Source organism: Marinococcus halophilus (assembly GCF_900166605.1).
GTDB lineage: Bacteria > Bacillota > Bacilli > Bacillales > Marinococcaceae > Marinococcus > Marinococcus halophilus.
Genome location: NZ_FVZD01000003.1, coordinates 1 through 57,671, shown reverse-complemented (window position 1 = coordinate 57,671; position 57,671 = coordinate 1). Strand labels below are relative to the sequence as shown.

General features: G+C 43.7%; 61 protein-coding genes and 1 pseudogene (1 of these 62 running past the window's edge). 21 read left to right on the top strand and 41 right to left on the bottom strand.

The genetic code is table 11. The annotated features are described in order from the left end of the window. From B5066_RS00485 to B5066_RS00455, 7 genes are all read right to left on the bottom strand, one after another. A protein-coding gene (locus tag B5066_RS00485) for a restriction endonuclease (protein ID WP_079474008.1) crosses the window boundary here: on the bottom strand, positions 1–190 show its beginning. It extends 470 nt beyond the left edge of the window; the window shows 190 of its 660 coding nt (coding positions 1–190); its start codon is at positions 188–190; its stop codon lies beyond the left edge, outside the window. Positions 191–226: 36 nt separating this feature from the next. Further along, entirely contained in the window at positions 227–544 is a 318-nt protein-coding gene (locus B5066_RS00480; RefSeq protein WP_143745363.1) for a hypothetical protein, read from the bottom strand. A 61-nt stretch (positions 545–605) separates the two neighbouring features. Beyond that, entirely contained in the window at positions 606–893 is a 288-nt protein-coding gene (locus B5066_RS00475) for a hypothetical protein (protein WP_079474006.1), read from the bottom strand. Between the two features lie 56 nt (positions 894–949). Continuing rightward, positions 950–1,147: a hypothetical protein gene (locus tag B5066_RS00470; RefSeq protein WP_079474005.1), complete on the bottom strand. Its 198-nt coding sequence runs from the start codon at positions 1,145–1,147 to the stop codon at positions 950–952. 51 nt (positions 1,148–1,198) lie between these two features. Then, entirely contained in the window at positions 1,199–1,363 is a 165-nt protein-coding gene (locus B5066_RS16625) for a hypothetical protein (RefSeq protein ID WP_179123991.1), read from the bottom strand. Between the two features lie 176 nt (positions 1,364–1,539). Continuing rightward, positions 1,540–1,959, bottom strand: coding sequence for a cytidine deaminase (locus tag B5066_RS00465; RefSeq protein ID WP_079474004.1), 420 nt, complete (start codon positions 1,957–1,959; stop codon positions 1,540–1,542). Positions 1,960–2,740: 781 nt separating this feature from the next. Then, positions 2,741–3,034 (bottom strand): DUF3784 domain-containing protein, encoded by a 294-nt coding sequence (locus B5066_RS00455; RefSeq protein WP_079474002.1) that lies wholly within the window; start codon positions 3,032–3,034, stop codon positions 2,741–2,743. A gap of 156 nt (positions 3,035–3,190) precedes the next feature. On the opposite strand from B5066_RS00455, the gene B5066_RS00450 reads away from it, so the two are divergent. Further along, complete coding sequence (locus B5066_RS00450; RefSeq protein ID WP_079474001.1) at positions 3,191–3,778, top strand: hypothetical protein; 588 nt, start codon at positions 3,191–3,193, stop codon at positions 3,776–3,778. Positions 3,779–4,058: 280 nt separating this feature from the next. Here B5066_RS00450 and B5066_RS00445 read toward each other — a convergent pair whose 3' ends face one another. From B5066_RS00445 to B5066_RS00440, 3 genes are read right to left on the bottom strand one after another with little or no spacing between them, the layout of a single operon-like run. After that, complete coding sequence (locus B5066_RS00445) at positions 4,059–4,256, bottom strand: DUF6440 family protein (RefSeq protein WP_079474000.1); 198 nt, start codon at positions 4,254–4,256, stop codon at positions 4,059–4,061. Between the two features lie 25 nt (positions 4,257–4,281). Next, positions 4,282–4,452: a hypothetical protein gene (locus tag B5066_RS16620; RefSeq protein WP_179123990.1), complete on the bottom strand. Its 171-nt coding sequence runs from the start codon at positions 4,450–4,452 to the stop codon at positions 4,282–4,284. 23 nt (positions 4,453–4,475) lie between these two features. Then, entirely contained in the window at positions 4,476–4,715 is a 240-nt protein-coding gene (locus tag B5066_RS00440) for a hypothetical protein (RefSeq protein WP_079473999.1), read from the bottom strand. Positions 4,716–4,916: 201 nt separating this feature from the next. Here B5066_RS00440 and B5066_RS00435 point away from each other — a divergent pair, with 201 nt between their 5' ends. The 4 genes from B5066_RS00435 to B5066_RS00420 all read left to right on the top strand — a co-directional run bounded on the left by B5066_RS00435 (position 4,917) and on the right by B5066_RS00420 (position 7,041). Further along, a complete protein-coding gene (locus B5066_RS00435) occupies positions 4,917–5,264 on the top strand; it encodes a YolD-like family protein (RefSeq protein WP_079473998.1) in 348 nt (115 codons plus the stop codon). Between the two features lie 15 nt (positions 5,265–5,279). Further along, positions 5,280–6,503, top strand: coding sequence for a DNA polymerase IV (locus B5066_RS00430; protein WP_079473997.1), 1,224 nt, complete (start codon positions 5,280–5,282; stop codon positions 6,501–6,503). After that, complete coding sequence (locus B5066_RS00425; RefSeq protein WP_079473996.1) at positions 6,500–6,736, top strand: hypothetical protein; 237 nt, start codon at positions 6,500–6,502, stop codon at positions 6,734–6,736. Before B5066_RS00430 ends, B5066_RS00425 begins: the two co-directional genes overlap by 4 nt. A gap of 116 nt (positions 6,737–6,852) precedes the next feature. After that, entirely contained in the window at positions 6,853–7,041 is a 189-nt protein-coding gene (locus B5066_RS00420; protein ID WP_079473995.1) for a hypothetical protein, read from the top strand. 273 nt (positions 7,042–7,314) lie between these two features. On the opposite strand, the gene B5066_RS00415 is transcribed toward B5066_RS00420, so the two are convergent. The 25 genes from B5066_RS00415 to B5066_RS00290 all read right to left on the bottom strand — a co-directional run bounded on the left by B5066_RS00415 (position 7,315) and on the right by B5066_RS00290 (position 34,040). Continuing rightward, positions 7,315–8,289, bottom strand: coding sequence for a DUF3991 domain-containing protein (locus B5066_RS00415; RefSeq protein ID WP_079473994.1), 975 nt, complete (start codon positions 8,287–8,289; stop codon positions 7,315–7,317). 16 nt (positions 8,290–8,305) lie between these two features. After that, a complete protein-coding gene (locus B5066_RS00410) occupies positions 8,306–10,405 on the bottom strand; it encodes an ArdC family protein (RefSeq protein ID WP_079473993.1) in 2,100 nt (699 codons plus the stop codon). A 17-nt stretch (positions 10,406–10,422) separates the two neighbouring features. Beyond that, positions 10,423–10,692, bottom strand: a complete 270-nt coding sequence (locus tag B5066_RS00405; RefSeq protein ID WP_079473992.1) for a hypothetical protein — start codon at positions 10,690–10,692, stop codon at positions 10,423–10,425. Between the two features lie 2 nt (positions 10,693–10,694). Continuing rightward, positions 10,695–11,144 (bottom strand): hypothetical protein, encoded by a 450-nt coding sequence (locus B5066_RS00400; RefSeq protein ID WP_079473991.1) that lies wholly within the window; start codon positions 11,142–11,144, stop codon positions 10,695–10,697. After that, a complete protein-coding gene (mobP2, locus tag B5066_RS00395) occupies positions 11,141–12,325 on the bottom strand; it encodes a MobP2 family relaxase (RefSeq protein ID WP_079473990.1) in 1,185 nt (394 codons plus the stop codon). Before mobP2 ends, B5066_RS00400 begins: the two co-directional genes overlap by 4 nt. A 3-nt stretch (positions 12,326–12,328) precedes the next feature. Then, a complete protein-coding gene (locus B5066_RS00390) occupies positions 12,329–12,601 on the bottom strand; it encodes a hypothetical protein (RefSeq protein ID WP_079473989.1) in 273 nt (90 codons plus the stop codon). Positions 12,602–12,882: 281 nt separating this feature from the next. Beyond that, on the bottom strand, positions 12,883–13,743 hold the full coding sequence (locus B5066_RS00385) for an AAA family ATPase (RefSeq protein WP_079473988.1): 861 nt from the start codon (positions 13,741–13,743) through the stop codon (positions 12,883–12,885). Continuing rightward, complete coding sequence (locus B5066_RS00380; protein ID WP_079473987.1) at positions 13,733–14,329, bottom strand: hypothetical protein; 597 nt, start codon at positions 14,327–14,329, stop codon at positions 13,733–13,735. Before B5066_RS00380 ends, B5066_RS00385 begins: the two co-directional genes overlap by 11 nt. 13 nt (positions 14,330–14,342) lie before the next feature. Continuing rightward, entirely contained in the window at positions 14,343–15,449 is a 1,107-nt protein-coding gene (locus tag B5066_RS16910; RefSeq protein ID WP_079473986.1) for a bifunctional lytic transglycosylase/C40 family peptidase, read from the bottom strand. Between the two features lie 4 nt (positions 15,450–15,453). Further along, complete coding sequence (locus B5066_RS00370) at positions 15,454–17,421, bottom strand: VirB4 family type IV secretion system protein (protein WP_079473985.1); 1,968 nt, start codon at positions 17,419–17,421, stop codon at positions 15,454–15,456. 3 nt (positions 17,422–17,424) lie between these two features. Next, positions 17,425–18,069: a hypothetical protein gene (locus tag B5066_RS00365; RefSeq protein WP_079473984.1), complete on the bottom strand. Its 645-nt coding sequence runs from the start codon at positions 18,067–18,069 to the stop codon at positions 17,425–17,427. Further along, positions 18,070–18,393, bottom strand: a complete 324-nt coding sequence (locus B5066_RS00360; RefSeq protein WP_079473983.1) for a DUF5592 family protein — start codon at positions 18,391–18,393, stop codon at positions 18,070–18,072. Between the two features lie 12 nt (positions 18,394–18,405). Further along, positions 18,406–21,771 carry a pLS20_p028 family conjugation system transmembrane protein gene (locus B5066_RS00355; RefSeq protein WP_079473982.1) on the bottom strand — a complete coding sequence of 1,122 codons (3,366 nt, stop codon included), beginning with the start codon at positions 21,769–21,771 and terminating at the stop codon, positions 18,406–18,408. Positions 21,772–21,795: 24 nt separating this feature from the next. Next, positions 21,796–21,999: a hypothetical protein gene (locus B5066_RS00350; RefSeq protein WP_022795084.1), complete on the bottom strand. Its 204-nt coding sequence runs from the start codon at positions 21,997–21,999 to the stop codon at positions 21,796–21,798. Beyond that, on the bottom strand, positions 21,968–23,941 hold the full coding sequence (locus B5066_RS00345) for a VirD4-like conjugal transfer protein, CD1115 family (protein ID WP_425320074.1): 1,974 nt from the start codon (positions 23,939–23,941) through the stop codon (positions 21,968–21,970). The genes B5066_RS00350 and B5066_RS00345 overlap by 32 nt, the downstream gene beginning before the upstream one ends. 117 nt (positions 23,942–24,058) lie before the next feature. Next, complete coding sequence (ltrA, locus tag B5066_RS00340; RefSeq protein ID WP_079473980.1) at positions 24,059–25,888, bottom strand: group II intron reverse transcriptase/maturase; 1,830 nt, start codon at positions 25,886–25,888, stop codon at positions 24,059–24,061. Between the two features lie 720 nt (positions 25,889–26,608). Next, positions 26,609–27,202, bottom strand: a complete 594-nt coding sequence (locus B5066_RS00335) for a P-loop NTPase family protein (protein WP_079473979.1) — start codon at positions 27,200–27,202, stop codon at positions 26,609–26,611. A 12-nt stretch (positions 27,203–27,214) separates the two neighbouring features. Continuing rightward, positions 27,215–28,318: a hypothetical protein gene (locus tag B5066_RS00330; RefSeq protein ID WP_079473978.1), complete on the bottom strand. Its 1,104-nt coding sequence runs from the start codon at positions 28,316–28,318 to the stop codon at positions 27,215–27,217. An 83-nt stretch (positions 28,319–28,401) separates the two neighbouring features. Continuing rightward, positions 28,402–28,674 (bottom strand): hypothetical protein, encoded by a 273-nt coding sequence (locus tag B5066_RS00325; protein WP_079473977.1) that lies wholly within the window; start codon positions 28,672–28,674, stop codon positions 28,402–28,404. 21 nt (positions 28,675–28,695) lie between these two features. Then, a complete protein-coding gene (locus B5066_RS00320) occupies positions 28,696–28,914 on the bottom strand; it encodes a hypothetical protein (protein ID WP_079473976.1) in 219 nt (72 codons plus the stop codon). Between the two features lie 13 nt (positions 28,915–28,927). Further along, entirely contained in the window at positions 28,928–29,380 is a 453-nt protein-coding gene (locus B5066_RS00315) for a hypothetical protein (RefSeq protein ID WP_079473975.1), read from the bottom strand. Positions 29,381–30,068: 688 nt separating this feature from the next. Further along, a complete protein-coding gene (locus tag B5066_RS00305; RefSeq protein ID WP_179123989.1) occupies positions 30,069–30,662 on the bottom strand; it encodes a response regulator transcription factor in 594 nt (197 codons plus the stop codon). Continuing rightward, a complete protein-coding gene (locus tag B5066_RS00300; protein ID WP_079473973.1) occupies positions 30,634–32,001 on the bottom strand; it encodes a sensor histidine kinase in 1,368 nt (455 codons plus the stop codon). Before B5066_RS00300 ends, B5066_RS00305 begins: the two co-directional genes overlap by 29 nt. A gap of 1 nt (position 32,002) precedes the next feature. Next, positions 32,003–32,965 carry an alpha/beta hydrolase gene (locus B5066_RS00295; RefSeq protein WP_079473972.1) on the bottom strand — a complete coding sequence of 321 codons (963 nt, stop codon included), beginning with the start codon at positions 32,963–32,965 and terminating at the stop codon, positions 32,003–32,005. A gap of 49 nt (positions 32,966–33,014) precedes the next feature. Next, positions 33,015–34,040 (bottom strand): helix-turn-helix domain-containing protein, encoded by a 1,026-nt coding sequence (locus B5066_RS00290; protein ID WP_079473971.1) that lies wholly within the window; start codon positions 34,038–34,040, stop codon positions 33,015–33,017. Positions 34,041–34,485: 445 nt separating this feature from the next. On the opposite strand from B5066_RS00290, the gene B5066_RS16610 reads away from it, so the two are divergent. The 3 genes from B5066_RS16610 (at position 34,486) to B5066_RS00280 (ending at position 35,985) form a co-directional block, all read left to right on the top strand. Continuing rightward, positions 34,486–34,638, top strand: a complete 153-nt coding sequence (locus B5066_RS16610) for a ribbon-helix-helix domain-containing protein (protein ID WP_179123988.1) — start codon at positions 34,486–34,488, stop codon at positions 34,636–34,638. 218 nt (positions 34,639–34,856) lie between these two features. Beyond that, positions 34,857–35,639 carry a ParA family protein gene (locus B5066_RS00285; protein ID WP_079473970.1) on the top strand — a complete coding sequence of 261 codons (783 nt, stop codon included), beginning with the start codon at positions 34,857–34,859 and terminating at the stop codon, positions 35,637–35,639. Next, positions 35,614–35,985, top strand: a complete 372-nt coding sequence (locus B5066_RS00280; protein ID WP_079473969.1) for a hypothetical protein — start codon at positions 35,614–35,616, stop codon at positions 35,983–35,985. Before B5066_RS00285 ends, B5066_RS00280 begins: the two co-directional genes overlap by 26 nt. A 120-nt stretch (positions 35,986–36,105) precedes the next feature. On the opposite strand, the gene B5066_RS00275 is transcribed toward B5066_RS00280, so the two are convergent. Beyond that, positions 36,106–37,275 (bottom strand): replication initiation protein, encoded by a 1,170-nt coding sequence (locus B5066_RS00275; protein ID WP_079473968.1) that lies wholly within the window; start codon positions 37,273–37,275, stop codon positions 36,106–36,108. A gap of 2,190 nt (positions 37,276–39,465) precedes the next feature. Between B5066_RS00275 and B5066_RS00270 the strand changes: the two genes are divergently transcribed. From B5066_RS00270 to B5066_RS00245, 6 genes are all read left to right on the top strand, one after another. Then, positions 39,466–41,319 (top strand): sigma-54-dependent Fis family transcriptional regulator, encoded by a 1,854-nt coding sequence (locus tag B5066_RS00270; protein WP_079473967.1) that lies wholly within the window; start codon positions 39,466–39,468, stop codon positions 41,317–41,319. 146 nt (positions 41,320–41,465) lie between these two features. Beyond that, entirely contained in the window at positions 41,466–42,032 is a 567-nt protein-coding gene (locus tag B5066_RS00265; protein ID WP_079473966.1) for a DJ-1/PfpI family protein, read from the top strand. Between the two features lie 26 nt (positions 42,033–42,058). Continuing rightward, positions 42,059–43,090 (top strand): amidohydrolase family protein, encoded by a 1,032-nt coding sequence (locus B5066_RS00260; RefSeq protein ID WP_079473965.1) that lies wholly within the window; start codon positions 42,059–42,061, stop codon positions 43,088–43,090. Continuing rightward, positions 43,083–43,799: an iron-sulfur cluster assembly protein gene (locus B5066_RS00255; RefSeq protein WP_179123987.1), complete on the top strand. Its 717-nt coding sequence runs from the start codon at positions 43,083–43,085 to the stop codon at positions 43,797–43,799. Before B5066_RS00260 ends, B5066_RS00255 begins: the two co-directional genes overlap by 8 nt. Before the next feature lie 20 nt (positions 43,800–43,819). Then, positions 43,820–44,845 (top strand): NAD(P)-dependent alcohol dehydrogenase, encoded by a 1,026-nt coding sequence (locus tag B5066_RS00250; protein WP_079473963.1) that lies wholly within the window; start codon positions 43,820–43,822, stop codon positions 44,843–44,845. A 427-nt stretch (positions 44,846–45,272) separates the two neighbouring features. Beyond that, positions 45,273–47,363 carry a phospholipase D family protein gene (locus B5066_RS00245; RefSeq protein ID WP_079473962.1) on the top strand — a complete coding sequence of 697 codons (2,091 nt, stop codon included), beginning with the start codon at positions 45,273–45,275 and terminating at the stop codon, positions 47,361–47,363. An 89-nt stretch (positions 47,364–47,452) separates the two neighbouring features. On the opposite strand, the gene B5066_RS16525 is transcribed toward B5066_RS00245, so the two are convergent. Continuing rightward, complete coding sequence (locus B5066_RS16525; protein WP_143745360.1) at positions 47,453–47,704, bottom strand: hypothetical protein; 252 nt, start codon at positions 47,702–47,704, stop codon at positions 47,453–47,455. Between the two features lie 564 nt (positions 47,705–48,268). Between B5066_RS16525 and B5066_RS00240 the strand changes: the two genes are divergently transcribed. From B5066_RS00240 to B5066_RS00210, 7 genes are all read left to right on the top strand, one after another. Then, positions 48,269–49,222: a sugar-binding transcriptional regulator gene (locus B5066_RS00240; protein WP_022795255.1), complete on the top strand. Its 954-nt coding sequence runs from the start codon at positions 48,269–48,271 to the stop codon at positions 49,220–49,222. Positions 49,223–49,228: 6 nt separating this feature from the next. Then, positions 49,229–49,690: a transcriptional regulator GutM gene (locus B5066_RS00235; RefSeq protein WP_022795254.1), complete on the top strand. Its 462-nt coding sequence runs from the start codon at positions 49,229–49,231 to the stop codon at positions 49,688–49,690. Next, positions 49,678–50,253: a PTS glucitol/sorbitol transporter subunit IIC gene (gene srlA / locus B5066_RS00230; protein ID WP_022795253.1), complete on the top strand. Its 576-nt coding sequence runs from the start codon at positions 49,678–49,680 to the stop codon at positions 50,251–50,253. The genes B5066_RS00235 and srlA overlap by 13 nt, the downstream gene beginning before the upstream one ends. Then, positions 50,246–51,256, top strand: a complete 1,011-nt coding sequence (gene srlE / locus B5066_RS00225; protein ID WP_022795252.1) for a PTS glucitol/sorbitol transporter subunit IIB — start codon at positions 50,246–50,248, stop codon at positions 51,254–51,256. Before srlA ends, srlE begins: the two co-directional genes overlap by 8 nt. An 88-nt stretch (positions 51,257–51,344) precedes the next feature. Continuing rightward, entirely contained in the window at positions 51,345–51,710 is a 366-nt protein-coding gene (locus tag B5066_RS00220) for a PTS glucitol/sorbitol transporter subunit IIA (protein WP_022795251.1), read from the top strand. Positions 51,711–51,725: 15 nt separating this feature from the next. Further along, complete coding sequence (gene srlD, locus B5066_RS00215) at positions 51,726–52,508, top strand: sorbitol-6-phosphate dehydrogenase (protein ID WP_022795250.1); 783 nt, start codon at positions 51,726–51,728, stop codon at positions 52,506–52,508. Positions 52,509–52,560: 52 nt separating this feature from the next. Continuing rightward, the gene (locus tag B5066_RS00210) at positions 52,561–53,223 is read left to right on the top strand and encodes a fructose-6-phosphate aldolase (RefSeq protein WP_079473960.1); all 663 of its coding nucleotides are present in this window, start codon (positions 52,561–52,563) and stop codon (positions 53,221–53,223) included. Between the two features lie 349 nt (positions 53,224–53,572). Here the strand turns inward: B5066_RS00210 and B5066_RS00205 are convergent. The 4 genes and pseudogenes from B5066_RS00205 to B5066_RS00190 all read right to left on the bottom strand — a co-directional run. Next, a pseudogene (locus B5066_RS00205) lies at positions 53,573–54,757 on the bottom strand (IS256 family transposase). A 162-nt stretch (positions 54,758–54,919) separates the two neighbouring features. Then, on the bottom strand, positions 54,920–56,008 hold the full coding sequence (locus B5066_RS00200; protein ID WP_244897309.1) for a YkvI family membrane protein: 1,089 nt from the start codon (positions 56,006–56,008) through the stop codon (positions 54,920–54,922). Beyond that, entirely contained in the window at positions 56,005–57,120 is a 1,116-nt protein-coding gene (gene ald / locus B5066_RS00195) for an alanine dehydrogenase (protein WP_079473959.1), read from the bottom strand. The genes B5066_RS00200 and ald overlap by 4 nt, the downstream gene beginning before the upstream one ends. 84 nt (positions 57,121–57,204) lie before the next feature. After that, on the bottom strand, positions 57,205–57,671 hold a 467-nt coding region (locus B5066_RS00190), incomplete at its 5' end, for an amidohydrolase family protein (RefSeq protein WP_143745359.1).

Below are 57,671 nucleotides of genomic sequence, written 5' to 3'. Positions count from 1 at the left end.
CGACCAGAAAATGCTCGAACTGTACCCCGTCCATTTGGTCGATGGATGGAAGGCCGCTGTCGATGATGCGTTGAAACTGCCGTTTTTTCTGCCACCATTGGTAGAGATAAACCACCCCTTGCCCCAGGAACACCAAAACAATCAGCACGATCACGGCTGTTATAAGCATGGAAATGGAGAAGCCTTCCATCGTAACGCTCCCTTTTCTCTTATCGTATTTTCCCTGTTAGACGGGAATTAGTTCTTTGGCGAGAAACACCATCATTAATAATGTGATTCCAGTTATACCAAATTTTGTAGCGAGTTCTTCATTTTTCTTCACCAAGAACAAATACGCCGTGGCCGCCACTATCATTACCATAGCGATGCTCCATAAAACATCAACGACGGCTTCCAGTGTCTCAATGGTCGTTGTGATCGAACCCTCTACATCCACCGCAGAGAGGATGATATTTCCCATACTAAGCACCGTCACGAAACAAGCAATCGCAAACGAAATCCAATCAGCTTTTCGGTAAGACTGAACAAGTATGACCACGAACAAGATCAGAAGCACAATATTGCCAATAAGTATCACAAAATCCCTCTTTCCTTTAATGCTTCTTTCATATAGGCATTTGATTTACTATTATATCAGCCCCAATTAGGAACACCATAGCTGGTAAACCGAGTTTTAACGTAAGTTCATCATCTTTTTTAACAAAGAATATCAAGGCTATGCCCGCCACCGTAATGAACAAAGCTATGGTCCAAAGACGATCATAAATGCCTTTCATCGTTTCCAGACTAGGTAATGTGCCAGTACCAGTTCCACCCATCATAATGAAAACAATCATGCCGGATATACCGGGAAGAAGCAAAACTGCCATAAAAATAATATCACCAAATCTCATTCTAATCTTCCTTTCTTATTTGGTTCGTTTTTCACTTTTATTGTAGATCGTGGTTTTTAATAGACGGCCGAGTAGATGATAAACATGAGTGCTATATGCGATGCGGCCGCCGTTCCAAAAACAACCTTCGTGATAGCGTGCGAACGGCCAAGTAAGATCACACCAAACACGATCAGATGAACCACTAAAAAGCCAAGAATCGTTATGGAGAGGGTCTGGCGGTCAATGCTGTTGAATAGTTCTATGATGCTCATGGTAAAAACTCCTTATTGATCTAATGATGTTTTCTATACGAACTGGTTTAATCAAGCTACAATCAAGGCTATCAAAAGAAGGAATAAAGCACTGATGCCTATACCGACCATATACTTTTTCATTCTTCGATCACTAATGATTGCTAGTTCATTCAACAGGCCCAACGGCACGAACAAAAGCATTTGAAGCCCGTATATACTTATGGCTATGTTCATTACTATTTCCGTATTAACCCCTCCTTGCTGTCTAATGTAAATGAACCATTTAAAAGAACCTTAAAAAACATTGCTATGCCAGCATTTCTCTTTTGTCCTTTAGGGTATACCCAAAAGGTCTTTTAGAAGAAAAAAAGAAAACGAGCTTTTACTTACTCGTTTCTTTAAAAATTACATTACTCATACAAATCTTCTGGAGCAATAGCAGCTGTCCAATGGTAAGGTTGAATATCTGAAAGGGTTTTGAATACTAATTCGTTTTCTTCTGGTATGGTCACTGCCGCTTGAACATCTGACCCCCAGTAAAATAACCGTTCCTGACATATACCACAGGGAGATAATATTTCAAATTTAGCATTTTCATCATCACGAACAATACACAAAGAATGTGTTACCTTTTCTCCTACTTTATGAGCTTCTAATATAGCTCCTGTCTCGATACAAAGTTCCGTAGAAGCATTAATAACTTCTGGAGCTATACTCGTTAAAATGGTACCGTCTTCTAATCCTATTGCCGCTGCACCTCCCCAACCAGTAGGATACTTCTCTTTAACTAGATCGATAGCTTCTTGATATAATTTTTCCTCGAAATTCATGATTACCCGCCCTTGTTATTAAATTATTCTAAACGTATATAATGTTATCATTTTCCATAAATTCCATCCATATGATAATTAAGCATTTCATTTATATGTATTAAAAAAGTCTTATATCTCTGAAATTTTTTCCAATTTGTTACAATGAATATACACATTTCAACTATTGGGGGAAGATAATGTTATTACATGGGTTTTTTCTAACAATGATTATTATTGGTATGTGGTTTCTTATAAAAAATGCTTCAAGAATAAGAAAGATTAAATTCATTCTAATAGGCTTTCTTGGTGGTCTAGCTTCTTTGTTGTACATTTACGCTCTTTTCATCAATCCTCAGTTCAATACTCTAGGTTTTATTAATTTGCATGCTTCTATTGCCTTAGCAGGTTTGTTCACTTTAATTTCTATATTACAGACAAAACAAAGATTCTAAGTTTTGTTATCTCGAACGATAAAGTATCGACATTAACAAGAAAACGATATAAAAGAAGATGCCGAAGTACGCAAATAATATACCGTAAAATCCGAGTTGAGGATGGATAAACCCAGCTGAAAAGCAAAGTATTGATAATAATCCTATTATCAGTGTTAGAAGAAAATATCTTCTATTCATCTTTGAAGCATTTTTAATAAAAAAAACAGTTCCTAAAGCAATAAAAGAAATGAATATAGTAAAGAAGTAGAAAGACAAAGTTAGATTCTCCTTCTTAAATTGGCGACTACACTGTAAAGATTTTATACATCCTAAAAAAGAAAGGCTTTCTTTCCAGCTTCTTTGTTTTAGCGTTCTATCATTCGCAACCGCACATAAATTTGTATCATAATATATCCGGCAACGATCATGATTAATGCTGTTAATAAAATTGTATTTGAATGTTCATAACTGGTGAAACCCAAGATAAGCATAATCGTTCCAATAAAAGCTAAATAGAAACCGCCAATACGAGCCAATTTATTTGTATCTTTTACCCTTCTATAACTAAATTCTCGAAGAAAATAAAGATTTTTTCGTATACCAACCAAATAAGCAAAGACCCAACTAAGCAATCCAATAATAATTAGCCCAACGTGCATATCCCAACAATCCTTTCCCTCAGCTAAAAAGAATCTTAAACGTTTCAAAAACGCTTACGAACCAACAACTCCATTCATAAAGAATTGCTACTTTCGTGAACGTATATTAATGTTTTAAATGGAACGAAATTACAAACAACCTGAGGAGGCCTCTTCGTGTTTACATCCATTCTTCAACTTCCTTTTCAGCCACGGAAGCAATTTGCTTTTTTAACCAATCATTACTCGCTTCCACTAATAGCATTTATTATTCTAGGTATTAATCTTTTACAAGCGTTTATTAACGTTTACATTTCTCCGGACACTAATCAGTCTCCCCTTCTTTCAAATACCTTCTGGTTTTTAATCTTCACTATCTTAATTTTCGTATGTGCTGTCTTTATAACACCTTTGATTTTGAAAGGCGCAAGCAGTATTAATGATCATCCCATCTCTTATCAAAAGGCTTTTTGGGTTAATGTTTCCACGATTATTCCTTCGCTTTTTTTGCTACCGATTACGCTTATTGGATTATTTCTGTTTCTCATGCAAGGGACCGCCTCAGCATTATTTTCGCTCGTCTATGGAATACTCGAATGGCTTTTGATTATCTGGGCATTTATTGTCACTGTCGGCACTATTCAGATCGCCGCAAATACGAGCAGAGCGAAATCGTTAACAATCGCTTTCACGTACTGGTGCTTTACCATCATAGTTGGCGTCGTCGTACTTTTGCTTCTAGGAGGCTTTTTCGTGGCGTTTTAGCTTTTTTCTATCAAGATAGAGAGGTGTTCCCAGCACCTCTTTTTTTATGCTTTTCTTGCTCTATTCATCTAGAGCTTTTTCGTTATCTCTTTCGTACCTAGCAATGCCGATATTAATTAGTATTGCTAACGCCGGGAGCAATAGGATAAACCATAACGGGAATACGTACATGCCACTAATATGAATGATACCAATGATTATCAATAACAAAACAGATAATGTTCTAATACTATCCACTTTCTTCCTCCCTTCTTTTTTCTTTTCCTTTTTCTAATCCTGTTTATATTTGATCTCGAACGGGATTTCCTTCTTCATCTAATAGAACGGTTAAACCATTTCCATTCCCTATGGACGAATTGATATAGTTAATGCCTGTTTCTCGATCAACAATAATGGAAACTTCCCCAAGAAATGAAATACTGTTCTTGTGTTTGAGATAAAACCGTTGGTCTTGTTCCTCTTTTTTTCGTCCAAACACAGCCGTCACCCTCCCCTGGCATGATTTACTGTTGTTCTAATGTCAGAATGTCGATTGCTTGTTCTTCGGTGTCTAATTCTTTCGCATACAGGCTTTTGATTTTCGCTTTCGCAGCTTCTTCGTGATCGGCCTGAATCTCTCCCTCTAAGATGCTAGGGAAAAAGTGATCGGTAATCGTAAAAGCAAACTGTTGCATGGTTGCTCATCCTTTCTAGTATCTCATTTTCGTTTCATTAATTCATTAATCCGTTTCTGCCACTGAAAGATTTGTACCACTTTAATGAAAGTGAACAAGGACAGAAGCAGTAGAACGGCCACAATCGCCAGCCATGAGAACCATTGTTGTAACCAGAGGGATGCCGAGGACACCACCATGAGCATGACACTAACGATTAATAATTGCTTGGAACTGCTGTAAATTTTCGCTTCCAATTCTTCCATGTTCCAGTTTTGATTCATGTCGATTCCTCATTTATCTATCTTTTCTCAACGTCTAAACCTATCATAACATTCAAACCAAAAAGATACAATGATACAATGATATTTTAATTAATAATTTAATAGATATTAGGAAACAATGATTCAATGTTTATTTAAAAATCCTGTTTAAACGAACGCTTGTTCGTGTATACTAAGTAGTAACGAAAGGACGTGATACCCATGAAATCTACCAAACTCACACCGAACAGCAATCTCCGTTGGGAAAGTAGTCGCATGATTCTCCCGGAATGGCGCAAGCAATGGCTCCAACGGCAGGAAGCCCAAACGTGGCAGGAGCCGCCCGAACTGGACGACCAAATGATCGAGGAAGTGATGCAGATGATTCATGACGGCATGGCCTATACGTGGCTGTTGGACGTCACGTACTGGCAGAACGGCCAGTTTCACACGGCGACCGGCTATGTGGCCCGTTTTCGGGATGCACCGCCGCAGGTCTGGCTTCAAGTAGGGGGAGCTGTGGCAACGATTCCTTTTCAACATATCCAATCCGTGACGTGGCAGGGATAAAAGGAGGGCGAACCGATGAAACGAGTGGTGTTTTTGATCGACATGATGAGTTTTTATGCGTCCGTCGAAAAGGTGTATCATCCGCACCTGTCCCGGCATCCGGTCGTGGTGGCCGGCGACCCGGACCGGCGCAGTGGCGTGATTCTGGCGGCCTGTCCCGTGGCGAAAAGCTACGGCATCAAGACCGCACAGGCGCTTGGGGAAGCCCAATCGCTTTGTCCCGAGGTCACAGTCCTTAAACCCCGGATGCAACGCTATATCGACATATCCACGCAGATCAATGAACTGTTTTTAACCTATACCGATCAAGTGGAGCCGTTCTCCGTGGATGAATCGTTTATCGAACTCACCGGAACGGTCCATCAGTCCCGGCCCGAGCAAGCCGCTAAACGTCTGCAAAAAGCTATTCTACGACAATTTGGCATCTACGCCCGTATTGGCATTGGAGAAAATAAAATTCTGGCGAAAAGTGCGTGTGATCTGCAAGCGAAAAAACGCCCTGGAGGCATCTTTTATCTTCACAAGAATCGCCTAGCCGATGATTTTTGGCCGTTTGCGATTGGGGAGCTGTTCGGTGTCGGCAGTCGCATGGAAAAACACTTCATGCAAACCGGCATCCGCAAGATCGGCCATTTAGCCACGTACCCGGTCGAAGAATTACAGCATCGGTGGGGTATTAACGGGGAGCTGTTGTGGCAGTATGCGAACGGCATGGACCCGTCTCCGGTGACACCCGACACCCATCAACAGAAAAAGAGCATCGGCCACGGCATGACCCTGCCGAGGGACTACCATCAACGCACCGAGATTTTTGTGATTTTGCGCGAACTGGCCGAAGAAGTGGCCCGCCGCACCCGGGACGAACGATTAATAGGGAATCAACTGTCGTTAAGTATTGGCGGCACATATGAAAACCCGGTCGGCTTTTCCCGGCAACTAACTTTAAATATGGCGACCAATGACGGCCGGGTGATTTATCACGCCTGTCAGAAGTTGTTTGATCGGCACTGGCTTGGCACACCGGTCCGGCGCATTGGTGTGTCGCTGGAAAAAGTCGAACCGGACACGCACCGGCAGTTAAGTTTATTTGATGACGTGGAGGACCGGTCCTCCTTGAACCAGACGCTTGATGCTTTGAAAGACCGGTACGGCGGCGGCATTATTATGTATGCTTCGTCCTTGACCGATGCCGGTCAAGCCCTCGAACGATCGAAAAAAATTGGAGGTCATTACAAATGAACAAGCCTATCCGGGACCCCCGTTCCCCTCATTACATCGGTGATTTGCTGTATCATGCCCGAACGTCCAAAGATTTAACCGTGAACGACGTCTGTACATTCAGTATGGTGTCGAAGTCGGTCTATGAAGCCTATGAAATGAACCGAGTGCCAAACATCGGTTTTCGGGAAGCCGAAGCCTTAGCCATGCTGCTAGACCTTTCTCTGGATGATCTCATGTGTCCGTATGATTAAATCCCCACGGTTCACAGCATCAACCCTAACGTTCATTTCTTTTGTTTCCATTTCCTAGTAGAATAATAGCAGAGATTATATTACATTCTTTGATGTTCGAGGGGTGGATTTCTACGATGAAGGAATGGCAGATAGGAATACTAGCCGGTGTTTTCGTCACCATCAGCATCATTTTGTTAGATACTTTTTTTGCGTTGCCCTATCTCATTGAATTGCTGATAGCCATTGTCTTTTCAGTGACGTGTACCATTATAGGAAATAAATTGTTGAATGATCGAAAAAAGCATTCCAGCCAAAAAACATAAAAAAACGGACCCAACCCGGCCCGTTTTTCCTGTGCTTAACCGACAAACGTATTTAGGAATAGAGAGAAGGAAGTGCCACCTTCTCCTATTCGTTTTTTATTGTATCATATAGTCTGTTGATCGAACGAAAAGAACGGACCCGTAATAAGTCCGTTCCGTGCATCCACTATGATACATCTAAGGGGAATAGGTTAAGGATAGGTGTGTCCTTATCTATTCTCTTTGATTCTAGCACAACGCCTTGATGTAATCGAACAATTAGCTTCTGTTTGCTTATGGTGACATTCCCATTGAAGGAGACGATTGTTTGGCTTTTGGCGGTTGCTTCTGATTCTGTTGAACGCCCAGCTTTAATTCCTCGTTCCAGTCTTTCGTGTTGGTCGGCCGATGATCGACAATCGCATCATGATTAATATAGTCTTTTAGCTTGTCGTGAAAATGCGCTCCGGCCGCATCGTTATCAACGGCCGAGATCACCTGCGTCACTTTATGCCCGTCGGCCTGTAAATCCTGTAATCCTCGTTTGACCGCCTGTATTTTCAAGCCACTCATGCTCTGCAATCGGGTATTTTGCACGTCTCCCTGTTTTTCCGACCAGTAGGAAAGGGCATCAATCGGGCTTTCAAACAACGCAATCTTATCAATGTTCTGGCCGACATTGATCGCAAAGCCGCCATCTTCGGCTGAACTTTTGACCACGCCTTTAAAATGCTTGCCGTTCTCCATCGGTTGTGTTCCCTGCCGATCAGCGCCGATCGTTTCCCCGTCCCGGTCTTTCCATTTCATCACGCAGTTGTCTTTTCGGTCCTGCACGATCAAATCTTTCTTTAAGCACCAATCGACCACTCGTTCATCCACCTTCCGATCATTCACCAAGTAATCCCGGACGTTCGAGGTATCGGCCACCTCATAATGCGACGGGTAGGAAAACGGCTCTTTCTCCACCTGTTGAACCGGCTGGCGGTCGAGCGCATATTCATGCTCATTGATACGCCGGACGGCATCGGGAAAGGAGAGATCGTGATAGGTCATCGCAAAATGAATCGCTCCGTAGCCGCCTTCCTGTCGGCTGTTCCAGTAGTATTTTTCGCCCTGAATGACTAAGCTGTCGTTGTCCACCAAGTTATAATACGGCGGCTGGCCGTTGCCCTGCTGTTTGACTTCTAAGCCATTCGCATCCAAGTAATCCATGATTCCCACGGTTTTGGCCTGTTCGATTTCCTCACTGTTTACTCGACGGTTGGCCATGCGTTCTCCCTCCTTTCTACATGCTCATGCCGTTCTGCCGGACAGTCTGCCGGGTTTGCGTTTCCTCCACGGTTTCCTCTTTCGAGACCGTTTTTTTGCCTTCGCTTTTGAACGGCCATGAGATTTCTTGTTCCGTCGTGGTTTCGCCTTTGACCCGTTGTTCCAATCGGTCCACCGTATCCACCGTCAGCACGTTCTGATCGACGGCCTGTGCTTTTAAGGCTTCATAGGCGTTTTGGCTTTCCACCCGATCAAGCACCGTTTCCATATCCGGGTTCTTTTGCCCTTGTTCGTTGGTGACATGATCGTGATAGGAGGTATAAGCCGATGCCAACTGGACGCTTTGATTGACCGCTGCCCGGTCCTGTTGACGCTCTTGAACGTCCGTGGTCGTGGCTTGATGAATCGCTTCGGCCGTTGCCCCAGGAACGTACCCATGTTCTTCGGTAAACGCCTGTACGTCCTGTCGTTGGCTTTCATAGAGGTCCGAGTTGTCCATGCTGGTGTGTCCGTCTTTGTGTTCTTGAATCTTCACCGCTAAATCCTCAAAGGTTTGTTCAAAGGCTTCCGGCGTATAAATCTCTTGCAGGTACGATTGATCGTTCAAATGCTCCTGGTGAAAGGAATAGCCCTGTCGATCAAGTTCCGAGTTTAAATCATGGTACGAGCCATCCCCGATCTCCAGCCGATCAGTTGCTATCACTTGCTGGTCGTTCGCTTCATCGGGCGGCATCACAACCTGTACTTTCGTTTTGTCATACCCGATCTCTCCCATGCTGTTCATGTTCGCTTGGGCTAGGGCTTTATCCATGTCCGAAAGAGCCATCATGTGGCCCTCTATCTTCGTTTCCGACCATTCCACATAGGCTTGTGGTTCTTCGATCGTTGGGTCTACGATCTTAATATTGTTATGACTAGCCAGCTCCGGGTCTTTGAGGCCGTTAAAGGCTTGCACTTCCTGTTCGACCGTTTCCCCTCGAACATCCCCATGTGCCAGCAGGTTATTGCCATACCGATCTTCAAAGGTGGACCGGAAGGTATCAGCATCCATATCTCCAATCGTTTGAACGTTCCCATTGGCGACTACTTCATAGTTTTGGAATCGTTCTTGTAATTCATTGGTGCTTGCTTCTTCGTAGGTGTTTTCGATCTTTAAATCATCTTCCAAATGCGTAATCATGTCATACGATGTATCTTTGACACCTTGAAGCAATGCCACTTTGTCCGTTGTCGTATCATGCTGTTGGTTGTAGGTATGCAGGTAATCCAGACTGTAATCGCTTGTATCCAGTCCAAAATGCGTAGCCACGGTATAGGCCGTCATTTCCGCTTGAAATTCCTTCTCCGAGTGCGGCAGGTCCTTGCCTTCCTTGTCCCGGCCATGCAGTTGAGCGTGAGCCGCTTCATGGATGAGGGTTTTCACGTTCTGGAGTTCATCGTTCCGGGGATTGAGTTGAATCGCCCGGTGAGAGGACGATGCCCCTCCGGGGCTGGTCTGCGTGTACTCGATGTACTGGCCTTTGGCCGCCCCGAGTTCTTCCATTGGTTCGGCCAGCACGTCCACGTTCATGTTGTTGCTGTACCGTTCCATCGAATCGTAAAAGGCTTGATAGTTTTCAACCGAGCCTTCCAGCCATTTGTTTGGATAAATCTTCGGCAAATCGTCAGCCGTGGCGTTCGTCTGCGCAATATCGAACACATGCTGAACCTTGTAACTCATACGGTCTTGAACGTTGATTTCGCCCCGGTCGATTTTCGCTTTTTCCTCTTTCGTAGCCTTGTTCAACCGTACCTGTTTCGTTTCGCCGTTTTCTTCCCGGTCAAAGGTTTTATACGGAGCCGGGACCAGAATCTTGTTTCCTTTTTCGCCTTTCTGAACGGAAAAGCCCTGTTCTTTCCAGAACTGAAAACCACCTACGGCGTTTGCTCCCGGAAACTGTTTTTGAATCAGCGTGGAGTTGCCGACCGAGTAATCATAGAACTTGCTCATGAAGTTCAAGTATTCTTTCATGTTGTCCGAGGACTGAAAGTAACTATCCACTTGATCGTTGCGATCTTCGGCTAATTGGTCTACTTCCTGCCGTCTGGTTTCGGCCGATTTCTTTTTATATGCCATGCCCATATCCTCCTTTGTTATCGCACATATCCATCATCATCCACGCCCACATCGAGATCCTTTAGGGCCGGATTATTGGCTTCGCCTTGCATCAGATCACTGTCAAAAATCAATCGTTTTTCATCCATATCAACCAACACATATTCCATATCCGTTTCTACGATCATGTCTTGGAGCAAAGACATATCGTTCGCACCTAAAGGAATCACGATTTCTTCTTTAGCCGCATACACCACCACATCGTTGTCTCCGATTTCTTGAATAAACCCAAACTCTTGTCGGCCCATATTTATCCTCCTTGTGTGTGATTTTTCTTCTTCTCGTATTCCGCTTTCCGTTGTTGCAGGTTCGCAATGCGTTCATTCACTTCTTCTTTCGCTGTTACTAAGGTAGGCGATTCATAATCACTGGTCGTCATAATATGCGAGACGTCATTATGAATCATAAAGCCGTTCATCAGTTCCAGAAGCATCTGCGAATTACGGTCCGTGTTGTTCACGCCCAGCTGTAATCGTTTGAAATGTTTATTCATTTCCTGCTCCAACTTCCGGTTCATTTCCGCCATCATCATGGACGTGTTGTAATCCGTTTTTCCTTCGATCATGTTTTGGTGCTTGTGTTCTAAAATGATTTCATTAATCGTTTTCGATTCGCTATCTATATTCCGATTCTCTTGTAATTCTTGAAGATATTCATACGCTTCATTCGATAGACGGATACGCATTTGTTTCGTCATCATAAGGATTGCCCCCTCTGGTTGTTTTGAATGTTTCGTTGCATCTGTTCATAGGCGTTCTGGTTCTGATAGCTGTTCAGTTCGGCGTGGACCACACGATTCAATCCGTACTGTATCTGGTTCAACGCCCGGTTCTTTTGAAAGTTTACTCGTTTGTCACTCATGTTCGAGGAACGTTTCTTTTGTTCAATGTTTTTTTCCTTGTAATCGTATGATTTCATTTCTTGTAAGAAGGTGTTTCCCATTCGTTTATACAGATCATCTTTTTTGTTTTGTTTGTAATCTTTGTACCGAGATTCGTTCCCTTCCCCGTACACTTTTTTCAGCATCTTTTCTTCTTTGTTCAATTTTTGATCGAGCTGTTTCATTTCTTTGGGGAAGTTCTTTTGTAAATATTTTTCGGTCAGTTTATCCAGATCGGGCTTCACATGATTAATGTTTTGATACCCGTATTGCCAGTACCGTTTGTTTTCCGGCAGTTGCTTTTTGATCGCCAGAAAATCTTTTTTCATGCCCCGGTCCATGCCTTTCATGTCCGGTTGTTCTTTCTTTTTATTCACGATTTTATTTCGCATCAGATCATTAATCTCTTTGTGTTCAAACGACCGGTCTTGAATCTTATTGACGAACGTAGACCGCATCCCTTCCAGTGATTTCAGTTTTCGCCTTCCCCGTTGATCGTCACCCGGTTCCATGTCCACGGCGGCCAAATGAATATGAATGTTTTTGGTGTTATGGTGAACAGCTCCGGTCCACGTCATCGTGTCTTTAAAGTTATTTTTTTCGTGCATATCAGACACCGCTGTGCGCGTTATTTCTTTCAATTTCTTTTCATCTACCTGTTTCGTTGTTGGGTCGTAGATGCCGTTTTCCTGTAACCACTCATTGTCAAAAGAAATCACGTCTTTATACAAAATGCTTCCTTTTTCTTGTCCTCGTTTAAATTCTTTTTGCACCTGTTCTTTTTCTTCGTTCGAGAGATCATCTTTGTATGAATTAAATAACGATGTGGCTTTTTGGTCATCATCCATATAATCATTGTAGGAAGCAAAATCCTGTTCGTTTTTTGCTTCGTCCCGGTCCATATAATTGACGTAATTCGAGAACCGCTTATCCCCCATTGTTTTTTTCGGTATCGAAAATTCAGATGTTACAACGACCGCCGTTTTGCTTCCGATTTCCATGCGTTATCCTTCCTCTCGTACCGCATCCATATCGTCACTCATACTTTCCATCCATTCGTTTTGTCGTTGCACCTGTTCACTGAATCGGTTCAGGGCTTCGGTGTTTTTTTCTATTAATAGTTTGTGTGCTTGATCGGTTTCGTTTAGTTCCTTTTGCATCACATAGTTTTCAATCAATTCTTTCAAGTAATGTTGTCGGGAAAGCCCTCGTTGTTTGGCACGTTCGTCAATGTGCTTGACCACGACCGGGTCTAATTCTCGTACTTTGATTTCCATATTAATGCTCCTTTCGTGTAACAGAATAACCCCAATTCATGACAACCCCGATGCAAAGTTCAAAATCCAGAAAGAGCATAAGGGAAAAGTGACCCCAGACAAGCTGGGGTGTCCGGCAGTGCCGGACTTTTCGTGGGTACGTAAAAATTGCTCTTTGTGACACTTGTGAGACAGCACTGTGACACTTGTGAGTCACACAGACCCCTTTGTGACACTTGTGAGACAGTTTCAAAGGCTTTTATTGCAGGGGTCCGGTCAAAAAATGACCGAAAACCTGTTGTTTATTGAAGCGAAATGCTTTCCTGTTTCTTGCGTTCTTCGTAACTGTCGATGCGTTCTTGTTCCATTTGAATCTGTTCGTTTAGCGCATCTATATCGCCCTGGAGCTGTTTCTTTTCGGTTTCTAAAGAGTTCAAATAGCCGTCCGTTTCGGTTTGTTCTTCGTCCGTTTGATACGCTTTTTCCTGTTCCACTTGATTGGCTTCTTCTTCAAGATCAGCGATCTCTTTCTTCAACGTTTGGCGTTCCTCTTTCTTCGTTTCAATGGTTTGTTCCGTATCTTCAATGAGTGTGTTCATAATATATTTCACGTAGCCGTATTCATCATCGGAGGATATTTCTGCTTCTTCGACTTTCCGATAATCCGTGTATAGTTGAACCACGTTTTCGACTTCTTCCGTGTTCGTTTCAGCATCCGAATCGGTTGCGGAACCGTCATTTTCTTGTTCTTGCTGTTGGTCAATTTGAAGCAATACCTGTTCATAATTCTTGTCTAATTGGCTGATTTCAAACACCGCATAGTCGTTCATCTGATACGTTTTTTCGACCGGAACTTCTTCTCCGTTGGACCGTTGTTTGCTCATAAATTGTAACGAATCCTGTTCAAAACGAAGATCGTTCATGTCGATCACGACCTGCATGTTATTTTTCTCTTTGTCATAAATCCAGTCCAATACTTCCACATTATCCGTTCCACTGGTGGTGATTTCTTCGCCAATCGGAGACGCCTGAACGTCGATCGTTTCCTCCATGTACATATTCGATGTACTGAATCCAATGAAGCCTAATACCACCACCGCTGTGATCACTCCGAACCATTTGCTGGTCTTTTTGCGTAAGTTCACCCGGTCTTTATTCAGCATCGAATCCTCCTTCCGTGTCCGAAATATCTTCCATGCGTTGCGCGATCCATGTGCCGTTTTGTCGTTCAAAATGTACTTTCATTAAGATCGGACTGGTTTCATCTACGCCGGTTTCCTTGTAATGAATCTGATGATCGAGCCGCACGATCACTTGGGCGTTTTCGGCATCATCCATGTTTTTAATGAAATATTCTTCGTTCGCAATATCGGTCGTTACTTCGCCGCCTCCATACATTTCCGCAGAGAAAAATCGGTCCATGAGTTGATCGCTCATGATGCTTTCCGCTTGTTCTTTTTGCTTCGCATAGTTATCCGTGGTATGCACAAAGGCTGTATTCATAAACGCAGCGGTCTGGCTTTCCAGTTCATCGAACCGGGCTTCCCGTTCGGTCTTGGACTGATACTCGACCTGTTGTTCTAAGGCTTCGTTATTTTCTTCTAATTGGCTGATTTTGCTTTCTAATTCGTTCGCTTCGGCTTCTGTGGGAGCGTCCGTTTGATTGCTGAAAAAGAAGAAACCGTTGAACAACAATAATAGAAAAAGAAGCACAATCGAGAAGTATTTAAAGGTTTTGAGCGTCTCCATCCTGTCCCTCCTGTTAGGAAGAAATGCGTTTGACCCGACCGTTAAAGTTGTCGCCCCAATAGCCATCTTCCATGCTTTCAATCGCTACGCCCGTGCTTCCCTGCGAACCGATAAACTTGCCGTCTCCGGCATAAATCCCAACGTGGCCGTCCAGTTTATAGGTATCGAAAAACACCAGATCGCCCGGTTGGGCGTTCGAGTAATCGACCCGTTGGCCTTTGGTTTTGAGCGAATCCGTGTTCACCGAGCCGAGGTTTCCGAGTTCCACCCCGACCTGTTCATACGCCCAGAACACGAAACTCGAACAATCAAACCGTCCGGCCTGTTGGTCACTCCGGGTACGGCCACCACCAAACACATAGTTGCTGTTGCCAATCCATTTTTCGCCTACTTGAACGACTTCGGCCACATCTCCGGTGATCTGTGTGGTTGCCGTGTTCGTGACGTATTTCATGACCGCATCGACATACCCAATATCGCCATAGCAAGCGCCGGTTTCCGCACTTTCCGGCCGGATGCACGAATAGTTTCCGGTGCTTTTGACCTTCTGATATTGTTGCCTAGAAAACTCAATCGCTAGGTCCTTCGAGTATTCGCCGTCATTGTTGGCGTTCGCATAATCAATAAAACCGCCGCCGAAATTGTAGCTCTGAAGGGCTAATTTCACGTCGCCGTTGGCATCTTCAAGCACCTTCGAGAAATACCGGACGCCCTGTTCAATCGAGCGTTCCGGGTCATCAATCGTGTTCGGAGGAAGGCCCAGCGATTCGGACGACTGCATGATGTCGTCCACCCGGCCGCCGGATTCCTGCATGGATAACGCCATGAGGACGTTGACGTGATCGCTGACCCCAAATTCCTCCGCATACTGTTCATAGACGGGCCGCAGATTTTCAATTTTGGCCGAGATATTTTGTGTTCCTCCGGCCACGAATGTGCCGTTCCCTTCGCTGTTATCGGAGGAAGTCGTATCCATCATCACTTGAAAGAATCCAATCACCATCACCGTGAACAGGACGACCAGAAGCGCCGACAATCCGATGATGATACGCAGTTTTAGTGTGCCGAGTTTGAGTACCGCACCCCCGGCTTTGGCGGCTCCTTTGGCTACCGTGTTCATGGTCTTACGCCCCTCCCCCGAACAGGTCTAGTTCCTGTTTGCTGACGTCCACTTTCATTTTGATGTTCTTCACGGACGAAATGGAAAGCACCACTTCCCCTTGCGATAAGTAGGGAATCTGCCCCAGTTCCGAATCGTTGAGCTGGCCCGTAAAAATCTCTTTCAACCGGGGGAGTGATTCACTATCCTGTTCGCCAATGAATTTGTACTGCGTGAGACTGAACAGCTTTTTGACTTCTTCGGCCGCACTCTGATCGGCCTTATCGGGAACAAAATCTTCAATGACGTGGCTCGCAAAGAACAGGCCGCCGAAATACTTCCGGGCTTCCCGCATGAAGGTTTGCAGGAAGGTAACGCCGTGTTCCGACCCTTTTCGAGTATTGATAATGTGATGCGCTTCATCTATCAGAATCAAGTACCGCACCGCATCCTCAAACCGCAGACGGTGTTTGTTGAAGGCTTGCAGTTGGGGTTGCCCGTTCCCGAGCATCCCGTCCCAAAGCATGTTGAGGACGTTGAACAGTTGGGCTTGAAAGACTTCGGATGACAGCTCCGATAAGTTCCGCAGATGAAAGGCCACAAAGTCCTCTTTATCAAAGTCCATCAGACTGGAATGAGCGTTAAACAAACGGCCGTAGGTTTCCACCAAGTTCTTGATGTTGAGTTCAATGTTTTCCAGCCGTTCCCGGCGGTGAACACTCACGTCCTCGTTGACCAGTTGCTTGTCTTTGTCGATATAGAGATCATCTTGAATCATCGTCAGCAGATCACTAAAGATCGGGTATTCCTCCGGCCGCCGTTCGGTGATGTTGTTTTCTTCCGGGTCGATGCTGTCCGACCACAAGCCCTGTTCGATGTACAGGCGGCGCAGGGTGTTCTGAAACTCCTTGATTTCCTCGTTTGCCACATCCGGGCTGATGAAACGATAAAACACCTGCATTTTCGAAAGGTGCTTCGCAAAGGATGCTTCCTGTTTAATCGCCCCTTCGTCCGTGGTTTCGGACCGATACACCTGCAAGGGATTGATCGAGCCGTCCGAGCCATCCAACGCAATGGTTTTGCCGTCTAGGGCTTCGGCCAGTTCCCCAAATTCCCCGGTGACGTCCAGAATCCGTACCTTGTGGCCTTTGATCGCATTGTCGAGCGCCATTTTTTTCAGCAGCGTGGATTTTCCCGACCCCATTTTGCCGATCATTAAGGCATTGTAGAACTTGCGTTGCTTGTCCTTATGAAACAGATCGAAAATGACGTTCCCGTGGGTGTCCGTTGTGCCGTAGTGCGTCCCGAACGGGTCATCCAGCGACGTATAGTGGAATGGAAAGCCCCCGGCGAGGGACAGCGCCGGAAGTTCAATGCCCTTGCGTTTGTTTGGGTACTTCATCTGGTGGGAGAAGGATTCAATCAGACTGCCCCATTCATACTCCTGTTCGTTCAGAAAGACCGACCCCCGGAAGTTCAGGGCTTCCAGATCATCAATCACCTTTTTCACCGTCACTTCCAGTTCGTCTAAGGTCTTGCTTGAAACATACAGGCGCAGGACAATGCGTTTCACGACTTCGCCCTGCCGGATTTCGTTGTAAATGCCGGAGAGTTCTTCAAACGATTCCGTGGCTTCAATCGCATCAGCCGTTTCTTTGGCCTGCATCGTCCGGGTTTTTTGTTCGGCCATGCTTTTGTTTAACTTCGACATGACCTCCCGGCGGTTCGGCGTGGCTACGTCTAGAGCCGCAATGACGTTCGGCATGTTCATAATCTCTTCGAGCCAGAAGTCATTGACGATCGTTTGAAAGTCGTAAATATGCACACACGTTTCGTAGCCGTCTCCTTTGCGGATATAGCTTTCGTTGAACTTGATGCCGCCCTGCGGCTGGATTTCACTTAACAGCTCGCGGTTATAGCCCTCGGTTTTCCCTTGTTCCTGTTGTTCTTCGTCTTTTGGCCCCCGTACTTTTTGCATGATGGATGCGAGCATGCGTTATCCCCTTTCGTGCGTATGACGGTTTTTGGAGTTCAAGTTATTTAATTTATAGAGAATATTGATCTTCTTATCGTCCGTGAGCCGAATCACCGGGGCCACGGCTTGCAGTTGGCCTTCCACTTCGGTAGTCCGGGATTGAAGCGTGTATTCATCATCGGCATAGAGGAATAAGAAAAATTCCCGATTGGTACGGCGTTGTTCGATGAATTGGAGTTCCTGGAGCTTCTTTTCTAAAAATTGCCGATACTGCGGCTTACTTGTCTGTTGCATCTTTTCAAGGATATGCCGTTGTTGCGTGGACGTATCCACCGGAAAATCAAACGGAATGATTTTAAAATCGTGATTGTACCACTGTAAAAAGGTCGCAAAATGATAAATCTTTTTGGTCTTATCGCTTTCGTTCAAGGCATAAATATCGCTCGATTCAAGTTGCACAATATCCATGTAGCCTTTCTCGTCCGAGAGTTCCAGAAAGCCGTTGCCCGTGAGATCAATCACGGACGCTAAATCGGCATAACTGGATGTCACTTTCGGCTTGGGTGCTTTTTTTCGTTTCTGGACTTGATCGCTTTCGACAAAGATCGCTGTTCCTTCGTTCTCCGATCGCTTGAATCGACCATATTTTTCTTTGAATAGAGCCATTTACGATTCGCTCCTTTCTGTGTCCTCCGGTTCGTCCACCGGAGAGTAATCAACGGCCGTGTACGTGTCTTTGCGGCGCATGATCGCATAGTACACGGCTTGATAGATGCGGCGTTTCGGATTACTGGCGGGCCGTATCACGAGCAACAGGGCCAGGAGCAACATGAAGGCGTAAAAGCCCCAGATCAAGTTGCCGTGGACCAGATTGCTCATGACCATCGTGAACGGGATTAACCCGATCAGTAGAAGAAAGTCCGTCAGATACATCCATTTATTGATTTTCAGTTCGGTACTCATGTCTTTGGGGATGCGGTAAGACGCCATGTGCGGTCCTCCTTACGTCCGTTTATTGTTTCGTTTGACGGTTTTCCGGGTGTGTTTCCCGAGATCATAGTTTTGGGTGCGTGGGGCTTGCTGTTCCGTGACCCGTTCCCGGCGGTTCACCCGGCCTTCGGTCTGCCGATGCGTGACCGACTGTTGCACGTCCTGTTCGGTGTCGTTGCCCTGATGCTCGACCTGTTGGTCTTGATGAATAGTTTCCTTGTTCGTTCCTCCCCGGTGTCCCTGTTCGGTGGAGCGTTCATGCCGGACACTGTTTCCTCCGGCATCATTTGATGCAGATGCCGGGGCGCTTGGTCCCGGTCCGGCCGAGGATGACGGCGTAGGATCTGCTTGACCTCCGTGGTCGCCGCCGGACGTGTACGTGGTATTCACCCGGCCGCCGTCCTGTCGGTGGTTCGTGGCCGTTTGGACTTCTTGTTCCACGTTTTGGGTACGGCTGCTATCCGTTTCCTGCGTCACCTGTTCCCGGTGGGTGCTGTCGGAACTGTTGGACGGTCCCTGTTCATGCCGGACACTGGACGTGTCTTGGCCGGAGGTATTCGCCCCAGCCGATGCCGGAGTGTTCCCCGTGGACGGCGTTTCCGGGCTTCCGGCGTTGGCCGCCGCCCCGGTCTGGTTCGTCTGGACGTTGCCGCCCGAAGCTGACTGTTGCCCTTGAACGGTCTGGACGTCTTTTTCTACATTTTGGGTATTATTGGTATCCACTTCCTGCGTCACCTGTTCCCGGTGCGTTCCAGACGTTCCGGCGCTTTCGCCTTTGACGTTCTGAACGCTTGCCGTGTCCTGCCCGGAGCCGTTCGCACTAGCAGACGCCGGAGTGTTCCCCGTGGACGGCGTTTCCGGGCTTCCGGCGTTGGCCGCCGCCCCGGTCTGGTTCGTCTGGACGTTGCCACCCGAAGCTGACTGTTGCCCTTGAACGGTCTGGACGTCTTTTTCTACATTTTGGGTATTATTGGTATCCACTTCCTGCGTCACCTGCTCCCGGTGCGTACCAGTCGAGCCCGTATTTTCGCCCTTCATGTTCTGAACACTGGCCGTGTCCTGCCCAGAGCCGTTCGCACTGGCTGATGCCGGAGCGTTCCCCGTGGACGGTGTTTCCGGGCTTCCGGCGTTGGCCGCCGCCCCGGTCTGGTTCGTCTGGACGTTGCCACCCGAAGCTGACTGTTGGCCCTGTACCGTTTGCACGTCCTGTTCCACGTTTTGGGTACTGCTGCTATCCGTTTCCTGCGTCACCTGTTCCCGGTGCGTTCCGGCCGAGCCGGTATTTTCGCCTTTCATGTTCTGGACGCTTGCCGTGTCTCCGGTTTCAGCGTTGGCACTAGCAGACGCCGGAGCATTGCCCGTGGACGGTGTTTCTGCAGAAGCTGATTCGCCAGCCGCCCCGGAGTGGTTCGTCTGGACGTTGCCGCCGGATGCTTCCTGTTGGCCATGAACGCTTTGCACGTCCTGTTCCACGTTCCGGGTGCTGTTGCCGTCCGTTTCCTGTTCCATCCGTTCCCGGTGCGTCCCGGCCGTTCCGGTGCTTGCGCCGTTGATGTTTTCCACACTTTCCGTATCGCCCGTATCGGCGTTCGCCGTGGCCGATGCCGGAGCGTTCCCGGTGTCCGGACTATCGTCCGTGTCCGTTGCTTCGGTTGGAGCCGGAGAAGAAGTCGCCTGTCCGTTCGTTCCAGACGCCGAGCTGTTCATGCGTTGTTGGGCTTCAAGGTTCGATGCGGATGCCCCTTTGGAGCTGTTTGCTTGGTCGTTGGCCCTGCCGTTCGTCCGGCCTTCCGTTCCCGTGGCTTGCCCTTCTTCTTCGTCCATTTCTTCATGCAGAGAAGGAATGGAACGTTGATTGCTGTTCGCATCGTTGGATGATGCTTGGCTCTCCTTCGTATCGTTGGATGAGGACCCCGCCGATGCACCGGATGCCGATGCGGAGCCGTTGGCTGTCGTTTGATCGCCTTGATCGGTGACGCTTTCGTTGGCCGTGTCGTTGCCCTGGCTGTCCGTTCCGGTTTTGTTGCCCCGGTAGTCGGCCATGTTTGCCACGTTTCCGGTTCCTCCCGAGCCGGATTGCCCTTCGGCGGCCTGCGACACGTTCTCCCGATCTTGGCCGTTGCCGTTATTCTGGTTCGAGCCGGAGCCGCCCGAGCCGCCGTTGCCTTCTTCCTTGTTTTTGCTCATTTTGTCGCTGATGTTTTTCACACTACTCATACCGGCTTTGGTGGCCCCGGTTGCGCCTTTAGCGGCCGCATACGTTCCGGCCAGTGCGCCCCAGCTGGATTTCAGCCCGGCGTCTAGGCCAAAGAGCCGTTCGACAATGTTTGGTCCGTCTAACACGGCCACACTAAGCCCGATCATGCCGAGAACGTACACCAGACCATCGGTGCTGTCGTTCAGCATGTCAGCCCCGATCATATAGATTTTTAGGGATAAAAAGACCATGATCGTCACCATGAAGATGCTGATGATGTTCTGGACCACCTGTTTCATCCGTTGCCCGGAGTGCATGTCGGACGCCGCCACGAGCGGAGCCAGCACATAGTTAAAAGCCAGATTGAAAAACAGCGTGGCGAGTTTGACGCCAATGATCACTAAGACGGCCGCCACGACCGTCAGTGTGGCAATCAACGGGACCCAATCGACCTCATAGCGATAATAGTATTCCTGCGTAATACTGGAAATCCACCCGCCATCTTCAAGGTCCACGACTTCCCGTGTACCGTCCGGCAGGGTCTGGATTTTTTTCGAGACAATATCTTGCCCGTCATCCGATAAATCATCTTCACTGTTGATCTTCGTATCTTCATTCAGTGGCGCATTGATCGTAAGGTCTTGGGCGTAGGACGGATTGATCTTATTGCTTTCATCCAATTCCGTGGTTTCCCATTCATTGATGTCATAGAGCGCCGCATCGGTGATATTATTCGTAATCGCTTCATCGGCTAAGGTGCTTGTGCCGTTCTCAAAGTTCACCGCATCCACGGCTTGGTCCGTAAATTCATTGGCCTGATTCATCCCGACCGACAAAATGGTCATGATCGCCAGCGCCATGAAGATGTTCGACACCAACGCCGGACGGTTCACGGCGTCCTGTTTCAAGATAAGCAAATACCCAATAAACATAAGGTTGATTGCCATAAGAATGACCAACACGGGTTGCATCGTGTTTACAAATTCCGTGATCTGCGGATTGTCGTATAAGAGTTTCAGCCCCAGCATCGAATCCGTGATATTCTGAAACGCATCGACAATCCATGCCATGCCTTTCACAAACATCCATGCCATCATGCGGAGAAAGTCGATTACGATTGTTCCTTTTGTTAATTCATCTGAAAACCGTTCGAGATATTCAAGTATTTGTTCATCGTTCACGGCGTTCCCTCCTTTCGGCCCGGTCTAGCAGGTTAAAAACTCAGCCACGCTTGTTTCGACCGCATAATCGTATTCATCCACCAACACATCGAGATGACCGGAATCATCCTCTTTGGCTTTCACTTTGACCGTGGCATCGGTGAGCCGGATAATCAGTTCGCCCCCGACCTGTATATCCTCAAAATGATTTAAGACATCAGTTAGTCGTTGAAGAGACAGGTTCTGCATCGTTTGTCGCTCCTTCCAGTTCCTTATGATAATCCCGGCGTTTTTTCTGAATCATATTCCGCATCCCCTTAATTAATCCTTCCTTCAATGCCCCTTCGTTCTGCCAGTCGTCTAAGTATTCTTCCAGTAGACCGATCGGCAGATGATGAATGGACGTATCGGTGTGTTGTTCCACCGCCGTGAGCAGGTTTTGATCGTCTAAGACGTCTTGGACGATCGACTGTTCAAACGCCATCGCTTCCTCACTGATTTCAATGCCCTTATCGGGGTTTTCTCCGTTGTCTTGGTTGCTGTCGGCTTCCTCCTGTTGTCCTTCCGGGGAAGGCTCTTGGGGTTGATGTTGCTTTGGACCGTCTTGGTTGGCCGGGCCATAATCGGTGTTTTCGTCCTCAAACCGATAAATCACTTTTGTCAGATCAAGCCCCGCATGGTCACAGGGAATATCAATGTCCTCCAGGTCGGTGTCGGTATTAAATTGGTCACTCAAATATTCATATCGGAATTTCATCCGGGTCTTGCCGTGGTTGTAAATCGGGTACGGCGTCACGTTCTCCCGGTTCAAGTCCTCCCGTTTGATGCCTCGGTACACCACCATTTCGCCCGGTTTTAATCGGCCAAGTTCGGACGCATCGAGCAGGCGGCGGCCGTCCGTCCCTTCGGTCTTGTTTTTATCCGTACTAAGCGTACTCCCGGACCGGCTGTTGGAGCTGATCGTTTTTTCCCCCAGCAGTTTGGAAAATTCCTCGTTCGTCTCATAATCCGTGGAAAGCAGATACATTTTATTGGCACAGTTGCCAATGATGTTGTCGGCTTCCTTGTCGTATTTGTGCTTGATCTGCGAGAGGTCCTGCACGACCAGATTAAAATGAATCCGGCGACCGAGACTGACCGTAATCATGTTCCCCATGTCCGAGATCGAGGGCATGTTCCCAAATTCATCTAAAATAAAGATCACCTGCCGGATGCACTTACGCCCCGGCGTGAAGTAAGACGTTTTCGCCAGTTCGGTGTACAGCTGCTTGACGTAAAGGGACGCAATCACATGCAGGGAAGTATCATCATCCGGTGTTAATAGAAAGACGGCCGTAGGCTTCGTGAAGTGTTCAAATTCTCGGAGGGTCATCACCTCTTGGTGTTCGTTCTGAACCTTGTACGTGACCGTTCCGGTTTCTTCGTTAATGGCTTCGACCATCACCGTAAGCGTTGCATCCGTCTTGTGGTCGTGAAACGTGACGGTCTGGCCTTTTTTCAGTGATCGGTCATGACTGAACTTGAACAGGCCGTTCGTATTTGCCCGGGTTCGTTCCGTTCCTTCCGGGAATGTGGCCGTGACTTCCCCCTGCGCTGATGCAAAGCCCGTGATGTGCTTGCCAAACCCGACCTTTCGCATATCAAACGAATGGTACGAGGTCATTTTCGCAATCGGCGTGAGGGTGAAAATGCTCAACTTATCAAACGCATTGGCAAAAATCCCGGCCACCGTCTGGCCCGCCCCACTCGCGAATTTGACTGTGGCGTATTGAAGTTTGGCCGGGTGATTGCGTGGCAGACTGTCAAAGAAGTGGTCCAAGCCGGAAATCATCGTGCCTTTCTCGTCCGTTTCCTGTTGGCTTGCCAGTTCATTGAGGGTGTTTGCCACCGAATACATCGTGATTTTTTCCGGGTGGTCCGGCAGGTTCTTTTCACACAGCCCCAGAATCAGCGCTGTACATAAGGAACTGGCCGAATCCTGCCAGAATTTATCCTTCGCATCCGGGTCCGAGTACAGCATGTGAGCAATCGCCTTCGCATGTTGTTCAGCCTTCCCCAAATCGCCTTCCTCATAGGCATCAATCACCATCCGTAGGATCTGAAAACTCATGGACCGGATTTCCGGTTCAATCAAGTTCAGGGCTTCCACATGATAGCCACGGGCTTTTAATGTCTCTTTCGATGCCGCCAGAAGCTATAGTGATAGGTAAGATTTTGAGGTAATCTCCATCTTTTCCCCCACTTCACACCGTACGAGCGCGTTTCCGCGCATACGGCGTTCCATCGTTTCTAACTCACTCTTTTATTCTTATGACGGTTTGATCGGTTCTAAGCCAGATACCTGTCGAAGCTCATTCAGTTTCTTCAAGTGCTTAGGAGCCAACATAACGTGCTGAAGGCACTCTTGGATCTTCTTCGTATCCGATAGATGAATCAATCGATGAATGAACGTATCAACAATGACAAGGTTAGCGTAATGATCACTGCCTCCTCTGGATTTTGGCTGAATATGATGGCAATGGATGCGATCGATTCCAATAGGCTGGCCAGTGACAAAGCACTTTCCATATTGCGCCACATATTTAGAGATCCGGTTATCATTGTATTCAATGCTTTGATTCTTCGAATAATGATTCATGACTTGAGCCAGGGCCCCTCGTGGCAGAGCACGAAGATCTTGGTGAATCTTCTTTCGCCCTTCCTTGGTGTAATTCGTTACATGCTGACTGAAGTTCCGAGGGTTTTTATGATGCACCCCTGTCACAGGGACAAGGCTGGCTTGTTGGATCGAGTAAATCTTTTTCCAAGGAGAAATTCCTCGAGCTCGTTTTTGGAAGCTGGCACTGGTGTCTTTGAATAAGATCGTTGTTGCACAGGTTCGAAATCTGGCTCTCATTGATTGTAAGAGAGTGTAATGGACCTCCGTTAAATTCATGTAAATGGTGGTGGCATACCGATAATAATTTTGTATTCCTCGCACTGTTTGATTAAATCGAAAAACATTTTCTGGTTTAGGGTGGTGTTGAATGTCCTTAATGCGGCGTTTAAGAAGGTGTTTGGTTTTCTGCAACGAGTGATCGTTCATCGAGCTTTTTACGACGTAACCGTGTTTAGACTGCTGTTGCTGTACCAGTTTTAACTTAAACCCAAGAAACTCCGAGGCATTCTTTTTCAAATTGATCACTCTGGATTTCTTAGTATTAACGGTTAATCCCAATCGGGATTGAAGAAAGTCCACCACAGCGTGATAATAGCGCTTCGATTCTCGGTAGCTTTTCGTCATGATCTTAAAATCGTCCGCATAACGAACAATGAAACCTGCTTTTAAATTCGTGTATTTTTTCGCATAGGCTCGAAAACCGATCGATACCGCTCGATGAGGCTTATACGTTTCCCATTGGGAACTAACCCACCAATCTAATTCATTTAAAACGACATTCGCTAATAACGGGGAAATAATTCCTCCCTGAGGGGTTCCTTCCTGAGGAACACCCTCTCCCTCAATCTCTGTTTTCAACACCTTCGAAATCATTTTCATCAATGATTTATCGCGAATCCCTAATTGCCATAGTTGTTTGAGTAGTTTGCCATGATGAACATGATTAAAGAACCCTTTAATATCAATATCCACACAGTAATGACACTTACCACGGTTAGCTAACGATACGACACGACTAAAGGCATGATGGGCACTACGATTTGGTCGAAAGCCATAACTATGAGGATGAAATTTCGCCTCACAAATCGGCTCTAACACCTGTCGTATCGACTGTTGGACCATACGGTCCCAAATAGTAGGAATACCTAGAGGACGCTTTTCATTCGACCCTTCTTTAGGAATCCACACTCGTCGAACAGGTTGCGGTTGATAGTTTTCCAACCTTTTTCGTACTTCTTGAACGATCTCTCGATCGTTCAAATGCCAAATATCTTGGATGGTTCGTCCATCCTGCCCAGCGGTTTTGCTACCTTTGTTGGTTTTGATGTTTCGGTATGCCAACCGAATATTTTGTTCTGCTCCGATCATTTTCATAAGTTGATAAAAGTTGTTCCCGTTTTGGCTACCCGAATATAAACGGTCATAAGCTGTTTGCATATCGTAATATTCGTGATAGCGTAGGTTCGTTTTCTTTAACATGGCCTGTAACCTCCCTCGTAGATATCTGGAGGATTACATCTCTTAGTCTTACTCGAATCCATGTTAGAACCAATACAATGAGTTAGTTATCAACGACTAGTGGCTATCCCTCCACGTGGATTAGACGTTTCATTGGTACTGTGCCACCACTTTCCTTGCCATAAATCAAAGTTATCATCGGATAAATTCGATGTTTCCTTTGAACCGTTTCATCGAAAACAAGCCCTCCACGTTGGCAAGTTACCACGTTCCGTTATTTCTATCTGTACATACACCCTTAGGTCTCCCCTATGAACCTGCTACCTTGAAACCGCCTGTAACGGCTTATGGATTTTCATAAAGGAGAGTCTTACTCATCCACAGTAGCGACACTTATTGTGTCCGAAAGCCTTTCGACTTCCTCCCGATATAGGTCCGTACGATCAGAGATTCGTCTACACATTACTTCAGTTCGCTGAAAGTTTCTCGTGTATTCTAACCCTAGGTGTTTTATAGACTTCCGGCCTATAGGGCACATCATCCACCGCTGAATGACTTTCGTTGATCCCATCGGGATCTTACGGTACCTCTCAGCCGTCTTCATCGAGCTTCATACATGATCGTTCTTGTTCACCATCATGCATGTCGAAGGATTAAAGGAAGCCCTTCCAGGCGTTACCCCTTCATTTGACTTCTCGAAATAACAGTTCACTGTGTTTTCACAGTGTCTAAGCTTTTCACTTAGAAACGTGTCGCGCCACCTTTTGGATCATTTAAAACCATCGACGCCTGTTGTGCGGCCCTTGAGTAGATGTCGATCATCGGAAACATGCCGATTTCGCCTTTACCACTCCGGGTGGTTCCTATCCATAAGTTATTGCTTTTGGAATCATCAATGTATATTTGATCGTCCTTCCGGGAGACGGGAACGCCGCCTTCGCCCGGAAAATGCGGTTCTTCTTCCGTGGCTTTTTCGGGAATTGCTTTGTACTGCTGTTGAATTTCTTTGAGCGAAGTAAAGCGACTGGAACCTTTCGACTGGCTTTCGGTAATATCTTTAAAATTACTCCTTAGTTTGTAATAGAAGATGCCGCCCACGATCAGCGTTGCCACTCCCATGAACAGGTAGCCAAGCGCCGGAATGTCGGACGTGGTGAATAACAGCCCCAGGAAGTTAAACGACACGCTGGGAGGGTCCGGGTTGCCAAGCCCTTGAAGCAGGTTGCGAACGTTCGTGATGCAAAAATTAATCAACGTATTGGATAATAGAAAAAAGACCAATGCCCCGAGCAACGCTAAAATGCCATGGGCTTTTTTTGTTTTGAGTATCTTCATGCTGTCCCTCCTTTAAAGGTCGTCCCGTTGCTGTTGGGCTTCTTCTTTCTCCTGTTCCAGTTTTTCGATCTTATCCGCATCCTCGTCCTCGTCCAGTTCGTCGATTTGGCTGTTCAGATCGTCGATCGTGGACTGATGCTCTTGATAGGTGTCGATCGTGTCCCGAACGGCATCATTCTGGTGGTTCTGGTACACCTGTTCAGCTCCCTCTACGTCCTCTTGATGCAGATAGGCTTTGGCCAGCATGTTACTTCGGCGGTTCGTCATGTCTACGTTGTCGGTGTTTATCACCTTCTCGTAGTTGCCGTTCTGATAGGCCAGTTCAAATGCCCCTTCGTCCGTTGGAAACGCATCGTGATAGGCTTGGAGCGTGTCGGTATTTTTGTTCAATCGAACAAATTCCACGGCCGTGGCTTTGTTGTCGAATAGGTTGTTCATCTGTTGAAACTGGTCCTTGTCGGCCAGAAAACTCGCATAGATGTTTCGTTCCTGCGTGGAGAGATCGTCCGGGTTTTTGTCTTTGTAGTAATCCAGTAATTCCTGTTTGTCTCCCATGAGCGCATCTTGATAGGTGCTGACTTTGGCTTCCTGCGTTTCGTTGGTGTTGGTCACTTCCTGCATTTCCGCACTCACGGAAGATAATTGGATGATAAAGAAGGAAAACAGGCCAATGGACGTGAGAACGAAAAACGCCGCCACGCCGTACACGGTTTTGCGTTGCCACCGTTTGAGCCGGGACACATAATTGGCATCCACGTTCTCGTTCGATTGAATCTCTTCCTCGAATTTATATTCTTCTTCTACCAATGCTTCCATATCTTCCAGAAACCCGAGCCGCATCCGTTCTTTTTCCTTGCTTGTCCGAATCTTCGGCAGGTTCTTCTTAATGTGCATGAACAGGTTCGGTGCTTGTTTGCTACCGAACGTGAACGTCCCTTCGTACATTTCTTTATCCAGTTCATCGTCCAACACGTAGAAATAGGCCGGAATCGTTTCCTTCCGGTCCCGCATGTCCATTTCTACTTCCTGTGAGAGTTTCACGGCTTCATCAAACGGAATCCGTTGATGCCGGGGGATTTTTTTGTGAGTTCCTTTGGTGAAATTGACATACAGCATGTGCTGACCTCCTAAAAAAAGCATGAAAAAAAGAGCCGCAGAACGGCTCTTGCTTCGATGCTATTTATTTTAAAATTATGACGTTAAAAGGAAATATTGGAATCAATGGATTGAGCTAACCCGTAAGCGCCCATCACAACGACCAGACCCACAGCGGCGCCGATAAACCAACCGACTGATTTGGTCCGGCCCCGATCACCGCCGAGAATCAAGTAATAGCCTCCCACGCATAGCGCAATAGCAGCGGCAATCAGCCCCAACGTTTGGGCCATGCTTAGAATATCTTCCCCGGTCGAAACAAGGCCGTCTATGCCGGCCGCCCCTATGGTGAACGATTGAAGCATTAATTCTTTCATCGTACCCCTCCTTCGGGTGGTTTAGTATCGTTCAGATGGTTCTTCGGTATTCGTTTGCGGTGCTTCATTGGCTGGCGATTTCTCGTTACTATCCTCGTCTAAGCCGACAAAATCCAGCAAGTGATCGTCAATGTATTTGGTGTGCTGTTCGTGCAACCAATCTTCATAATTGACGTTCTGTTTTTCCATCATCTTTTTTGCAATGTCTTTCTTTTGTTTCTGTTCCTTTCGTCCTGCCACGGAGACACCTCATTTACTCAGCGTATTTTTCCACGAAGGATTGGAGTTCGCCCTCGTATTCTTCTCGTTTGATGTCGTCCTCGTCCACCTCAAACTCTTCCAAGACTTCTCCATCCTCGACATACACCACATCGTCACTAGGATGAATTAAATCCCTGTCTCGACTGTCATCATTGGCCCGGTCTTTCGTTGCTTGGTCATACTCCCACCCGTTCGTATAGGTGAGTGTGGCACTGGTGTTCTCAAATGCCTGGAACACGTTGTCTTTGGCTTCGTCTACATCCGGGCTGTAAATATACATCGCAAACCCGGTGAAATCGTCGGCGTTGATCGTTTCCTTAAATTGATCGTAGTCCTCGATTTCTTCCGTAGACGACCCACCACAGGCCGACAGCGTGAGAACGGAACCAAGCAATGGCACAAGAGCCAAACGTTTTATTACCATTAGAAACATCCTTTCCTGCATATTTCACCCCTTTCCTTCTGGTTCGGTGTCGGGGGGACGTACGCTTTATGGCTGAAAGCGTGAACCCTATGGAAACCTGCGTACGGACGGAGCCGTAGCTTTCCAATGCACAACGTTTTAGGCATAGCACGAAGAACCAGAACAAAAGCGGCATTTTACGCCATCGGAGTAGCGGCGAGCTTTAGGCTGGAACTCGCAAACCTGCATCAAAATCGTATATCCTCCAAACCATGCCGGGTAATCAGAAGGACACGCCATATGCAGTTGTAAACATGCTATTGATGTAATACCAACTCTTCCTCTGGTTTTTTTCGTTTGGCAATCTGACAGCGCTGATGATTCTGTGCAGAACGTACTCGATAGTAAATGTCGGCTAATCGAGCGATTTTTCCTTTCCGTTCCACTGCCATGCTACCTTTTAGTTCATAGTATTCCCCATCGAATGTGTGGATGAATTTGGCTCGAAAAGCCAACTCACATGAGGAGACTCTCTGTTGTTTTTGATTCATTTCCCTCACCTCGATATGAAAATCCGTAAAAATTATTATCTTTGTTATTTTTATTTGTTGTTGTGAAATCCTTTCTTTCCATTTCTACATTTATTTTAATTAAAAAGAAAAACAAAAGGGAGGGTTAAAATACTAACCCTCCCTTTTGTTCTAGTTGCTTACTCACTGTTTTGAGATTATTAAAAGCTTTTGGCTTTTTTAACCTTTTTCTTCGCCTCTCGGAGTTGCATTTTTATTGTCTCAGGCGATTTAATAAGCTTTTGGGCAATATCCCTTTTTGTACATCCCTTCTTGTGAAGAGTATAAACTTCCTTCTCCGGGGGCGTCAGATCACGCATATCCTTTTCTTGACGATAGGATTTCAATAATGTTTGTGCTGCATCCCCGTGAATGAGAGGTTTTCCTGCATAAACACTTTGGATCATGATTGGTAAGTCTTCATAAGAATTTTTGGTAATATAATTTACCGCACCAGCTTGAAAGGCTTCATCTATCGTTTCTTCATCGTCCCACGATGTTAGGACGATTGCATGATTAAACGATCGTTCTCGAAATGCTTTCGTAAGTTTCAACCCTTGTAATTCCTCTTGATCCTTGTCTAAAGATAGATCAATTAAAGCAACATCTATTTGTTTTATATCTATGGCCAATGCTTCTTCATAACTCTTGGCTATCACTGAGACATGCATCCCGTCTTGCTGTTCTAAATATTCCGAGAGCAACACGGACCATATAGAATCATCCTCAATGATAGCTACTCGTATTTGGGGCATTACTATACCTCCTAATTGTGCCAGGCGAAAACCAGACATGTTTGGACTTTGGAAACCATAACGAAAAGGTAGTCCCACGGTTTTTCTGACTTTGAACTGTGACGTCTCCACCATGCTGCTGCATAATATTGAAACAATAAGTTAGCCCTAAACCATAGCTTTCCGTCTGCTGTTTTTTCGAATAGAACGGATCCATTACTCGCTGGCTTTCTATTTTATCCATACCTGGACCGTTATCTGTAATATCTAGCACCATATACTTTCTCGCTTCGTACACATCGATACTTATATCTCCATTTCCTCTCAGTGCTTCTTTGGCATTCTTAACAATATTATTAATGACTTCCTGAATATGAATAGGATCACCATAAAACAAATGTTTAGAACGAATGTGAGTATGGATCTCAATATTGTCGTCTGCTAACAAAAGTTCTTTTTGAGCAGCTTTTATTAACAGATGCGGATCGAAATTCTCTCGACGTAGTTCAATAGTATCTAATTTACTTTGTACTCTTTGCGATAGTTCACGCAAATGCTGGGTGGTTTGCTGCATCATGTGAAGGTTTTCGCGCTGACTTTCTGACAGTAAATTCTGATTAAATTGTTTGACCATTAAATCCAATTTACTTACTTCATTTTTAATTGCGTGATTAAATAACGACGTACCGGATTTTTGTGCTTGCACACTGCGTGACTGCTGCACAAATTGCACTTGAACACCGAGAAATCCGTATTTAACAACAAATACGCAAAACAATATAAATTGAAATCCAATAATATAGGTATTGTATCGCCACATACCCGAAATATTCATAGCTTCTAAAAGAATGTTTGTTACAAGTGCAAAAGAAAGAATGGGAACGATAATAATAGCTGTTAATATTTTTTGTTTTTTAATCGATAGCCTAGTTTCTTTCCATCCAGTGTATACAAGCAGACCGTTGCAAACTAAAACATAGGGGGCGACCCACACGGCAAAAAATTGATGGTTCAGTAAAAAATCAGGATAAATTTCGGTTGAGAACAACATACTTATAGCAGGCAAGAGAAAAATAATGGTCCATATTCTTTTTGTTCTTTGGTTTTGAAGTATGCCACTATAGATAAGCGCAAACATTAAAACAGCTACCGGTGTCCAGAAGTGGCCCACCGAGCTCAAAATACTATCGGCAATAAGAATATGGCTAGGCCGATCCGTACCTGCTCCTAATACACTAGCCAAACCACCAGCTCCACCACCGAACCCGATCGAAGCAGCCCATCGTGTCGTCTCACTATATGGATAAACAGCGATTAACACCAACGCCATGAGCCAAAGCAAAATAACTAGTACTACCATGTTATTGAGGTCCTAAAGATTTTTGAATAAATGCCTTGGCTTCTTTCGCAATAGCCCGTTTTTTAAAAACAAACCCTGCATGACCGCTATTGTATATCGAACGTGCCGGACGCCCCCAGGTTTCCCATAATTTATTTGCATCTTGATTACTTACGTATTGGTCATGCTTTGCACTCATAAGTAGGATATTATCTTGAGGTATTTTAGGTGTTGCTTCGCTTGGATCAATGATACGCCAATACTCCGCTAAATTCTCGTACTCTACCCCATGATCTTTCAAATCTTGTTTGATGTACTTGCCAGCCGGCGTGTGATAAATAGCGTATGACATACGATTAGCATAGAAAACAGAAATCAAGACATCAATCTTTTCTTCCAATGTGGCTAATAAATTAGAAATAAATCCACCTAAACTAATCCCAACAACAATGACTGGTCCACTATGATGCTTTTTCAGCCATTTTATTAGACCTCGTAATTCTTGAATGGTCTGCTGGACGGTATCAATCGTTCGAGCAATATTAGCAGAAATCATCATTTCTCCACTATACGAAGAAACTTCAGGCTCTCGTTCTAAGTGATATGGCATACAATAATAAAACATATTCCATCCTTGCTTTTGAAACGTCTCGTGAAAAATACTTTTTGTACGATCATGTGAATCTGCTCGCCATCCGTGGACAAAGACAATGTTAGGAGCCGACACATGTTGAATATACGCTTCGCCAGACAAAATTTGATTCTCTTTATGCTCTGCTTTGATCGCACTTTGAGCTTGAAATGTACCCTCTAAATAATTTTTGTTTGGAAGAAGGTTAAATGAAAGATCAAGATCGGTCGCAGCATAAAACTGTTCTCGTTCGTCTTGACTCGGCACTCGATTAGGAGGAGCATATTGATAATTTTCACTTTTGACCTTGTGAAGTTGATTTAAAGCATATTTATCGATCCATTTTGCTATCATGATTTCAATCATCCTAACTAAGTATTAAATCTAATTAAAGAATAGCTGATTATTTATTTTCTCGTCTTTCAGCCAACATTGCTTTGAAATGTGCTTTCTCTATTTCTAAATTTGAATTGTTACCTGTATCTAAAGCAAAAGAAGCATTTTCGTAGGCAAATAAAGATGTGTCTGTTCCCCCATCTTGATTCATTCCTTTATTCTTACTAGCGTCCAGCCTTGTTTGAGAAGCTATATGCCTTTCTATTTCACTTTTAATCGTGATAAACAAGTAATCGCTAGGTTTATTTATTTTAGGATTGGTTTTTATATTTCTAATTGCGTTTTGAAGAATTGTGAAGATCGTTTCTTCATAATTCTCTAATAAAATTGATTGACTATTATCTTTTTCTACTTGATTTTTCGCTCTAAATAAAACGCCAATCCACTCGTACAATTCTTGATAAGAATCACTAAAATTATCTAATGCATAAAAGATTTTATTTGGGAGTGCAGATTTTAAACTAGCTTTTAGCAGTTTTTCTTTATTCTTTTCTTTATCATTATATTTTTGTTTAGGAGAAAAACCTTTAACGTTCGTTTCTTTTATCGTTTCTTTTTGTTTCTTTTTATTAAAGCTATTATTGTTTAAGTTGGTACTGTTAGTACCCAAATTATCGGTACTTGGATTAACCGTACTCGGTTTTTTAGGGTATGGATCCGTATCCGAAATTTTCGGGTACGGGTTACTTTCTTCCCTTTTAGACTCTATTGGAACAGCTAAAATAGAGTATATATTTCGGTCAAATTTTGATCCTTCTTTACGTTGCCGTGTAATACGAATATATCCGCGATCAACTAAGTATTTACGCCACTTATAATATGTATCTTCTGACATACCTAATTCATCGCATTGAAGACTGACACTAGGGAAGGCAGTCCTTTCACCATCTCCACCTGTTCCAGCAAATGAGCACATATAAGAATAAATAAGTTTTGATTGTTTTGGAAGTGTTTTATCACGCATAACTTTTTGAGCTATTAGTCCATAACCATTTTCATAGATAGTGCCCTCAAATTGAATTACTGTAGCCATACAAAATTCCTCCTTCTAGATATCCCTGCTAGAGACTCCCTAGAAAGAGGAATAAAATGCAAGTATAGGCTCTTCTCTTACATTTATTCATGACAAACTTTGAAAAACAATTTATAAAATTTAGCAAAAGGTTCAAATTTTTTCATCTCTATGATACGCTAAATTTCAAGATGTTTTTAGAGAGATCTCTGTTTATAGTACCTAGGCGGCCAAACCGGATACTATGAGCAGGGATTTTTTCATGTATAATTTTTTATAAAGTGCTTCATTTAAACTTCATTTAATAATAGCAATAGGCTTTTTTATTTATCCCCCCTATTAATAAGAAGAATTGTACGAAATAGAATTTAAAATTTGTTTCGTTAAGAACAATCGTATATTATAATAATACACAGTAATTGTAACGTGTATTAAAAAGATACACAATAAGCAGGAGGAATTTCTTTTGTCTCAAATTGTAAATATGCGATACCCTAAAGAATTATTAGATCGAATTGATAAATTTAAAAAAGATAAGGGATTTCAAACTCGTACCCAAGCAATTATTTATCTATTGCAATACGCATTGGAGCAATCTGAGAAAGACAAAAACAAATAAAAGAAGTGAGTATCTAACTCCTTGATTCTAAAAAAAGCTTAGATACTCATTTATTTAGTAATCAAGTTCGTTATTGAATAATATACTATTATGTTTCATTAAACTGAAACATAAATTTTTAAGTTTATGTATACATTTAAATTTCAATAAACTATGGCGTTTACATTTTATATTATGTATACTTTTAATAGAAACAATTACATAAGCGGGGTGACACGATGACGACAACGATCACATTTGGCATTCAAAAAGGTGGCGTCGGAAAAACATTAACATCTGGAGTGACTGCCTATCTTCTATCTGAGGCAGGCTACAAAGTACTTTGTGTAGATATGGACTCCCAGGGCAATCTAACACAGTTTATATCTGGCATTGATGATCTATCCGAATTTGAAAATGAAACCGTATTAGAAGCAATCAAAGAGCAAGATGCCAGGCCATATATCAAAGGAATCAGCGAGAAACTGCATCTACTTCCTTCTGACGACTACTTGGCGACCATTGGCCAGTTTTTGTACCAGGAGTATGATGGCAACCGTTCCCTTGCATTACATCGCACTCTTGAGCCCGTACATAAGTTTTATGATTTTATCATTATCGATACCCCTCCCGCTCTTTCAGAGCAGACGATCAATGCACTAAGTACCTCTACGCACGTAGTGATTATGTTCGAAACCAGTAAATTTTGTTATTCAGCTGTCCCTCGCTTTATTGATACTGTTTTGACAACTAAAGAACGGCTCAATCCAGACCTTGAAATTGCAGGTATTCTGCGAACACTTGCTGATGCTAAGCGAGTGGATTCCCAGGCAATGATTCAATTAATTGAAAACGAGTATCCGAACTATGTTTTTGATACGGTTATTCACCGACGAGCGACAACAGGACGACTTCCTATTTATGGTCTCGTCAATAACTCGGAATCCAATCAGGCATTCAGTTATCATAAATCATTTGTAAAGGAGTTGATGGATCGTGTCAGAAGCGAAAAAACAAACTAATAAAGGATCAGATAAAGTACTAGAAAACATGACAAAGCGCAAACAAAGACCTTCTCCAGCTAATATGTTTTTTGATGACCAAGAGACGTCGGATAAAGACGAAGTAAGTGGGGAGCAAAACGACACCTCTGACGATAAAGAAAATTCAGAGGAAACCTTCTGGTCTAACTTTGGCCAAAAAAAGGAAAAGGTTGAGGACACCCATAAACGAGGAACATTTTTAATTCGAAAAGATCTGCTTGAGGAATTTAACCGCCTTGCAGAAGGCCAAGGCAAAGGCTTTAAAACGCAAGCTATCAATTACGCTTTAGAAAACTTGATTAAAGAAATAAAACAAAACAGATAAAACGTAAACAATAACGTAAACTGAAATGTTTCAGTTTACGTTATTGTTTTTTCAACGATTCGTATTTAAGCATGAGAAAGGCGTTCAGCAATTAATATACCGAACGCCTTTCTTAATAATTTATTTTGTTAAATAAGGTAGCCAATGATTTTTAATAGTCTCGAGCTCATCATTAGAATACCCTTCTTCATTTAATCGTTGTTCTAATTCATCTTCAACCATCCAATTCGGAATCGGGCCTGAATTATTTCCTGAATACTTTTTGATAAGATCTTTTACAATTAGTTCTGCCTTTTTAGGTTCTGGAAGGCTTTTCTCTCCGTATTCAATATCAGTAATTGATGATTCGAAGGGGAGTGCTTGGCTGGCTGCATAATCTCTCCGTATGGCATCTATTAATGCCCCGGCTAAATTATGAAATTGGGTTTCATTTTGAGAAGCAATGTGTTCGATGTTTCGAATAACTTTATCTTTTTCATGCTCTATCAAAAGTTTTTTTGCTTGTTTTTCATCAATTCCATATGTGGTGAGCAACTGAATGATTTCGTTGTTATCGTTCTCTTCTATTACATTTTCGACGTATTTGTCATTGGGTTGGATGGCAAACGTTAAAGCTGCTACCTTTCTTCCTTCTTTGATTTCTACATACGAAAACGTTAAATCCGTGTAATTTTCTAATTCCTCTTGGGCTTTTTTAAGAATGCGATTTTTGAAATTGGCATATGGTTCATATTTTCCTTCTTCGATATTTAATAGCTGCCGGAGTTCTGGGATGGAGTAACTCACCTGGTGGCGAAATTCGTCTTTTTTTAATAACTCGTACATCCGCATCGAATACTCGCTTCGCAAACGAAGGACGTTTCTTAATTTGAATGGCGTAAAGCGTTGTTTTAGTTCTAATAAGTAAGGTTTCATTTTTTGAGAAAATTCGAGCTCTACGCATCCTTGACCATGAAAATATTCGCTTGATGCTACCCAATTTACGTATAATTCCGATTTTTCTTTCTGGATATATGCGCCTTTTTGTTGCAAACCGAGCACGATATTCTGTACTTTTCGGTAATAGTTTTTGGTCTGAATACCGAGAATATCGGCGATATCTTTTACTTTTACTCTGTGTATTTTAAAATCGTTATCTTCTTTATGTATTAACGAAGCAAAGGCATAAATGATCCGGCGTTCTTGAATAGTGAGATCCTGGCGGGACATGATGAGATCGTTGGACTGTGTGACTGTATGCTCAGGCGATATTTCAGAGACTCCGGGTAAATCCATCTGTTCACTCACCATGCCGCTTCACTCCTCCCAGTTATTAGTAAGTTAATTATAATTACTGCTTATCTCTTCTGTCTACTCCTCTTTTTGTAATAGTTATTCGATGGAACAACATTATTTAATTTTTCACCTTGTTGTTTACATCGTTTATTTGTTTAACAACTAAATTACAATGATTAATAATTAGAGAGCTCTGTAAGCCCCTAATATCAAGGGTTTCAATTTTGAACTATTACACATTGAGGAGTGAACTATTACACATTGGGGAGTGAACTATTACAATTAAGGGAGTCGAACTATTACACATTGAGGAGTGAACTATTACAATTAGGGGAGTGAACTATTACACATCGAGGAGTAACCATTACATATTGGGGAGTTCAACTATTACAAAAAAAGGAGTGTACTTTTGTGAATTATATGTCTTTAACTATTACACATTGAGGAGTTTAAAAGTTATAAATGTTTAAATTTATTATTACATTTACGTAAATGTTTCAGTAATAATGGACATAGTATAAATGTTGAAATATTTTATTTAATCTTTCGAAGAACAAACTGAATATAAACTTAAATACCAATTATAAAATGCATGTGTTGCTAATAACTATTACACATCGAGGAGTGAATTTTAAGAAAGCACCCTTCGTCCAGAGAATTAATATGTCATAACTTCTAATATTAGACAGCAATGATTAAATTATAAAAAGTAAACATAATATATTAATAAAACTGTTACGTTTATGTTTACTTAAATATTCAACTATTATGTCTTTCATGATGGACTTTGAGAAGATCTAATATGATATTAAAAACTTAGTAAGTTATATAGAATGCCATCCAAAGGTAGGGAGTACTTAAATAATAAAAGCTATAATTAAACTATTACAAAAACGTTTTAGTTTATGTAATAGTTTATGTAATAGTTTATGAGTGAAAAATATAATAAGTAATCAATCATATAGAAAAAAGCCATTAGTTAGTGACTTATTATTGTAATTGAGAATGAAAAAGCACAATACCCGAAGAAAATTTCTAATGTGATAGAGGTCTAGGAGTTAGAGAGATTTGTTCAATCTCAGATGGCAAAAAAGATTTATCCGTTAGGAGACCGAATAAACAAATACAGAAAAAATAACGTCACCGGAAATAAATATTTTTTAGAATTCCACTTGTGAGGGCATCTGTTGGTTGTTAAGAAAAGGGTGATCGTCCGCTCTCTTTTTCTTTAGTGCACATATGAGCCGGCCATGGATTCTCGGCACGCGCCAGAATTAATAACTGCAGAAATTTCAATTGAAAGAGGAAAGTTGCCGACAACAGCCTCTATATTTTAGCTTACTTCATGAAGGTTATTCCTGAGTAGAGTAGGTGCCTCTGTGTTTGGCCCCGAGCCACTAAAAAACTTTTTTTCGTGCTCGCTCGTTTACATAAAATATTTTAGGCTCTCGTTAATAACTATTACACATAAAAGAATTAGTATTAGATAACGAAGTTCTAACTAAATAATTATTCTTGATTTCTAAATATCAAATAACAGTGTTTTAATTCATTAAAATAAAAGAAAACATAATATATTCATGAAACTGTTACGTTTATGTTTATGTATTTTTTATTTGAGAATTCATTTTATATTTGCCTAAAATAGAATTTAAGCAAGAACTAGTGACTTATTGAAGAATTACTAAGTTATATTGAATAAAAAAACATTTATTTAAACTATTACATAAACTGAAACGTATTTGTAATAGTTTGTATTGTGATAAGGAATATTTTAGATATATATTAAAGGAGAGATTCCGATAAGGGTCGTTATGCAAAAAAAGCGCAGTTAAACGTTTTTACTTGAACGTTGGCAAACCAGTAATAATAAAGGAATAGATGATTTGCTTTGTTTTATAGTAAAATAGTAGCAATATTTCTATTTTTTTATAAAAGGCATGTGATCCCTACTAGTCGTCTCTGTATCAGACGGTTACTCAAGAGTTTCAGCAGGGGTGGCGAATGGATTGTATGTGATGTGTGGGGGACAGCTATGTTAGATCAGCGGAATCTCTTTGATCATTCGCTCTATATAAAGGTAGACATGGATATCAAATTGACAGATCCGAGGAAACACTTCCAAATTAATATATAAGCTTGACCTTTCTCTATAGCACTTAAAAATAAGATGAACCAAGATACTTTGGTAAAGGGGAGGCGTATATGAGAAATGAAATAGAAGAATCTTGGAGGCGCTGCGAAAAACATGGCCTTGAAAAATCGAACGTTGAATTAAATAAACAGGTTAACTCTTTACATTTCGAAGAATTGAAAGAGAAAAATCAAGAGCTCTTAAACGTAGCGATGCCAGTGATTGAGGATTTACATGGCATTGTTCATGGCACGGGCTTTTTAACCTTGCTCACTACAGAAAATGGAGTCGTTTTGAATGTTATGAACGACTCCGAAACAGAGTGGTTTACGGATACCTACGAATTACGACCCGGGCGTATTTGGCGTGAGGAAGTAGTGGGTACTAGTGCCATCAGTTTGGTAGTGCATAATACCGGACCGTGCCAAGTGGTTGGCAAGGAGCATTACTGGCAGAAATTACATGGTATGACGTGCTCGGCAGCACCGGTAAAAAATGAAAATAATGACATTATTGGTGTAGTAAACGTGTCTGGACCAGTAGAAGAAGTGCATGATCATACACTTGGTATGGTTATGTCTGCCGCAAAAGCAATTGAGCGCCAAATTCAACTCAACCACACAACTTTTGAGATTAAAAAAAGCAATCAGACGTTAAATACCCTTTTGAACGTAGTAGAAGACGGGGTACTATTGATTGATAATTCAAAAACAATAATACAATCAAATGAAGCGGCTAAAGTTATATTACAAGCGAAAGAAGAGTTACTTGGGAAGTCTATTTTTGAGCTTCTTGAACACCCAAAACTTCAAGAAGCCACGGCTCAATCGCTCTCATTAAAAAATGAAGTAATGAAAGCTAAAACGAGCAATCGCTCGTGTGTGGTTCAAGTAAAGCCAACTAATGTAGCAAATGCGTCTTCTCCAATTGTAATTACTTTTCGGGAAGTACGTCATATTCGTCAGCTGGCCCGAAGTATCGAAGCGCCAGAAGCCTATATTTCCTTAGACGAACTCCGGGGGCGGAGTGAGTCCATGAAGCGAATGCGGAAGAAAGTAGAAAAGATCGCAGATTCAGATGCGACTACATTAATTATTGGGGAAACAGGGACGGGTAAAGAAATAGTAGCACAGAGTATTCATAATATTAGTGCTCGTAGAGAGGGCCCTTTTATTGTTATCAATTGTGCAGCCCTTCCACGAACGCTTCTTGAGAGTGAACTGTTCGGGTATGAAGGAGGAACTTTCACCGGAGGGCATAAAGAAGGAAAGCCAGGAAAGTTTGAAATTGCAAGCGGAGGAACTATATTTTTAGATGAAATAGGGGAGATGACACTCGATATGCAAGTGATTCTACTTCGAGTGTTGCAAGAACAGCGAATTACAAGACTTGGCGGTAATCAATCCATTCCTGTAGATATCCGAGTGTTATCCGCCACGAATAAACCGCTTAAACAAGCTGTTGCTTCTGGGGAGTTTAGAAAAGATTTGTACTACAGACTAAACCTTTTACGGGTGGAGCTTCCGCCATTGCGGGAGCGAAATGAAGATATCCCGGATATACTAGAATGGTTTATGTACAAACACACTTCCGGCATCGAAGAAGAAAAAACATTCTCACATAAAGCGATGAATTTTTTGCAACATTATCCGTGGCCCGGGAACGTACGTGAACTAGAAAACATTGTAAAAAGAAGCCTCATTATGAGCGAGGAACAACAAATAACCAAAGAAGAATTATTAGATATCATAGGGGAAGATTTGGAAGAGATTGAACAGACAGAAGCCGAAGAAATGGATTACCAGGAAAAAGCTTTTTGGGAAGCCTTTAATGAGGCAGGAGGAAACTTATCAAAAACTGCTGATATTTTGGGTAAAGGACGAGCGACGGTCTATCGCTGGTACAATAAATATTCCTCCCAATAATGTTTTATTTTGAGAAAATGTATCAAAATGAAACAATTTAGCAGCATAGCGTGTAAACAGAAGACTTGCAAAACAGGTGTTTAATACTTGGCATGGAAGTTGCATTAACTTTAATTGTATGCGCTTACAATTAAGGAGGGAAAAGAATGTCTAAAAAAGTATTAATTGTAACAGGTGATGCTGTTGAGGCGCTGGAAGTGTTTTATCCCTATTACCGCTGTCTAGAAGAAGAAATAGATGTACAAATTGCTGCTCCAAAAGTTAAAAAACTTAATACCGTTATTCATGATTTTGAAGATTGGGATACGTATACAGAAAAGCGGGGTTATGGTATCGAGGCCCAGGTTTCTTTCAATGAGGTGAATCCCTCAAATTATGATGCTTTAATTATTCCAGGGGGACGGGCTCCGGAACACATTCGGATGCATCAGCCTTTGCTTGATATTGTGAGCCATTTCTTTATAGAAGAGAAGCCGATTGCGATCATGTGCCATGGGAGTCTCGTGTTAACCCCTATCGCAGAAGTAGTGAAAGGCAGGAAAATGACCGCTTATCATGCATGCAAACCAGAAGTAGAAAGCATGGGTGTTCATTATGTTGATGAAGCGGATTATGTTGATGGGAATTTAATATCTGGACATGCATGGCCGGATCTTCCAGCTATTATGAGAGCGTTTATAAAACAGGTGAACCAATTGACAGTGAAGCCATAAAAATAAACCCTTGGGGAGGAATAAGCATGTACCGAACAAAAAACGGAGAAGATGTTTTTGTGATCGATGCGCATATTGCTTTATGGGACGCAAGTGATGAAAATCAACTAAATGAGCACGGCAGGGAATTTATCGACTGTTTTTTTGATTATCACCGTAATTTGACGCCGCCGGAATATCACTGGAATCGAGAAGATTTTTTGAAGTACAGCGACAAAACGTTAGTAAATGATGTGTTTAACCGGGGATATGCAGATATGGCTATATTTCAACCTGTCCCACTAACCGATTTTTACAAAGAACCGTTTGGCAGTTTAGAAAAAAATGAAAAGCTTTCAAGGCAATATCCCGGCCGCTTTATCGGAAATGGTAATTTCGATCCAAGAGATAAAGATAAAGGACTTGAAGTATTGGAAGAAGAAGCCAAGAAGTATAGCCTACAAGGAGTGAAGCTTTACACAGCGGAATGGAGAGGAGAGTCCAAAGGCTATAAATTATCGGACCCCTGGACAAGAAAATATCTTGAGAAATGTGAAGAACTTGGGATTAAGAATATTCACGTGCACAAAGGGCCTACAGTTACTCCGTTGAACCGGGATGCCTTTGATGTAGCAGATATTGATGATGCAGCCAGCGAGTTTCCGAATTTAAATTTTATCGTAGAACATGTGGGTCTCCCAAGACTGGAAGATTTCTGTTGGATTGCGACTCAAGAAAAAAATGTGTATGGAGGACTAGCAGTGGCAATGCCGTTTGTTTACGCACGACCAAGGTATTTTGCCCAAATTATTAGTGAACTACTCTTTTGGCTGGATGAAGACCGTATATTATTTGGAAGCGACTACGCTATCTGGGAACCAGGCTGGTTAGTTGAAAAATTTATGGATTTTGAACTTCCTCAGGATATTATCGATGAAACAGGAGCGAATTTAGATTTAAACGTAAAAAGAAAAATTTTAGGAGAAAATGCTGCAAGGTTATATGGAATCGATATTCCGTCCCGGCAAGAGCTTATTAAAAACAGCCCCACTGCTTCAAGAGGCGAGACCATTGTTTAAATTAAAAGAAGTATACGACCAGCTGGGTAATGTTCATGACCCGGAATTAGACCAGTCTCTCCCTTATTTGGGGTTTATTGAAAAAGCGGAAGTAAATGATAGCCAGGTGAATGTTGTTTTTCGGCTGCCGACCTATTGGTGTTCCCCCAATTTTGCTTATATTATGGGCGAAGACATTGTTGAAGAAGTACAAAAATTATCCTGGGTACAAACGGTAGAGGTTGAATTGGTGGACCATTCTGAAGCCGAAAAAGTCAGCGTTGGCGTTACAAACGGAAAAACTTTCGAGGAGGTCTTTCCTGATAAAACAGACGGCACGGGGTTGGGGGAAGTACGGGAGATATTTAAACGAAAGGCTTTTTATTCCAGACAGTATCAACTGATTCGACACTTGATAAAAAATAATTGGTCCAAAGAATCTATTTTGGCTATGAATTGGAACGTTCTTCATTTACTTTCCGCAGAAGACCAGCAGACTAAAGAATTAGCGCAGCGGTACTTTGATATTTGCCAGCATTTTCAATTGAATAAAGAAAAAGAAGAGTTAGTGCTGAGTGATCATGAAGGAAAACTCATACTGGAAGAAGAATTTGATAATTATCTGCTGCATGCACGAAAAGCCCGAATGACCATGGAATTTAACGGACACTATTGTAAGGGTTTACTTCAAACTAGATATGAGCATATGCCCCCTGCACAAACAATATAATTCAACAAGGAGTGAACGCTTTGAAAGCATGGAGACTAAAACAATTCAACCAACCATTAGAATACGAAGATATCGAAAAGCCGGCAGTGGCTGATCCAACAGATGTTATTATTAAAATCGGAGGTGCCGGTGTGTGCCGCACGGACCTCCATCTAATTGAAGGAATTTGGGACCGTGCGCTGGAAACTCCTCTTCCTTTCACCATTGGACATGAAAATGCCGGATGGGTGGATGAAATTGGCTCTGGCGTTACAGAGTTCAAGATAGGAGATCCAGTTATTGTCCATCCGGTTGCAAGTTGCGGAAAATGCCTCAGCTGTCGAGCGGGGGAAGATATGCATTGTGAGAATTTAGTATTTCCAGGTTTGTCTGCTGATGGAGGCTACGCTGAATATTTAAAAACATCGGAGCGGGCATTAATCAAACTGGAAAACGGGGTAGAGCCAAAAGACGTAGCCCCATTAGCAGATGCAGGTATCACCGCGTACAGAGCCGTGCAGAAAGCTGCGCCGTTCGCCAGACCGGGAACGGTAACTATATTGACCGGTATGGGAGGACTTGGCCACATTGCTGTGCAATTAATGAAGGAGTTTGGCAATGGGGAAGTTATAGCTTTAGACACAAACAGTGAACGATTGGATATGGCTATTGAGTATGGAGCGGATGAAAAAATTCTAGCTGATGGCAACCATCTTCAGCGAATAAATGAAATTACAAATGGAAAAGGGCCGGATGTAATTATCGATTTTGTTGGAGAAGATGATACGCACAAAGAAAGCATGGAGATGCTTAAAAAAGGCGGTCATTATTTTGTCGTTGGCTACGGAGGCGTTTTGCATGTCCCATCGCTTGATATTATCAACAACGAGTTCAATGTGATAGGAAGTTTAGTGGGCAACTATAATCAATTGTACGAGCTCATGCGCCTACATGCTAAAGGAAAGGTGCATCTCCATTCGACTACCTATCCCATGAGTGAAGCGAACGAAGTATTGCAAATGCTGGAGGAAGGAAAAATCAATGGAAGAACTGTGTTGGTACCTTAAATTTCCTGTATAGAGTAAGAGGTATTGATTTGGAATTAAAATCAGTACGCTGACGAATACTGTTGTCCAGACTTTAAGCTTCCAGTTGCTAGGAGGATAGCTGGGGAATTTATCTTTTTAAACCAAATGATGAAAGGTAGAAGTCAATCTCTTTGGCGATTGGCTTCTTTATTTATTATCAGCACTAGAAATCAATAAAAATGTTATTTTATAGTGGTTTTTGCTAATAATCGCTATTACGTTAATTCGATAATAATAACCTCACCAAAGCTCTAGAGAATTCTAGGAGCTTTTTTTCAATATGAAAGGATTTATTTAAGAAAAGTCGTATATAAAGAAATATAAGGAACCGTCGAAGCAAAAACCATCTCAACGGTTTGGATCGTCCATTTCCCAGGCATGCGACTCTAATGAAGAAGGTGAAAACATGGAAGAAGAGCTTTCGCTTTTTGATCAAGGAAGCAATGGTGGTTATGGTTCTCCTTTATTGATTGTAAGGGACGGTAAAGTATTGGATATCTCCTTAAATGCGCTATTCAATACGGAACGTTTTCAGGAGCTGTGGGCGATAAGCTTTGTGGCGTCACCGGCGTTTTTCTTTTCTACGGCTCAGCACTTTGAAAAGGTTAAATTGGTGTTGGGCATCGAAGACCAATACGTAGCCGAAGCGTTCCAGGATGGCCTCCAGGATTTACTGAACGTGGAAAAGCGGGTCGCGTTTTTTCAGGAGCTCCCGCCGCCCGTCCAGAAGCAGGTGGCAGAGGAGCGTTTTTCGATCCGGTATGCTTCTCCGGGCCGCACGGTTCATTCCAAAATCTATTTGATGCGGGGGAGTGGGGGGACCCGATGCATGATTGGTTCAGCGAATATGACCAAACGGGCCTTTGACAACCAGAAGCAATTCGAAGAACTCCTGGTGTTTGATGATTCGCCATTGTTTACGATCTACGCCCAGCGCTTTCAGGCCATCTACGAGCAGTCGAACGATGTGATTCCAGAATTCTTAAAAAAGAAAACCAGGGACCGGCAGACATGGGTGGCGGATGCGGATCTGTTCCAATCTCTGTTAGCTGATGATCTCTCCCGACACCGATTCCAGATTGCCTTAACCGAAGAAGAAATCGAAGCCATACACCACATTCCGAGGCAGATCGCCCAGCAGCAGACCGAAGCATTGACATTCAAGCAAAAGCTGGAAGTTTTAACAAAAAAGGATCGGAAAGCTGGCACTTATACCCTGCATCCCCCAAAAATGATCGATAAAAAGGCGGGAGCCTTAAAACAATTGATGGCCACGCAGCGAACCAAGGAGAGTCGGAACGATCCCCGGACGCTCCTGCAGTACGAAGACCAATCCGCGATGCTGTACACGCCCCAGTCGTTGTCCTCCGAAGAGCAAGAACCTCGGTGGAGGAAGTATTCCCAGCCCCTGACAACCATGGACGAGCTGCAGCACAGTTTAACCGTGATCGAAGCCTTTATTGATGCCTATGAGCTGTTTACCGTTCAGCAAGACGTCAAAAACCAATCACGGGTTTTTGAAATGATTTTATACAGCTTTACGTCCGTCTTTATATGGAAAATGCGGGACCACTACAGCCTTCAGGAAGGACGGAAAACCGTCCGGAGATACTTTCCGCCGTTTTTGATCGTGTCCGGACGGTCCATGGCTGGGAAGACGACGGCCATGGAATTTATCGATCATTTGCTGGGCGGTCTTTCCCCCTACAGCTCCTATGAAGACATTAAAGATACCCCGCTCCTCTGGGACGCCCTTCATGCCCCCAACGTGACGCCGTTGATGATCGATGAAATCGACACCAAATTTTTCAGCAGTACGGCCGCGCAAAAAGGGGAGCGCCTCATAAAATGGATTAGCAACGAACGCCGATACCATCATCCCGTCCTGATCGGAACCACCAATGCCTCGGGGTTTGATATTTCCCCGCAGACGTCGACGAGGATCTATTACTTGCAGCTGCGTAACGCGTTTCGCCCCCAGCAGATGGCCGCCTCGAGCCGATACCTTAATGAACTGATTCCGAACGTGACGCCCGCCTTGTTTCAGGACTTTACGTACCGCATGGCGCAGAAGATTACCAATGACGAGATGTTTTATGATCCCAGCGATTTTTTATCCGGCGCCCGGCAGATTTTCCGGGACTATTACGCCGAAGCAGAGAGGAACCTGCCGGTGTGGTTTCCCACCACCTTGTTTCGAGACTATGAAGAGCGGGGCATGTTTATCTGGCAACAACTGTATCTGAGCCACCGGTCGGCGTTTGATGTCCGGGAAGACCACACGGTGCTCGTGGATATCGACCAACTCGGGGCCAGAACCAACCGGGAGCGGGCCAACAAAATTCATTTTCTGCCGGTGGAGTGCATTATTGAGGACAGCCCGGTGCTCGTGCTGCATAAACAGCTGTTCTTTGCCTTTATTGATGTGGCAGAGACAAAAGGTTCTTTGTTCCAGCGAACGATGACCTCCTGGAAAAGAAAGAAATCGTCAAAATGACGGTCCCAGGAACCAGACAATCAATGTCTTGGAAGTGATAGCTTTGAAGACTAGCACGATCATGAGTTCGGCATCCTACCAAGGACCATTTATCGCGACTGTTGGTAATAACGTAGCATCGCGTCTGTTCGTCGTGCATCGATTTGAATGAGTCCGTGCATCCGTAGCTTAATCTTCGCTACTAAGGATGGAGGAAGATCAAGAAGAGAAGGAAGGGAAGAGGGATGGTGGTTAAAGGAATAAAAATAGTCCCCCGAACGCCAGCAGACGAACGAGGTCTCCGGCTGGGGCAGCATAATAGGAGCGAGGCCGTCCTCGCTCCTGTTTAATGGTGAAATCAATCCACCTGTTCTCCATGGTACTCAGTTGATCGAATTGGGTGGAAATTGTATGTAATGGATAGTCGCTTGGTTTTGGTCAAGCATACAAAAATCCCTTTGTTTCGTAAGCTAAAATATATATGCGATTCCCAAATGTAAAATTTATATTGGCTCATTTCTTCCATCGTGCCACAGTTATTTGGGACTATACTCCGATAAGGCCCGTTATGTGGATAAATGTACAAAAAATATTAGTGACTGCTTATGATTCAAAGAAGAAAGAATTAAATTGAAGGAAATTTGCATTTGCAATATTATGTTTTCTTCTTTTCTTTCGTTATTAACCATTCTCTCAGCTATTTTACAAGTCGTTTTGGGATACATAACGTGCAAGAAAGCCAAAGCGCTAAAGCTCTAATTATATTGTATGTTCCTGGTGCCCGAATTTCACATATGTGAAATTCGGGCACGTTTTTGTAAAAAGAAAGATATATTATTGACGCTATGTATACGGTTCCATTAATATAATCACAGTTCTTGCACAAAATAAAAACAAATGCACATATGTGCACAGGAGGTGAAGAGATGGCCTGGGATGAGGAACGTCGGTTGATCCGCGCAGCCAAACTGTATTATGAAGATGAGTTAAAGCAAAGCGAAATAGCCAAAATATTGGATGTGGATCGTACGACCGTTACAAGAATGCTTCAAAAAGCCAGACAGGAAGGGATTGTGCACATTACGATTCAGGGCAACCATACGGCTCAGGTGGAGTTGGAAGAATCTTTACGAAAGCTGTTTCAGTTAAAAGAAGTAATGGTCCTTCCGACAAGTTCTAGCCAGTCAACGGAAGAGCGTAAAAAAGACCTGGGAAAAGAAACGATGCTATGGCTGAACCAGAAGATTCAAGACGAAGACGTGGTAGGGTTCGCCTGGGGAAGTACATTAGGTAGTATCGTTGAAACTGGAGATCGTTTTAAAAGAAGACAGGCGGACATTGTGCCGGTAGTCGGAGGCCCCGGGAAAATGCCGACGGCCCAGCACGTAAATACGATCGTTTACAGCGCAGCAAGAATGTTTCAAGCACAGGCCCATTTTATCGATGCTGCAGCAATAGTGCCATCCATACAAACAAGAAGGGACTTATACGAGGCGAATTACTTTCAGGATATTTTACAGCTGTGGAGAAAATTAACGATTGCTGTGGTAGGCATCGGAAGCCCCATCAACTCGTCCAACCTGATCTTTTCAGGATTTCTCGGTAACGATGATTATCAGCAGTTGGAAAATGAAAACGCTATCGGAGATATTTGTTCCCGCTTTTATACCATTGATGGGGAAATTATTCGGGGAGAGATTGATCAACGAACAGTAGCCGTCGAGTTGGAACAACTAAAAGCCACGCCATGGGCTGTCGGTGTCGCGGAATCGGTCGAAAAAGCCGGTTCGATTCTAGGAGCTCTCCGAGGAGGGTTCATTAATACATTAATCACCAATGATGAAACGGCCGAAGCGGTATTGGAATTAGCAAAGGAGTAGTGAAAAATGATATTTCTATTATTAGCTGTGATCGGCGGGTGCTTCATTTTTCAAAGCTTTCTGGGATTTTGGCAGATCAAGAATTTTAACTACCATTACCGGGAGTTAAAATCAGAAGGAAAGGTCGCAATAGGAAGATCCAAAGGTATCGTACGAACAGGCGTTGTCCTATTGATTGCTGTCGATAACCAGGCCCGCATCAAAGAAGCTAAAAAAATGCAGGGATTAACGGTATTTGCCCGGTTCAGGGAAGCACCGGAGCTGCAACATGAAAACTTGATGGATATACCGGAAGAAAAAATAAATAACATGAACCGGTTCTACCGAAAAGCGGTATGGGATGCGCAGCATGTGTACCGGTTAGTGCAGGCAGGGCATGAAGTGCCGAAGTCAAGCTCACCAGCAGAGAAAATATTGTCCGTGTTTATGAGAAAAAAACAAAAGGGGGCAGCTAAATGGACTGGTTAGTAATAGCTGCAGAAGGTTTTATCGGTGTATTTGAACGAGGAGCCGAACAGTTTATGGATTTTGTTACCGATATTATTCCGCTGTTGATCATGCTGCTCGTAGCGATGAATGCGATTGTTCAATTTGTCGGCCAAAATCGGGTGGAAGGGCTGGCCCGCAAAGCTTCCGGAAACATTTTTTCAAGGTACTTACTATTGCCGCTGTTAGGGGGATTCTTTCTATTAAACCCGATGACTCTGTCTTTGGGACGGTTTTTACCGGAAGTATATAAGCCCGGCTATTACGCCTCAGCAAGTTATTCGGTTCACTCCATGAACGGTTTATTTCCTCACGTGAATCCGGCAGAGCTATTTGTCTTTCTGGGAGTGGCTGCTGGCATTGAAACGTTAGGGTATGAAACGACGGAACTTGCGTTAAGGTACTTCCTTGTCGGGATCGTCACCAATATGTTCCGTGGGTGGATTACCGATATGTGTGTACGTTACGTCGAAAAACAGCAGCATGTACGGTTGAAACGAACGCTGTCCAATGCAGAAGTCGAAGGAGGAACATCCAATGGCTGAAGAAAACCAATATAAAAGTGTCATTGTACGCAAAGGCCAGGGCGGGTTCGGTGGCCCGTTAACAATTACTCCAACTCCGGAAAAGAACAAAATTGTTAATATTACCGGCGGTCCTATTTCGGATGTGGCTCAAACGATTGCAGATACGACCGGGGCAGAGTTAGTGAATGGTTTTAAGACCTCTGTTCCTCAGGAAGAAACAGCTTGTGTGGTTATTGACTGTGGGGGCACGCTTCGTGCCGGCCTGTATCCAAAACAAGAAATCCCTACGATTAACGTCATGCCTACAGGGCCAAGCGGACCGTTGGCAGCTTACATCAAAGAAGACATTTACGTCTCTGGGGTCAAACCGGCCAACGTGGAATTGACGGATGGCACCGCTGCTCCGGCTCCATCCCAGGCCAAGGCTAAGGAAAAAAGTGAATCTGCGTCCAAATACGATTCATCCAAGAAAATCAGTGAACAATCCGGTCAGGGCCTTATGACCAAAATCGGTAATTTAATGGGTGGTATCGTCGGAACCCTTTACCAGGCCGGGCGGGATACCATTGATACTGTTGTTCGCACCATTCTTCCGTTTATGGCTTTTGTCGCGATGCTGATCGGTGTCATTTTGGAAACAGGGATTGGGGATCTGTTTGCTGATATTCTGTCTCCGCTTGCAGGAAATGTTGGGGGGTTGCTGTTACTGTCAGCCATCGTCTCCTTTCCTCTCCTGTCACCTTTTCTTGGACCGGGAGCTGTTATTGCCCAGGTGATTGGCAGTCTGATCGGAGTGGAAATTGGACGTGGCAATATTCCGCCCCAGTTCGCCCTTCCGGCTGTATTTGCGATTAATTCTCAGGCAGCGGCAGACTTTGTTCCTGTAGGACTCGGGCTTGCAGAAGCAGAACCAGAAACGGTGGAAGTCGGCGTGCCAGCCGTCTTGTATGGCCGGTTTCTTACAGGCGCTCCCACCGTGTTTATCGCCTGGCTGGCCAGCTTCGGATTGTATGAATCCTAAAAACGTTTGAAAGAAACAGCGAGTGAAACTGCTGAAATGATAGTGAAACAAGGGATACGAAATAGTAAACAGGAGGAGAGGATTTGTTATGAAAACCATCTATGAAACGACGGTCACTAAGCTTGGTCCGGAAGTGGAAGCATTCCTGGAAGAAAAAATTCTGGTGTTATTTAAAGGCAATGCTCCGGCAGAACTTGCGGAATATTGCGTTCTTCACGAGGAGAATGTGCTGCATGAAGATATTGAAGCGAAGGATGAGCTTCGACTGAAAGATAAAATCTTCACCATCACAAGCGTCGGCAGCGCTGTAACAAAGAATCTTTCGGAACTGGGCCATATCACTTTGAAATTTGATGGGAATACGGAACCGGATCTACCGGGTACGCTGTGCTTAGAGAACAAAGAAGTACCGACGTTCCAAGAGGGCGATAAAATTGAGATTGTGCGTAATTAAAGGAGGAGTATCTATATGACAGAGCAACGAAAAACAGCGATCGTCGCAGGCGGCGGGCAGAATTTAGGAGAACATATTTCCCACCGCCTGGCAGAAGAAAATTACAATGTGGTGGTCGCCGACCTTCAGGCAGACAACGCCAAAGAAGTAGCAACTGCGATACAAAACAGCTATGGCGTAGATGCTTTAGGGCTTCAGGTCGATGTGACAAATGAAGAAGAAGTAAAAGAAATGGTCAATCAAACGAACCAAGCGTTTGCGAGCATTGATTTGCTTGTATTTAACGCCGGTGTCGCTCGGAGCACCAAAATCACTAATTTTGAGCTGCAGGACTGGGAAGCTATGATGAAGGTGAACCTCACCGGTTACTTTCTGTGTGCCCGGGAAGTTTCGCATACGATGATTAAGCAGGGATCAGGAAGCATCATCCAGATCAACTCCAAATCAGGTAAAGTGGGAAGCAAGCACAACGCCGGCTATTCGTCGTCAAAATTCGGCGGGGTCGGCCTCACCCAGAGCCTCGCCTTGGATTTAGCAGAACACGGGGTGCGAGTCAATGCCATTATGCCGGGAAATTTACTGGATTCTCCAATGTTTCAAAGTCTCATTCCCTCCTATGCGAAAAAGCTGGGCATCGAGGAAGAGGAAGTGTTGGACGTGTACCGGGATAAAGTGCCGATGAAGCGCGGCTGCAGCTATGATGATGTGGCCAATGCTATTATTTTTTATGCATCTGAGAAAGCTTCGTATATGACCGGCCAGTCCATCAATGTCACTGGTGGTCAGGTAATGCATTAAAAAGTCTTAATGGTCATCGACTTTTCATATGTTCATAGAAAGGACGGTTTAGATGAAATATTATCTTGATACTGCAAACATTTCTGATATACAAAAAATATTAAACGTCTTTCCTATTGAAGGGGTCACTACAAATCCTAGTATTTTAGCTAACGAAAGTACATCTTTAAAACAATTAAAAGAAATTCAAAAAATAATCGGAACAGAAAAAGATTTATTTGTTCAAGTAATTGCTAAAACTTCAGAAGAAATGATCAATCAAGCGCATCAATTGTTAAATGAAATTGGTAATCAAATTGTTATCAAAATACCAGTTTCTCAGGAAGGCTTAAAAACGATAAAACATTTTCAGCATTCTAATATCCAAACGCTTGCAACAGCTATTTTTTCCAGTCAGCAGGGAATGTGGGCAGCGAAAGCAGGCGCTGATTATTTGGCCCCGTATGTTAATCGAATAGACAACATGTCTTCTGATGGAGTGGGCGTAGCTCAAGAACTTTTAAGAATAATAGATAATTATCAATTTGAGACAAAAGTGCTTGCAGCTAGTTTTAAAAATGTGAACCAAATCCAGAAGTTAAGTTTATCAGGATGTCATGGAGTAACAGTTTCTCCTAATTTACTCGAGGCTTCTTTTACTCATGAAGGAACTAGAAAGAGTCTTGATGAATTTGAGAACGACTGGGTAAATAAGTTTCAAACATTGAATTTCTAGCGGTACGAATGATTCAAAAAGTTAAATTTTAGATAATAACAAAATAGGCAAGAAAAGCATTTTATTTAAGGTTTCGAATTTAAAAACTACTTTATAAAATCTTGGTTAAAGATTTAAAAATTTTAAAGTCACTTTGTCAGCGATTTTTCAATCTGTATTGCCAATATCTTAAGCTAACTGAGGTTAAAGTACGATACTCATTTTATGAGCATTAACAAGCATCCCTGGCTTTATAAAGCTAGAGATGCTTGTTTTTTTGTTGAAGTGGTATTGATAATCGTCATTACGTAAAAGACGGGACCGTCAATAATTTTGTGTAAACGGCTCCTGTCCTTTTCCAGCCGTAAAGTTACCCCTGTGGTTGAAACATCTCTTCTAATTGGTGTTGGGCCTGGGCGAAGCCCAGGTGGCAGCGGGTGGAAAACTTTTGATTGTAGGCATCGAACCGGCTGACCAAAAACCGTTCGATGGACGCTTCATTCGGAAACTGTTCTTTGCGTTTAACGTATTTTTTCAGCTGCTTGTTGGACGATTCGATGAGATTGGTGGAATACAGGCTCCGCCAGATGGCGGACGGGAAATCATAAAAGGTGAGTAACGTGGGGTGCTCATCGAGCACCCGGCGGATCGATGGATACCGGGAGGACCACGCTGCGATAAACGTCTCGAGGGCCTGGGCCGCTTCCTCCCGGCTGTTGGCCCGGTACACGGTCTTGAAATCGGCACAGACCTCCGCACGGTCCTGCACACGGACTTTGCGGGCAAGGGTTCGGGAAACATGCACACAGCACGTCTGATGCCGGGCACTCGGATAGACGACGTGAATCGCATCGGTCATGCCTGCCAATCCATCAGACACGACCAGGAGTACTTCTTCGAGGCCGCGGACCTGAAGGTCCTCCAGGAGTTCCTGCCAGTTGCCCGCGGATTCGGTCGGAGCCAGCAGGTACGCCAGGACTTCTTTGGAGCCGTCTTCCTGGATCCCGACCGCGATATACACGGCTTCTTTGGCCACCGTGTCCCGTTTTAAGGCGATAAACGTAGCGTCCAGATAGATGCAGGCATAGCGTTTCGCCAATGGCCGGCATCGAAACGCCTCCACTTCGGCTTCCATCGTCTGGGTCATGTTGGAAATGGTCTGCGGCGTGTAGTGATGGCCGTACATGCGTTCCAGGAGATCGGCGATCTCCGCGGTGGTGACGCCCTTGTGGTACATATGCATCACAAACGCTTCCAGCGTGTCATTCGTCCGTTTGTACGGCGCGACCGTCTGTTGGTGAAAATCGCCGTTCCGGTCCCGGGGAATCGCCAGCGAAAGCTCCCCAAATTCGGTTTTCAGCGTGCGCTCGTACGTGCCGTTGCGGGAATTGCCGGAACCAATGCCGGCCGCATCGTACTTCTCGTAATCCAAAAAAGACGTTCATTCGGTTTGAAGCAGCTGATTGACGGCGTGTTCCAAATGAGATCGGAAGATCTCGTTGACATCCTGATGTTGGACTAGAGCGTGAGCAATATCTGTAGTAAAATTATTCATAGGGAAGTCCTCTTTTCTGTGAATGTGGTCGGCTAACTTCATTCTACTAGAAAAGGACTTCCTTTTTTCGTGTTCGCTCGTTTACACAAAATATTTTACGCTCTCTAAAAGACTAAGGGTTTTACGCAAAAATAAATTTAATGATTTAAAAAAATAAACGAATTAACTATATTGTTTCTCTAAACGATTTAAACGGAGCCAAGAAATTGCCAGTGTGATAAGCAAAACCAAACCTAGACAACCGATAACTGGATAAAATAGGCCAATTAAATCAGAGAAACCAATAAAACTAGCCATATAAGCTATTATAAGAGTGGTACCTAAGAAAAAAGCAAAATGTTTAGTGCCTATTTTCGTAAATCTAGTCGTGAAGGGTAGAAACATACTAATAGCAGTGTTAAAAATCATAGCGTATAGCACGAGGGCCATACAAATTCCAAGAATAGGGGAAATATTGTTTACCATTTCAAGAATAGGTAATGCCTGGCCATCCAGTACAGCCATCTGCGAAAAAATAGCTCCATTTCCTAAAATAATTATAAAACCCAGGCCCAGACCTCCAAGAAGGCCGCCCATTATTGCGTTTTTTTCATTCTTTTCTTCGCCTCCAATGACAAAAGCAATCGCGGCACCTACAGAAGTATTAAATGAAACGTGATTTATGAAAGAGATCCACCAGTTAGGCAAATTTGTCGGTTGTTCCTTTGCTATTTGATTTAACGATGCAAGTGAATCGGTAGTATTGAAAATACTATAGATAGCAATAAGTATGACAAAGATAAGTAAAAATGGTGTAATGCTTCCTATGATTACAATTATTTTATTGAGTTGAAGCACACCTATCACAAATATAAGCACGGTTATAAGAGTCGTCCCGAAAACAACTGGTAGATTAAATTGCTGACTTAAATTTGACCCAGCTCCCGCCAACATAACAACACCAACACCAAATAAAGTAAGAATAAGAACATAATCAATTACAGTTCCAACAAATTTCCCCCCTATTTGATAAACAGCTTCTTTATGTGAGCGAGTACGTAAACGACTACCAATACGAACTAAGGCCATACCTACAAACATATAAAGTATCGTAGCCAAAATTGATCCAAAGAGGCCAGGAATGCCAAAGCTAGTATAATATTGCACAATTTCCTGACCAGAGGCAAAACCTGCGCCTACAATAGCTCCTATGAAAGCGGTCGCTATTTTTAAAATGCTTTTAAAGTTCGAAATAGTAATTCCCCGTTTCAATTAGTCTCTTTAGCATAGGAGCCGTGTGGATAGTTCAATTCTTTTGCTACGGCTTCGTGAGTCACTTTACCGTCAGCTGTGTTTAATCCTTTTCCAAGAGCAGGGTTTTCATTTAATGCCTTATATACACCTTTATTAGCAATCTGAAGGGCATAAGGGATAGTAACGTTGGTCAAGGCGATCGTGGAGGTTCTTGGTACTGCGCCGGGCATATTTCCAACCGCATAGTGAACGACTCCTTCGACGTCATACGTAGGATTTTCGTGTGTCGTTACTTTGTCCGCTGTCTCAATGATGCCCCCTTGATCAATCGCAACATCCACCACGACCGAGCCTTGGCCCATCGTTTTGATCATGTCTCGGGTGACAAGCTTAGGCGCCCGTGCCCCGGGGATGAGGACGGCTCCGATCACTAAATCAGAAGTCTGGACTTCCTGGGCAATATTTAAGGGGTTACTACTTATGGTTTGAATTTGGCCTCCGAACGTTTCGTCAATTTCCCGAAGACGTGCTGGATTTAAGTCCACGATCGTCACATCAGCTCCTAAACCATGAGCAATTCTTGCAGCGTTGGTTCCGACTACGCCGCCGCCAATAACTGTCACCTTCGCTTTTTTCACGCCCGGTACGCCTGATAATAGAATACCTTTCCCGCCGTACACACTTTCCAAGAATTGAGCCCCCACCTGGGCAGCCATTCGCCCAGCTACTTCACTCATTGGCGTTAGTAAAGGCAGAGACCCGTTTTCCTGCACGGTCTCGTAGGCTATCGCCGTTACTTCATTCACCGTTAATGCTTCCACTAGGGCCGGTTCCGCAGCAAGATGCAGATACGTAAACAAAATAAGATTTTTACGGAAAAATTTGTACTCTTGTTCGATCGGCTCTTTGACCTTCATAACCATATCAGCCTGAGACCAAACCTGGCTTGCCTGCTGCATAATAGCAGCCCCTGCCTGTTCATAATCATAGTCCTTGAAGCCGCTTCCTTCGCCAGCATGGGCCTCGATAAACACCTCATGACCGCTCTTTCTTAGATTTAGGACTCCTGCCGGGGTTATAGCTACTCTTTTTTCTTGGTTTTTGATCTCTTTTGGGATACCAATAATCATTTGTGGCCTCCTAAACAAATAAGTACTGTAAGAAATAAATTTTTAATAAAGCATCGCTAATTTATATATGCTAAATTGGATTGATTATTTATTTTCATAAACTACTTTTCCATCTATAAAAGTCTTCTCTACTTTAGTATTTTTAATCTCTTCAATAGGAGTATCCAAAATAGCACGGTCTAAAATAATAAAATCTGCCTTTTTACCAGCTTCAATGCTTCCTTTAATATTCTCTTCAAAACTAGCATAAGCTCCATGAATCGTATAAAATTTTATGGCTTCTTGTAGAGAGATACTTTGTTCAGATCCTACTATTTTACCGGTTTTGGTTTTTCTTGTTATCGCAGAATAAATACCAACAAAAGGGTTAATAGTAGTGATGGGATTATCGGAGCCAAAAGCTACTTTGAGTCCTTTTTCAGCCAAATCTCTGGCAGGAAATATATATTCAGAACGTTCTCCATAATCTGTTAAGTATCCATCTCCAAATTCATATATAAACGCTGGATTTAACACAGGAACAACGTTCTCCTCTACCATTTTTGTTTGTA

Bases quoted from the DNA above. Each gene is read 5' to 3' on its own strand.
- B5066_RS00475 (WP_079474006.1), bottom strand. From the start codon at position 893: ATGAGATTTGGTGATATTATTTTTATGGCAGTTTTGCTTCTTCCCGGT.
- B5066_RS00470 (WP_079474005.1), bottom strand. From the start codon at position 1,147: ATGAGCATCATAGAACTATTCAACAGCATTGACCGCCAGACCCTCTCC.
- B5066_RS16625 (WP_179123991.1), bottom strand. From the start codon at position 1,363: ATGAACATAGCCATAAGTATATACGGGCTTCAAATGCTTTTGTTCGTG.
- B5066_RS00465 (WP_079474004.1), bottom strand. From the start codon at position 1,959: ATGAATTTCGAGGAAAAATTATATCAAGAAGCTATCGATCTAGTTAAA.
- B5066_RS00455 (WP_079474002.1), bottom strand. From the start codon at position 3,034: ATGCACGTTGGGCTAATTATTATTGGATTGCTTAGTTGGGTCTTTGCT.
- B5066_RS16620 (WP_179123990.1), bottom strand. From the start codon at position 4,452: ATGCAACAGTTTGCTTTTACGATTACCGATCACTTTTTCCCTAGCATC.
- B5066_RS00440 (WP_079473999.1), bottom strand. From the start codon at position 4,715: ATGAATCAAAACTGGAACATGGAAGAATTGGAAGCGAAAATTTACAGC.
- B5066_RS00435 (WP_079473998.1), top strand. From the start codon at position 4,917: ATGAAATCTACCAAACTCACACCGAACAGCAATCTCCGTTGGGAAAGT.
- B5066_RS00430 (WP_079473997.1), top strand. From the start codon at position 5,280: ATGAAACGAGTGGTGTTTTTGATCGACATGATGAGTTTTTATGCGTCC.
- B5066_RS00425 (WP_079473996.1), top strand. From the start codon at position 6,500: ATGAACAAGCCTATCCGGGACCCCCGTTCCCCTCATTACATCGGTGAT.
- B5066_RS00420 (WP_079473995.1), top strand. From the start codon at position 6,853: ATGAAGGAATGGCAGATAGGAATACTAGCCGGTGTTTTCGTCACCATC.
- B5066_RS00415 (WP_079473994.1), bottom strand. From the start codon at position 8,289: ATGGCCAACCGTCGAGTAAACAGTGAGGAAATCGAACAGGCCAAAACC.
- B5066_RS00410 (WP_079473993.1), bottom strand. From the start codon at position 10,405: ATGGCATATAAAAAGAAATCGGCCGAAACCAGACGGCAGGAAGTAGAC.
- B5066_RS00405 (WP_079473992.1), bottom strand. From the start codon at position 10,692: ATGGGCCGACAAGAGTTTGGGTTTATTCAAGAAATCGGAGACAACGAT.
- B5066_RS00400 (WP_079473991.1), bottom strand. From the start codon at position 11,144: ATGATGACGAAACAAATGCGTATCCGTCTATCGAATGAAGCGTATGAA.
- mobP2 (WP_079473990.1), bottom strand. From the start codon at position 12,325: ATGGAAATCGGAAGCAAAACGGCGGTCGTTGTAACATCTGAATTTTCG.
- B5066_RS00390 (WP_079473989.1), bottom strand. From the start codon at position 12,601: ATGGAAATCAAAGTACGAGAATTAGACCCGGTCGTGGTCAAGCACATT.
- B5066_RS00385 (WP_079473988.1), bottom strand. From the start codon at position 13,743: ATGCTGAATAAAGACCGGGTGAACTTACGCAAAAAGACCAGCAAATGG.
- B5066_RS00380 (WP_079473987.1), bottom strand. From the start codon at position 14,329: ATGGAGACGCTCAAAACCTTTAAATACTTCTCGATTGTGCTTCTTTTT.
- B5066_RS16910 (WP_079473986.1), bottom strand. From the start codon at position 15,449: ATGAACACGGTAGCCAAAGGAGCCGCCAAAGCCGGGGGTGCGGTACTC.
- B5066_RS00370 (WP_079473985.1), bottom strand. From the start codon at position 17,421: ATGCTCGCATCCATCATGCAAAAAGTACGGGGGCCAAAAGACGAAGAA.
- B5066_RS00365 (WP_079473984.1), bottom strand. From the start codon at position 18,069: ATGGCTCTATTCAAAGAAAAATATGGTCGATTCAAGCGATCGGAGAAC.
- B5066_RS00360 (WP_079473983.1), bottom strand. From the start codon at position 18,393: ATGGCGTCTTACCGCATCCCCAAAGACATGAGTACCGAACTGAAAATC.
- B5066_RS00350 (WP_022795084.1), bottom strand. From the start codon at position 21,999: ATGCAGAACCTGTCTCTTCAACGACTAACTGATGTCTTAAATCATTTT.
- ltrA (WP_079473980.1), bottom strand. From the start codon at position 25,888: ATGTTAAAGAAAACGAACCTACGCTATCACGAATATTACGATATGCAA.
- B5066_RS00335 (WP_079473979.1), bottom strand. From the start codon at position 27,202: ATGAAGATACTCAAAACAAAAAAAGCCCATGGCATTTTAGCGTTGCTC.
- B5066_RS00330 (WP_079473978.1), bottom strand. From the start codon at position 28,318: ATGCTGTATGTCAATTTCACCAAAGGAACTCACAAAAAAATCCCCCGG.
- B5066_RS00325 (WP_079473977.1), bottom strand. From the start codon at position 28,674: ATGAAAGAATTAATGCTTCAATCGTTCACCATAGGGGCGGCCGGCATA.
- B5066_RS00315 (WP_079473975.1), bottom strand. From the start codon at position 29,380: ATGCAGGAAAGGATGTTTCTAATGGTAATAAAACGTTTGGCTCTTGTG.
- B5066_RS00305 (WP_179123989.1), bottom strand. From the start codon at position 30,662: ATGCCCCAAATACGAGTAGCTATCATTGAGGATGATTCTATATGGTCC.
- B5066_RS00300 (WP_079473973.1), bottom strand. From the start codon at position 32,001: ATGGTAGTACTAGTTATTTTGCTTTGGCTCATGGCGTTGGTGTTAATC.
- B5066_RS00295 (WP_079473972.1), bottom strand. From the start codon at position 32,965: ATGATAGCAAAATGGATCGATAAATATGCTTTAAATCAACTTCACAAG.
- B5066_RS00290 (WP_079473971.1), bottom strand. From the start codon at position 34,040: ATGGCTACAGTAATTCAATTTGAGGGCACTATCTATGAAAATGGTTAT.
- B5066_RS00285 (WP_079473970.1), top strand. From the start codon at position 34,857: ATGACGACAACGATCACATTTGGCATTCAAAAAGGTGGCGTCGGAAAA.
- B5066_RS00275 (WP_079473968.1), bottom strand. From the start codon at position 37,275: ATGGTGAGTGAACAGATGGATTTACCCGGAGTCTCTGAAATATCGCCT.
- B5066_RS00270 (WP_079473967.1), top strand. From the start codon at position 39,466: ATGAGAAATGAAATAGAAGAATCTTGGAGGCGCTGCGAAAAACATGGC.
- B5066_RS00265 (WP_079473966.1), top strand. From the start codon at position 41,466: ATGTCTAAAAAAGTATTAATTGTAACAGGTGATGCTGTTGAGGCGCTG.
- B5066_RS00260 (WP_079473965.1), top strand. From the start codon at position 42,059: ATGTACCGAACAAAAAACGGAGAAGATGTTTTTGTGATCGATGCGCAT.
- B5066_RS00245 (WP_079473962.1), top strand. From the start codon at position 45,273: ATGGAAGAAGAGCTTTCGCTTTTTGATCAAGGAAGCAATGGTGGTTAT.
- B5066_RS00240 (WP_022795255.1), top strand. From the start codon at position 48,269: ATGGCCTGGGATGAGGAACGTCGGTTGATCCGCGCAGCCAAACTGTAT.
- B5066_RS00235 (WP_022795254.1), top strand. From the start codon at position 49,229: ATGATATTTCTATTATTAGCTGTGATCGGCGGGTGCTTCATTTTTCAA.
- srlA (WP_022795253.1), top strand. From the start codon at position 49,678: ATGGACTGGTTAGTAATAGCTGCAGAAGGTTTTATCGGTGTATTTGAA.
- srlE (WP_022795252.1), top strand. From the start codon at position 50,246: ATGGCTGAAGAAAACCAATATAAAAGTGTCATTGTACGCAAAGGCCAG.
- B5066_RS00220 (WP_022795251.1), top strand. From the start codon at position 51,345: ATGAAAACCATCTATGAAACGACGGTCACTAAGCTTGGTCCGGAAGTG.
- srlD (WP_022795250.1), top strand. From the start codon at position 51,726: ATGACAGAGCAACGAAAAACAGCGATCGTCGCAGGCGGCGGGCAGAAT.
- B5066_RS00210 (WP_079473960.1), top strand. From the start codon at position 52,561: ATGAAATATTATCTTGATACTGCAAACATTTCTGATATACAAAAAATA.
- ald (WP_079473959.1), bottom strand. From the start codon at position 57,120: ATGATTATTGGTATCCCAAAAGAGATCAAAAACCAAGAAAAAAGAGTA.